Raw genomic sequence first — 44,589 nt, 5'->3', positions numbered from 1 at the left:
GGTGGTGATGGATTTCGGATGGACAGGGACATTAACGGCGCCCGTGGGATTTTCCTACGGGCTTTGGGAGATATCCCCTCTCTAAGAGCTTGTCTTTTAGAGTGCATTGTTAGCATAAGTTAGCAAAATTATATCGGACATGGTAGACAGCGCTCACCAGATGGCACGGCTGATCTTGCAAACCAATCAAACTTTACTTGAACAAATCGCCGAAATTCTCTTACACCGGGAAATCCTCGAAGGTGCAGAACTCCAAGAGCAACTCAACAGCGCGATCGCTCCCGCGCCACTGCAAGATTGGTTGCAAACGGGTAAACTGCCACAGGAGTTGCCCCAGTTACAACCCGCCGCTTAGAACACCCGTTCAGAAATCAAATCATTGACTGAATGTCCTCAAAAATGGGAACCATTCGATACTAAATCCTCCCTTTTTTACTGAGCAAAGCATCTCTCCCGATTCTTTGCTTTGCTCAAAATGATACATTTTACTATGTCCGATATAGCAGCTACTTTTGTAGGGGAGGATATTTTTTACTGTTGCCTATTCCCTGTTCCCTAATCTCAACCGTTAACTTTAATGAAAGTCCACCTACTTATAAAATACCTTGAATAACAACGCCTAAAAGTATTGTCTTTGGTTATTTTATCCCTCAACGCTATGATTTTTATCTCCGATGACGACTCTTCCTAACTCAAAAGTGCTTTTACCGCCCCAGCCGAAATTTACATCCCTCTCAGATCGCTTAACAACGCTGCTCAACCGCTTACAACCGTCACCTGAAGCCCTAGTTTTAATTTCGGCAACCTTAATTAGTGGTGGATCGGGCTTAGCGATGGTGTCCTTTCACTATTTAATCGATCTGTGCCAAATCCTAGCCTTCGGAAAATTATTTGGACTTCTCTCGGTTTGGGGAACGTGGACATTAGTTTGTATTCCCACTTTAGGTGGCTTAGTAGTTGGGGTAATGCGTTGGCATTATCCCCCTCCCCCCAGCCATGCAACCTGTTCTCGGAGGAGCCTGTGTCGGTTTGATGGCTTTACCATTGCCGCAAATTCTCGGTGTCGGCTATGGAACGCTGGAAGATCTTCTCAAGGGAGAACAATTTTCACTCGGTTTTTTAGGGTTATTATTAGGTGTAAAAATAATGATTACCGCTATTAGTTTAAGTAGCGGCTTAGTCGGAGGTATTTTTGCTCCATCCCTGTTTATCGGAGCCTGTTTGGGAGCCATTTATGGCAATAGTTTAATGACTATTTTACCCCCTAGCTTATCAGAAATTGCCCCACCCCCGGCTTATGCCATGGTGGGAATGGCAGCCGTCCGAAACGTTAGAAGTTCAGCCAAAAGTTAGGGATATTTGTACGCAGGACGTTCTCTATGCTTATCCCGATGAATCGGTGAGAGATGCTTTAAAGCGAATGGGAGCAAGGGGGCTTTTTCTCTTGCCTGTGGTGGCGAGAAATAATCCGCGAAACGTTTTGGGTGTTATTGAACGAAGTCAGATTGGTTTGGTTGGCGATTTGGTGACAACGAAAGAAGTCCTTTTGGATTACTTCAAGCTTGGTGCTTGAGGAGACTTGAATACATTCCTTTTGAGTCTAGTTATACATCTAGTTCATCGAGCTGTCGCTGTAGTTTTTGCAAAAATTCAGATGATGAAGTTGGTAGTATTTGTATAATCGCCTGACGAACTCCTTGCACTGAATCCCTCTCAACTAAACAGCGTAAGTCCCGCTGTTGCCAATATCCAGTTTCATCAAACACATTATCTAAAATTCCTAGATCTTGAGTCTGATCTAACATTTCAATAACTAGAGTATGAGCCAGAACAAAATTAGCGATACCCCCATATTCGGGTTGAGATGCAAATTGTGTTTTGCAATGTCCTGTTGCCATCCAGTTTTCATTATGAGAATACTGTCCTAGAAAAATAACTAAACCTTCGCATCCAGGTCTAGGAAGCGCCTCAAATCCAATTAAATGAGTAGGATATAGAGATTTGCCTGTGGCAAAGTTATGTTGAATGCCTTGGAGAGTAAGGAGCAACGATGTTCCGTTTTCAGGGCTGAAAATACAGTCTTTTCCTTGCAGTTCAGTAACATTAGCATCTACCCAAGTAAAGGGAAGTGCTTGTGCATGGTGATGTAATGAATGCAAAACAGAACGAATTTCGTCGCTAGGGCGATTACCAGCCTTAAATTGGTAGTGAATACTATACCCCATAACTTCAATCCCACCAAAATACAGCAATAGGGGGTGTATCGTGATACAGTCCTAACAAGGTTTGAGCTTTTTCTCCATCAATAACCTGCACTGTATCGCAGTTCCACTGTTCACCAAGCGCTTGAAGTGGAGTAATGCACATTTGGTTTTGAGCTAATACATAAAGTGTATCAGTATGCCAAAATTCTTGAAGATCTCTCAGCATAATCAGTGACAGGGGAAGCGGCGGATGGGAATTAAGCGGTAGCATCGCTCCCATCCAAAAACTTTGCCATAACTGAGGATATCTATATAAATCCGCTAATACCTGCTCTGGGTTAAAGGCATCGCATTTTGCCTGAAGCATCAAAGCCGCTACCAATTCCTGAGGGGTGCAGTCTTTAATCAGCTTTTGGCGAAGACTATTACTGAACCTCATTTCATTATTGGACATTGTGAGACCTTTGGAGTAACTGTCAAAGCAAAATAGTAAGCAGGAATAACACATTTACCCGACAGCCTGTCAAGTAGGGGCGTAAGCTATCGTTCAACACTTCTGAGTTTAGGGTAATCCCAATTTTTTGTTGGGTAGTAAACCGAACTTAGCTTGACTACAAGTTATTGTACTTTAGATTATCGAAAGAGGTGTACAAACCAACCTCTCAAACCTCTTTACAGTCATCTCTAAAACTTGACAGAACAAGGAGGTAACGATTATGGCTTTAGTTCGTTGGCAACCGTTCCCAGAACTTGATACTCTACAACAACAGATGAACCGCCTATTTGATGAACTCACGGCGACAACGGATGGCGGTGGAGACAGGGCGGGGATTTCCTTTGTCCCTCCTGTCGAAATGGAAGAAACGGATGATTCTATCCACCTGCGGCTAGAGATTCCCGGAATGGAAGCGAAAGACTTAGACGTGCGAGTCACGGCAGAATCCGTGGCAATTAGCGGTGAACGTCGCACCGAATCTCAGAGTGAAAATGGAGGCTGGAGTCGCACAGAGTTCCGCTATGGCAAATTTGAACGGGTCATTCCCCTACCTGCGCGAGTGGAGAACACCCAAGCTCAAGCCGAATACCAGGAGGGTATATTGAATCTGACGCTGCCGAAAGTGGAAGACGAGAAGGAAAAGCCGATTAAGGTCAATATTGGCTAATCCTCGATACTGCTTCGGTGGCAATGAGGTGGAAACCAACGCCACCGAAGTAGTGATTAGCCGCCAATCAACTGGATGGGTACGCTGCCAAAGTAATGATATATCTTCCCGTCACCCTACCCCTACCTATCCTTCACTTCCCTTGTCACTCCTTCAGCTAATACTAATCAACACATTAAGGAGGTTGGATATGCTCAATGTCGTGCGTCGTAGCCAGATGGTAAATTTAATGGCAATTGATCGGACTACCGCGACCCGCTTCAATACGGTTGAGGAAGTCTGGGTTGATGATACGGGACGAGTGGCTTACTTAGCCGGAACTCAAGGATATACACCGTTAGAGCAGGTGGAAGTCATTGGTCCCGATGCTGTTTTAACCCATAGTCGTGTGGTGACTGAGCCGCCTGAAAATCTTCGTCGCTTGTACCGCTTGGCGGTGCGCTCTCCCAACACAGATTCCTCCGGTTGGGTAGAGGATTTTCTCTTTGATTGGGAAACTAGAGAAATTGCCGCCTATATCTTGGCAGGCGATATGGCGACTCCCTTTGGAGAACGGGCGGTATTGTTTCCGGAAGACGTAGCAGCAATCGACGCTGAAGTCATTATCTTGCAAGACGGGGCGTCCGAGCGACTCAAGAGTGAATCAGAGGGACTCAAGGGATTTTTGAGCGAGAAGTCGCAGCAGGTTAAGACTTTGGTGAATGCGATGAATTCGCGGTTGCGCTCTTTAATTTCTCCTGGGGATAAACCGGACGTCGTCCGCGTCAAAATTAAACAGGTCTGTGACGAATTGGAAGCTTCGGGTCAGCACGACAAAAATGCTCTGGCTGAGGCAAGAGAGTTCTTGCAAGACAAATGGGAAAGCTTACAGCATAGCGCCAGCCGTACTACTGCACGGGTGAAATCAGCTCTAGATTCTGCTTGGAAACAAATCGCTCGTAAAAAGTAAGTAGGGTCTAGGGAGTTAAAGCCTCTCCCTAAATTATTTCTCAATTCTGACGGGCATTAGTCACTCTCACATCGGGTTTCTGATGCAAGCGATCCCCAAAAGCCATGAGAAACCCGATCGCTTTTTCACCCCATGTACTGTCAAGCGGTTTGGTTTTAATGCTTTAGTAGAATCTTTATGAGTGTGAATTAGAAACTCTCTGTCGGGCGATCGCTCTTTCACCAGGTAAAAACTGAGGAGGCGAAACAACTGTGACTCATCCAACGGATGCGATCGAGGAATTTGAAGCGACTAGCCCAGAAATGCGCTTTGAGTTGGTCGATGGACAGTTCGTCGTCGGTGGTAGCGTTGCGGGTAGTCGGTGGTTACTGCGAGAAATCATTCAGGGCTGGGGCAAAGAAAGCGCCCTAGCGTTTGCGCCTGTGAAGCTGTGGTACGAAGCGCTGCGGGTTGCCTTTGATACCCCATCGGGGTCGAATTTATCAGAATGGGCAAGGAATTACTCCGATCAAGCCCCATCCATTCCTCCGTTAGGGTCACGGCATCTTGGCAAACATTGGCACGTCCGCACGCTGCTAACCCAAGATTTGTTCACGGCTGTCGGTATTGCCAGTCTGGGCAAATGCATCGGTGGCGACTTTGTGATGCGCCTGGGAGAAGACGCTTTTACCCCAGACCTGATGTTTATGCAAGTCAGCCGTTTGCAAGGCTATCACCACTGGTTTTTTGAAGGTCCTGCGGACTTAGTTATTGAGGTACTCCTGCCAGAACACATTGAACTCGACAAACAAGAGCGATTTCGTCGCTACGAAGCAGGTGGCGTTAGCCACTATTGGACTATCGACCCAGTGCAGCAGCAGGTTGAGTTGTTTCGTCTGACTAACGGGGGTTATCACCCGCAGAAATTAGACCCAGATGGCTGTTATCGGGGGATTGAAGGGTTGACCTTTACGCCGCATCATTTGTGGCTGCCTTATGACCAAAAGTTGCCCATTTTTCAAGCGCCGTATCAAAAAAGTGACTGGGTGATACGTGAGGTGGAAGGCGAAGAGTTAGTTTGGGGAACGTTGCCTTTTGTCCCTCAAGTTGAACTAGAACCCGTCTCTATCCAATTTGAACAATTTGTTTCTTGGTGTCCGGAAGCTAAATTGGAGGGTTACGGGGGACGCTATCCCCTCGTCGGCGGGACAATGGGAACTCGAAATGCCCTGGGGATGCTGTTGATGAGTCTAGGTTTAGTCGAAACCGTGAAGCTGTTTCCGCCCCAAGACTGGATAACTGCACTCGTTGAACTGGAGCAACGTTACTCAACCGATCAGGAACGACGACAAAAAGCGCGATCGGTGGCTCTAGAGGCAGCTCGTAAATTACATCAGGACTATCAAGTAGGAGGAGTGGGAGTTATTGGCGATTTAGTTCACCCAGAGTCGCCGTGGAATTTCTGGAGTGAAATCTCTCTAGTCGTCTGGGATGTTCCTAAGAACGTCAACCTTTGGGCGTTAGAGCTAGACTTGGGTGGGGAGTTTGAAATTGACTGGGTACAGCCACGTTGGTGTACCCCTGCTCAGTGGCAACAGATTACCACCGAAATGGACGTTCTTGCTGGAGACTGGGTGGAATCCTGTCACACTCCTGTTCGCAAGCGATACAAGCTGTTTGAAGTCTCCAATTAATTTAAGAATTTAATCGTTATTTCTACAACAGTCGCGACACACTTAAAGGAGGAACCTATGAAACTATACAAACAAATCCTACAGCAAGTCTTAGAAATTGCGGCGGAGAAAGGAGAAACAGGCTTTGAAGAGAAAGACATTGCTCATTTGTTCAATAACGACGAGTACGACCTTGTCTTTCACCTCGACTATCTAAAAGAAAAAGGTTTCATTGAGGGGGAATTTACTCCCGGAGCCTATGCTGCCTTTGCCATTTTGCCTCAACCTATTCATTTTGTTCGAGGCAAAATTACAACTAAAGGACAAGAGTATCTAGCGGGGTTAAATAAAAATGAATCAGAGTGGGAATAACTATCCCGTGAACAGTAAGTATTTTCCCTTCACAACAGGCATAGTCTAGTGCAAGAAGGCAGAAATAACGAAACAGTAAACATCTCCCCCGCTCCTCTGCTCCCCCGCTCCTCCGCTTGGACAAAGCTGCTCAAGTATTTCCGCAGTGCTGAACTAGAGCCTCGGCTTAAGCGTTTTGTTTGGGATAGAGAAACTCGTCACCCGTTAAGTTAGAACCTTTGAATTGATTGCAAAACTGTGGCTATGAGAAGTGAATCTTTCCTGAAGATGCTACGGAAGTCTTGGTTCACCCGAAATACCATCGTTCGCAATTTGGAGGTTTTCCAGAACTTCATTATCATTTCCCTCTGTGTTGGCTTATTTTGTGTGATGTTAATTCGATTAGGAGAGATGTATGTCTCCCTCCTCAAGCCTCTAAATTTTCAGGTCATCACATCTGATATCTTATTCATTCTGATACTGGTCGAGCTATTCCGGCTCTTAATTATCTATCTGCAAGAGCAGCGAATATCGGTAGGAGCCGCCGTGGAAGTTTCTCTGGTTTCTGCACTGCGCGAAGTCATCTTAAAGGGAGTACTCGATGTTCCAATTGACCGCCTTCTAGGAGTTTGTGTGTTTTTGACTGTTCTGGCTGGATTGTTGTTGGTTCGGGTTTGGATGTTCCGATATTTAAGTCGTGGGAATTTGGCTAATTTTGCCCCAGCTAATGACAAGACTGAATCAACTGAACATCGAGACTTTCCAGGGGAACATTACTCGTTTTAAAACCCAGACTCTGCACTTCACGTTCACGTTGAAGTCCAAAAAACTAAGTAGTCGGACTTTCATTAAAGTTAACGGTTGAGATTAGGCAACAGGCAACAGGCAACAGGCAACAGTAAGGGTTTGAGGCATGAAAATTATTGACATTAAGGTTTAAATGCCGAACAGCTTAGACTAATCAGAGCCGATCATCCCTGGGCGATCGCACTCAGGTGTGATCACAACGATTCACGACATACCACTTGGCTGTTTCTTTCTCCTTCGCTACTGACATATCCTTCCCTCGACTCAATGTCATTTCGGCTCAACTTGTCAAGCTTTAATAATTTAAACTATTCTTTCCCCCAGAACAGTTTGAATTTTCCAATCAGGTACAGGTCTCAACAAAACGTCATAATTGCTCGTTTTTTACCCCTTGTCCGAAATAATCTACGAAATTTCAAGGGTTACGGCGATTGTGAGCAACTTGTGCGGTTTTCAGGTATACTATCTATGGTGGGTGTTTTATGGGTTTTAATCATCCCGACACAGCTAAACTCCTTGAATATTCGTAAAACTTTGTATAATTTCCGGTTTTCGTCTCATTGCCAATGTCCCCTTCGACGCATGTATTTTTTTAAAGTTTCGATAAAAATCATAACTAAGTATTGACAAAAACACAGATCACACAGATGAGGAGGGCGCAGACAGAACCCTGAATCGTGGGGGACACAGATTGACACAGAGAACGAAATAATCGCCTCACAATCAGTGATAGATTTGGGTTCATTCTGATTGTCTCTCCATTTAGTTAGTGGCGAAATCTACCCCAAATTACTCCCCAGCAGTCCTGGCGATCGCAGGCTCTTAAAAAAAAGAGTAAGCGGTATAACCCGTTTGGATTCCTAGTCGTCCGTGTAAGTAGTCGGACAAAAGAAAACGGTACTGTATTAAGTGCAAGTAAATCGCCCTCAAACCCTTACTGTTCCCTGTTCCCCGTTCCCTGTTCCCTAATCTCAACCGTTAACTTTACTTGTGTCCACCCACTTATGAGAATGATCATCAAAATTAAACAGGGAAAGTGAGCCTATATCGGGTTTCGTTTGGATTGAGTCTAAACTCCAGATTAAACCAAGATCGGCTTTCCCTACTCTGAAGCGGGGAAATGCTAATTGTTTTTTAGAGAAATCCTGGTCATAATCCATTGATTGAACGGGTAAGTTATTGTTTATTCTCCCGTTACTCAGCCCTCAAACTCATCCTCAGATGTGAGAGGTGATCCCATGCAAACGGTAAAATGGTGGCAAAATTCTGTAATTTATCATATAGTTCCTCGTAGTTTCCTCGATACGAGTGGTGATGGTGAAGGGGATCTTAATGGCATTATCGCCAAGTTAGATTACATCGCCGCCCTAGGCGTAGATGCCATTTGGTTGTGTCCGATTTATGAATCGCCACGGGAAGATTTGGGATATGATCCCACGGATTTGCGCTCTATCGATCCCATGTATGGCAGCTTGGAGGATTTCCAGCGATTACTTGCCCTTGCCCATGCACGGGGATTGAAAGTGATTGTTGATCAAATTTGGAGTCACACGTCAGATCGGCATCCCTGGTTTCAAGAAAGCCGCAGCAGTCGAGATAATCCTAAAGCGGACTGGTATGTTTGGGCTGATCCGAAACCAGATGGTTCGCCACCCAATAATTGGCGATCCGCTTTTCTGGGTGACAGTGGTTGGACGTGGAGTCCCGAACGCGGACAATACTATTTCCATAACTTTCTCAAGAGTCAGCCGGATCTCAACTGGCATAATCCCGCTGTGATTGAAGCAATTTTGGCAGAGGCGAGGTTTTGGCTGGATTTAGGGGTTGATGGGTTCCGCTTGGATGCGGTTAACTTTTACTTCCACGATCAAGAATTACGAGACAATCCCGTGCGCCCTGCTGATGCGTCCTTACCAGATGGCATATCTCCCAAAAACCCCTTTGCCCATCAACTGTTTAAGTACAACTTCTGTCGCCCGGAAACAATAGAAGTCCTCAAACACATCCGCGAGTTCGTTCAGACATATCCAGGTGTGATTACTCTAGGTGAAGTTACCCTGGCTGAGGATTCAATTGCCCTATCGAGTGAGTATGTTGGTGATCAGCGCTTGCATTTAGCCTACAATAGCGCCCTCTTATTTGACGAACCCATCAGCGCTACCCGCCTGTACCAAACGTTGGAGAAGGTTTTAACTCACTTCCCCGATGGCGGGAATTGTTGGTGTGTCGGGAATCATGATTATGGTCGTCTGCGATCGTGCTGGACGGGTAAAGATGCTGCTGGTAAACCTTACCCAGAGGAATTCTATCAGATGATAGTTGGGCTGCTATTATCCTTGCCTGGAGCATTTTGTCTCTACCAAGGAGACGAATTAGGGTTGCCTGTCGCCAGAATACCCGAAGATATTCCCGTAGAAGAAATCAAAGACCCCTTTGGCAAAGCCCTTTATCCGATTCTTCCTGGACGAGATGGCTCGCGCACACCGATACCCTGGATGGCTGATGCCCTGCATGGGGGCTTTACGACGGCTTCTAAGCCTTGGTTACCTGTTCCCCAATCTCATCGAGAACGAGCAGTTAATCTCCAAGACAATGAACCCAATTCTTTGCTCAATACCTGGCGTCGTTTTCTGCATTGGCGCAAACAGCAACCGGCGCTGATGAGAGGGGATTGTCAGATGCTCAAAACAGAGGAACCGATTTTCGGTTTGATTCGAGAAACGGAGGAGCAGCGGTTAATTTGTTTGTTCAATTTGAGTGAGATGCCAACGGAGTACGATTTATCATCGTATGCTGAGTGTCAGACAATTCGGGGTCTAGATATGACTGCACAGCGACAGGGCAATACGTTGAAAATTCCCGCCTACGGCGCCTTTTTCGGTAATCTGCCTCCGGCGAAAGAAAATTATCCGCCTTTCAGTCCACCTTTAGTTCAGGGTAGAAGAGGCGAGGGCGAATCTGATCGCGTGATGGCGTTGTCTTAGTTCGGCTCACATTTAACGAATGATTGGGGTTTGGGGGAGCTGACAGGCGTAGGTTTTTTACTTTAGGGTGGGGACAAGACAAGGAGGAAAAAACGTACAGCATTTTGTTCGGTCAAGCTAACTTCTAAAAGCCGAAACGCCCTATTTTTCGTTAAAACTCTTCCTTGTCTACTGGTCTACTTGTCTTCCTTGTCTTAGCTGAACCCCAATCTTAAAAAACCTACTCTTGTGAGGTTTGGGGGAGGGGGCTTCCATACAAAGGGAGGCTAAACCATCAGTGAAATTCATAGTGATTAAGCAAGAATTTCCTGAATCATCTGTCGGGCATACCCTACGCCTAGAGGATTAGTATTCAAATAATAGGGGATGAAGATGACCGCTTGGGATAGAGCTTGACCGCGACCTCTTGCCCAAGTGTGATCATCAACATTTAACGTCTCGTAAGTTATGTTCTGCTGCAATGAGTCCGCCAGTTGTATCAATTTGTTGCAGAGCCGTTATAAATTGTGCTAATTCAGTTGCCGTTTGGCATGGGTCTACAAGCTGGTAAATTGAGGCATTTTTACCGTTAAGCCATCTATAGACAGACCAACGATAGGGATATTTTTCATCAGGTTTGCCCTGAGCAAGTGGTAAAGGGATGGCAAGGGGCAGATGGGGGGCAAGGCGGGGCATCCACTCGTGTTCTTTATCAACCTGAGCTTCCGCCCAATCAATTCGAGGAAGTCTTACTGACATATCATGACCTAATCGAAATATGGCGTTATCTGTTCCAGCAGAGGGAATAGGTTTAATCGGTAGATTAGCCCACTGAGGAAACTGTGAAGTAAGTAGGCGGCGCACGAGAGATACGTCGGTACTTACCTCGTTAGCGTGCATTTTTTTAGTGGACATGAATGAGCCCCGACACCCGCCCGGAGTTCAAACTCCGGGCTAAAAGCTCAAGTCCACTAAAGTGGACTAAAACTTTTAATCCGAATGGTACTAACTTAAAACTGATAGATAGTGCCTAGCCTAGGGTATAGCAAGAGTTCCGGCGATTCCAAAAGGCTTAAGTCAGTGCCATTAGACTTAGGTATCCTGCTTGTGACGTTTAAGGGTTGCCGTACTAACCCCTGCTAAAGCCAGTAAACCTAGAACGGTAGCGGGTTCGGGAACGGCAGTAGATTCTGAAACAGTCACAGTTCCAATTGTTGCAGTAGGATTTCCTACGGAGACTGACTCAACGCCATCCATAAACGAAATAACTAGTAAAGCCTGCAAATCTAGAAGTTCATTGCCAGAACCGGAAATAAAGGAGCCTTGGTCGAGATTGTCTGGATCAACGAAATCCATTCCTATGGGCTGATTGAGAGTATCATTCACGTAGAAACTCGGTGAAAAATCTGTTGTGGCGCCCTCCTCGTCAGAAGCAATGGAAAATGCGGATACGGCATCATTTCCACTCCAGTTCCATTCCCAAGCCTTCAACTCATCAGCCGACACAATACCATCAGCCGCATCGCCTTCATCGGCGAAGATAGTACCCGAAATGGAGCCGCCGCCATCCTCTTCCCACCAGCCAGTATATTCAATATCCCAGCTAAAGAGTGCAGCATGAGCAGGTGCAGCAAGTGCAGCCCAACCTAACGCCACTGTTGCCACAAGAGCTAAGCGTTTCATAAAATCACCTAATTGTAAATACAGTTGAACAACGTCTGTCTGCGATCGCCCCAAGCCAAGCCGAAGTTGACAAAACCCCCAACCTTACACCAACTTAGGACAAATGGCACTGACTTTAGAGTTTGTAGTAAGTGCTTTAGCACTTCTGGCACTAAAGTGCCTACTACGAACCCAGCTTAAGTCAGTGGCATTCAACTTAGGACGAATGGCACGCTCCAGCCATTAGGGGGAGCGCCACAACCCTTTACCGTAGGGTGGACACTGCTCACCAGAATACGAGGAGCGTGCCAACTTAGGAACCAACGATACCGCCATCTTTGCGAGTAATCACAACCGTTGCATCACGGGGGATTTTGCCGCTACCTTGGGATGCCGGGAAGTTGGTCAAATCTGGATTCCCATCACCCGGATGCTGAAGGTTGGCAAATAGCGTCCGGCGATCGGGGGTTCTGGTCAAACCCGTTACTTCGCACTCCGTTACCCCAGTGAAGAGGCGACAAATCTCACCCGTGTTTGTGTCAGCAACCAGCAGTTGGTCATTCGGTCTCACGCCATTGATTTCAGGCTGAGTACCATCAGTCTCAATAAACAGCCTGCCATCGGGATCAGACCAAAGACCATCCGGACTACCAAAGGCGCTTTTCTCGGTATCGTGGGTATCGACAGCGAGAACAAAGATGTCCCAGGTGAACGTGGTGCCGACGTGGTTGTCGCTGTCTCGCCACTTGATGATGTGACCAAAGGGATTAGGTGCCAGGGGGTTAGCAGCATCAGGAACTTGACGGCGGGTATTATTCGTGAGGTTGCAATAGATATCACCATTGGCAGCAGCAGCAATCCACTCCGGACGATCCATCGGCGTGGCACCTAGGGTGTCAGCAGCGAGACGGGCAAAGGTTAACACCTCAGCTTGGTCGGCAAACTGAGCCGCCAGAGCTGGATTCTTAATCGTGAGTTCCAGCCACTCACCCGTGCCGTCATCATTAAACTTGGCGACATAGAGCGTCCCTCGGTCTAAGGGGCTGATACGCCGTGCCCGCATTGATCGCCAGTTGCTTTCTGAAACAAACTTATAGATATAGTCAAAGCGTTCGTCATCGCCCATGTATACCACAGCACGACCGCCTCGTCCGACGACCAGCTCGGCATTTTCGTGCTTAAACCGACCCAATGCCGTCCGTTTTACGGGCGTCTGAGAACCGTCCATGGGATCAATCTCGACCACCCAGCCAAAGCGATGCTCTTCGTGGTTGTAACTGGAGTTTGAGAGGTCAAAGCGCGGGTCAAAGTTGTGCCAGCCATAGCCAAACCCTCTGGTAAGGAAGCCATAACGCTCTTGTGCTTCCGTGGGTGTCCAGCTACCTGTAGCGCCGAAGTAACCGTTGAAGTTCTCCTCACAAGTCAGGTAAGTCCCCCAGGGAGTGTGACCATTGGCGCAGTTGTTCACTGTACCTTTTGGAGAATTGCCTGCTGGTGTTTGCAACAGTGGATGATTGGCAACGGGTCCACTAAACGTTACAGGTGTATTGACATGGATGCGGCGAGCATTCGGGCTGCCAACCCGTTGCCACTTGCCATCGATCTTTTGAATCTCAACGACGGATACGCCGTGAGCATGTTGAGAGAGGCGCACATCTTCCAGACTCTCCGGTGTCCGCTTGCCAAGGACATGTGGATTAGTACCAAACTCGTGGTTAATCGCCAACATGCCCCGGTCATTACTATCTCCAATCGGGAACAGCCACATACCATCGTGACCAATTCCAACTTGTTGGGCTTGCTCGGCAGCCGTCGGGCGGGTAGTCGGGTCACCATTATATTCTGGACTACCGGGCTGAATCGAGGTTCCCCAGGGAATCAGCACGTCATACTGGTAATCCTCTGAAACGGTGGGTACGGGTCCTGTACCGTTAACAGCAGAAACAGGTGTAAAGTTGATCAAACGGCTACCTGGAGCTTTGGCGATCGCATGACCAACTCCTTGAGTTGCAGGGGTTCTAGACCCTTGAGTCATCGCCGCCGCCGCACCTCGATCTAACCAGCGATCGCCAGCCAGCGCTGCTAAGAAGCCAGTGGCTGACAGCGCTGCACTACGAGCGAGTACGTTTCGCCGAGACATTCTGGCTTGGAGTATGTCCTGAAACGGACGATTGCCTGACGTATTGCTGCTTCTGTTGTCGTGAATCAATTGCCCTCTCCTATTAATATTGACGCTGTTGTCGGTAATTGTGTGAACTGAAAACTGCTCTAGGCTCGAACTCAGCCACGTCAAGTCAGCCCAGTTTCAAACCGGAAGGGTTTCCCTGGCAAGACGCTACATTTCTCAATCGGGAAACGTTAAGATGTTCTGGTGTCAGTGAACGGTCACATCACTAATTCAATTCATCTAAATAGTCCTGTGCCTCTGCCCCAGTCAGACGACCTTCATCTAAGGCTTGATCGATTTGTGAACTCGGGCGTTGAGTCCCGATCGTCGCCCTGACTGGAGTTTTTGCCACGGTTTCTGTCGGCTGCCCTTGATGATGCTGGAGTAGCATGTATGAGGCATGATAGTGCTTAGTCCAGACACTCACGCGGGGAGTTTCTTGCCACTGAGTACGAGACACAGTAGTCGTGAGAATGGGAACAATTTCGCCGTTGCGATCGCCGACAACCACAACCTGAATGTCTGCAAGATCAGGGTTTTGACTAAATTGACGACGAATTTCGTCGCTGGCAATCGTCTCTGCCCGCTCGAAAAAGTCTCCATACTCAACTTGACCATATACAGACATATCAACAACGATGCTTTCCGCCTCTGCCTGTACGGGTCGATAACTATCACCAACAAAGCAAAAGAACGCCGCCGCCACCCCGATCAAAAAATAGCGAGTCAAACCTTTGTCCATCCACTCTGTCAAAGCGACTCTTACCACTTCGGGTTGCCATGATTGTCTGAATGAGTTGATGTACATAATTACAAAGACGTTGCACCTAGGTCTTGACGGCGAATCTGAATCAGTCATTTGAAGGCTGAACAGCTTGCTTTGGCGTTAAAAGGAGTTGACTCCGTTTGATGCAAATGTATCCCTAGCGGAATAAGCAAATGCACTTATCGCTCAAACTGGCATCTCACGATTTCAGATGACTATTCTCTAGATATAAATATTATCCGTACTGATTTAAAACCAGGTAATCTCATTGTTAAGAATTCGTCCCAGACGTTTACATCGGGAGCATGTTACCTTTGTAGGCTGGGTTCTTGGAACGTAGGCGGAGCATTCTTTTTGAGTAACCCAACCCAGGGAGAGCCTGTTGGGTTTCGCTATCGTCCAACCCAACCTACTTTGCTGTAGTGGTGCTGATATTTTCCCCACATCTCACACCCGACCTGCACTACACACAGTTTCAGTTTAGTGTAATAATACAAATGATTGATTTGTATTGGTTTTATTGCCGATTCATTAGGATTCGCAATTTTTTCGTGACTTTGTTGCCCTGAGTCAGCAATTTGCGATTTCTTGAAACTCGATCGCACAGGAAAGATAAATGTGATGAAACTTAGTCAAGTTCTTGCTCAACGATTTTCCCTCATCGTTACTCCGGTAGTAACAAGCTGTTGTGTGACTACGACACCAACGTTAGCTGCAACTCTAGCTACATCTGAAGCCTGGGTCAATTTGGATAACTTCAGTCACGCTCCTGTAGATATTTTTACTCTAACTGATACCCAAACTCTGGCAATTGCCAGGAATAGTCAGGCAGTAGCTAATGCTAATGCTGATGCAAATTTTGTCACTGATCCCTTAGGTACAATGACCAAAGCGAACAACAATTCATTGAGTACAGCCCAGGGTGAAGGTAATAGCTACTTTGCACTAGCCGAAAGTAATGCTGCTGTCATTGGCTACAATTTCATGCTCGAAGAAGATGAAACATTTTTCTTCGATTTTAATGCATTTTTAGGACTAAAAAGTTCAATAGACGATCCAGAATTTGAACGGTCAAATGCAAAAGCTGAAATAGCGTTGAACCTTTACGACACTACAGATGCAGATAATTGGCAACTTTTAGATTTCCTGATTATCGCTGGACAGTTAACCACTGCAGGGAATGGGGATTTTCTTAGTGATGACAAGAGTACTGGCTTAACTTATTTCCCCAGACATACTACGTTTGAGACAGCCTTTACCGGAAACCAAGAAATGGCTGAAGCCTCCGTTAAAGGAGAGTTATCTCGGACATTCAACAGCTTAACTTACCTGACTTTAGTAGAAGCTAAAACCAATCGGGTAATGGTTAAAACAGTATCTGAATCATCCACGTTATTAGCTTTACTAGTTTTCTGCCTGATCGGAGTTGGATGGGGAATCAAAAACAAACTTTCTTAATATTTGCCAGAGCGATCATTCTCGCGCTATCCCACCCACATTCTCAATAAAATTGGGTTTATATCAAGAAAGCTTTGTGGTAATTTGTTAAGCATCGTGGCAGCGCTTGAATTTGAAAGCCTTGTTAAACAAGGTTTTCAGGATTGTTAGAAAAGATGCGTATAGGGGAGAGAGGCGACTCTCAAACCTTACCCGCTCAATGAAAACTAGATGCAGAGGAACTTGCTGAAGAACTACTGCTATAACTATTTCCAGAATCAATTTTAACGGTGACGTCGTGATTAATTTTTATCTCGCCATCCCCGGCTGCACTAGTCATGCTCTGAGCGATCGCCGTTCTTTTACCGTCCGATGAGGTTATCTTTTGTCTAATAATTCTCCAGTCGATCACCATTCAGATTCTCCCTATCAGATAAAAGGAACTCATTAAACCATTTGACTATGAAGTCTATAGGTTAACTCCCTCGCTAACCACTCCTGAAACATTTTATCCAGAATTTCTTGACATCTCTGTGGCGTTAATTTAGCCGGGATAAACTCTTCAACCTGAAAAATCGAGTAACCTTGGTCGATCTGGATGGGACCGATCACCTTTCCGGCTGGAGTCCCAAAAACCAGTGCGGCTATATCCGGCTTTAAGTTCCAACGGTAAAGCTTACCTTCATATCCACATTGATGTCTACGCCTCTCATCAATGTCATAGATGTGAGCGGCTTGATAGAAGCTGATTTCCTGTTCTTCAATTTCATAGACGAGTTCTTCTGCCAACTTCTCATCCGCTAAAATAATTTGATAAAGCAATACCTGGTCAAATTCCAGGCGATTTTGGCTAAAAAACGTTTCTACCTCCTGAGAAAACAGACAATCCGCTAATTTCTTCGCCAATAGCCGATCGCGAATTCCAGCTTCCCAGTCATCTGGTGTTATCTTCTGATCAGCGAGCCAAGCTACGGCGTCTGAAGCCTTTTGCAAGTGCTTAGCTTGCCGATAGCGATCTGCCTCTGCTTGGATTTCTTCTGCTGCAATTGTTACTCCCTTTTCTTCAGCGGTTTGATTGATAATACTTTGATATAATATGTTCTGATAAACTTCCTTTAATTGTATATTTTTCTTTAAGAAATTAAGAATTTCATCGAGTTCAACAGATGCACTTGGACGATTATTCATGTTTAGCCACAATTCTCGGTAGGAGAAGGTCAACAATTATTTTCCAGTAAGCTATTGATTGGAAAAGTTGCCAATCAATAGCCTACAGTGTTAATGTCAATGTCCCATCGCTTTAGAAAGCATTGGCATTGGTAAATACGGATACCAAAGTGAAACCATCTGAAATAGCACCAGCTCCTCCCCCTGCTGCGGCTGTGGAGTATTCTGTTCCGATGGCAACCGAATAACCGCTTCTGTCAAAGGAATAGTTGACAAAATAATCGGCGTTGTAGTCAGTTGCAGCGCTAGCAGCATAGCTACTATAAGAGGAAGAACCTCTTAAAAAGGTACTTAAACCTCCTTGGACTTGTTCTTGACGATGATCAGAACATTGACTCTCACAGAAATTTAGATCGACAATTCTTAGTTGACTCATACATCTCTCCTTTTCAAGAAACCGCTGAGAGCTTTTTAACATTTAATTTACATTTATATATGTTTTAAGCTTCAGCGATTTCTCTAGTTAACTACTTCCTTGCAAAATGGCTCAAGCTAAAACCCTGTAGAGTCCGAGCTAGAACGAGACGAAGAAGATGATGAAAAGCTGCCAAAGAAAGAGCGTCCAGCAAAGGTCGAAGTAGACGTGAAGGTGTCGGTAGCGGAGAAGAACTGACCGAAGGCTGATGCCGAAGCAAAAGCATCCGATTCACTAAAGGCATCTCCACCTTCAATCTTGTTGGCTTCACCAACAAATTCCAAGTGTTCTAAATCCGAAATAATCATGAGATGGAACTCCTTAAGTATCTAAGTGATGGTATTTTTACAACCAGCTTTCTGTCTTTTTTTTGGTTGTGAATTTAATAGTAATGTTAATCCCTGGTGAGCGGCTGCCATTTTGGCAGAGTTGTGTAAAGTTTTATGAAGTTTTATCGAGGTAGCTCAGACTGAGACTGATAGCCAGTTACGGCGTATCAGGCAAAGGAAGAGAAGGCACACAGAGAAAGTAACAGTACTATGGACGAAGGCAACTCCCGAGGATAAGGAGTTGCCTTCAAGAATTAGACAGGTATTGCTTTGACTGGAATGCTAATGATTCAGTTCAAGCTCAGAAAACCTTGGATTTTAGACCGAACCCATTCCATCTGGAGTGAATTGGATAGTAATCCTGGGTTTGCCCCGCTACCTCGTATCTGCGCTTGTTTTTCGCTGACATCCTCTAGATAAGGCAGATCACTAATCTGGCTCAAGGATTTTCCTGAGTATTTACTATTTAACTTGATTCCAGAAGACTGGCGATTTGGGTGACTTGCATGGGTTGCATCGTTCTCCTCTTGAGAAGCTTGCTCGTTTTCTTTGACCAATCGGCGGTAAGTCCGGTATGGCAGGTAATGTACAGGATTGTAACCCGCATAACGAAGAAGCAAATAACAAGCCCAAGAATACTTACCATCAAGGATTGCATCGATGATAGGGTTAAGTTGATCGGGTTCAATCGCTTTGTTACCACTGGTCTTGGAAGAATAAATTGGCTGTGCCATGATGCTTACTATCAGAGTATCTTTTGAGTACAAAGGCAGGTCTCATTCAGTGAAGCTCTATAAGTTAATGCCATCTTCTTGCAACTGCCGGATCGGGTCGAGCAAGATGTCTGCAATGCGGCGGTGACGGACAATAATTTCAGCCGTACCCGTCTGACCCGCTTTCAACCGGATAGTTTCACCGTTAGCGCTGACCGAGGAGCGATCAAGGGTCACTTCGATTTTATAAACTTCCCCAAGTTGCTCATCTGGCTTGGTATCTGGGGAGATAAAAGTAACTTTGCCCCCGATCACCCCATAATCTTGATAGGGATAAGCATCGAATTTGATTTTCACGGGCATTCCTGTCTTAATCCCACCGGCTTCTTGGTTAGGTAAGCTGGCTGAAAGTACTAGGGGCATCCCTTGGGGAGCAATTTCAGCAATGGTTTGTCCCGATTGGACGACTTCACCAGCATTGGAGACGTGAAGGGATAAGACAACTCCCTCGACGGGAGTCGTGAGGGAGAGTTGTTTTAACTGGGTTTTAGCTTTATTGAGCAGATTGGTTGTCTGATCAATTTTGGCTTGTAGCTGGGTTTTTTGAACCTCAAGTTCCTTAATTTTGTGCTCAACGGTTAGCAGCGCTGTATTCTTTTCGGCTTGCTTCTGGGTTAATTCCGCTTGGAGTTGCTCAGCTTGGGCTAAAGCTTGCTGTTGCTCGGCTTGGAGTCGCTGAGATTCAGCTAAGGTTTGCTGGAGTTCACCTTCGGTTTGGGTAATCGTGCGCTGGCGATCGCGCAAAGCTTGCTCCCGTTGAAACACCACTTCAGCCGCGATCGCACCATCTTCCAGCAAGGGTTCTAACCGTTGGAGTCTAATTTTTTGGGCAGTGGCATCATCCTCCAATTCACTCAGTAGCTGTTGTTGGTTGGCTGCATTCACCTGGTTCTGAGCGATCATTACCTCCTGAGCCTTTGCTTGCGCCTTGGCTTGAGTGATCGCGGCTTCTTGAGCCTTTATTTGAGCTTGGGCAATCGCGGCACGAGTTTGCGTTTCCAGATGAGTTTTTTCAATCAGGGCTTGGATTTGACTCAATTCCGTTTGGTAGGATGCTTGCTCTTGTTCCAGGCGCTTAACTTCAGCCAGAGCAATTTGGTGATCCAGTTCCACTAATACCTGATCGGTTTTAACTATCTCACCTTCTTCAATGTGAATTGCCTCAATTTTCCCCGCAGCAACCGGATGAATTTTATAGACATCGCCTTTAGGGACTAACTGCCCTCTGGCGTAACCGACTTGATCTATTTTTCCGAATGTTGCCCAAGCTACAAACGCCAAGGAAAACATTACTCCACCTAATATCAGGTAACGGGGAAGTGCAGAGGGGGGCTGATCCAGCACAGCCTGTAAGGATGTAGACCAATGATCCTGATGGGCAGAAGCTGTCGGTGAGGTTCCTGAGTCAGAGGTATCTGGGCTATGAGCCGGGGTCTGGGATTTGGCATCTCTTTCCTGGATAGCTACACCCCCCCAGATCCAGGCTGATTCAGTTCCACTGAGATTCTGAATGTCATTGCTGTTTGAGTCAAAAACCGGATCGGGGACAGGGGCAAACGGCTTAGAAAAGCCCAATGAGCGAATTGGTATGATATCTTTCTTCATTGTCAACCACCCTTATAGAGTCTCAGAGCTTTTGATTGAGATGTTTCATTAGTCCCAGCCATAAAGGTATAACTTTCTAGCTTTGAACTACTGATCCTTTCTCTGTTTTCAACGTGCCTTTTTACGCAAACAGTCGTTTTTGTAATAAAAATATACAAACTTCATTTTCCTCTTGCCATTTCACCCAAAACAAAGTAAAATGAAAGACTGTGCATTTAGTTTTAATTAACTTTCCTCTAGCATTTCCCACTTGATCAATTTTGCCAAACGTCGCCCACGCGCCAACTAAGACGTGATGCTTATTCGGCAAAAAAATTGATTGAACGGTTCGATCTAGGCTGCTCCTCTAGAAAAGAGTTGGCTTTACTCAAGTTGCCTAGTCCGAACTGGGAAACACTGGCATTCTGTCACTTTTTATACTAGGTGACTATGAAGTCGAAATGAATTCACCTTTAGGGGGATATATTTTTTGGTCATTTGTCATGTGTTAGGGAACAGGGAACAGGGAATAGGCAATGGGCAATGGGCAATGGGCAATGGGCAATAGGTAAGGTAGAGTTTTGAGTTAACCTCCCCCATCTCCCCCAGCTTCCAGACGTTCCAGCCGAACGTCTCTACAAAAGGTATCCACCCACTTACAAATCAAGCTGCTGCTGCGCTAGGTGATAATAAAGTCCTCCTTGGTCGATCAGTTGGTCGTGATTCCCCTGTTCAACCAAAATGCCTTTATCTAAGACCAATATGCAGTCAGCATGGCGTACTGTAGATAGACGGTGAGCAATAATTAACGTGGTGCGATCGCGACTAATCCGAGTCAAATTTTGCTGGAAACGCCGTTCCGAATCCGTATCCAGAGAACTGGTAGCTTCATCTAGCACCAGAATCCTCGGATCACCCAACAGCGCCCGGGCGATCGCAATCCGTTGGCGTTGTCCTCCAGACAGACTCGCCCCCCGTTCTCCCACTTGGGTATGGTATCCCAAGGGCATATCTTCAATAAAGGCGTGGGCTTCGGCGAGTTTCGCCACCTCCACCACTTGATCTAACGTCACATCCTCGGCATAAAGGGTGATGTTTTCCATAATCGTTCCCGAAAACAAGAAACACTCTTGGGGAACCACCCCTAACTGCGCCCGTAACGACTGGGGCGAAGCATGGCGTAAATCATGCCCATCCAACCAAATTCGCCCACTGGTGGGATGATAAAGTCCTTGTAGGAGATTGACTAGCGTCGTCTTTCCCGAACCACTGCGACCCACAAGCGCCACAGTTTGCCCCGATTCCACCTGCAAGGAAATATTCTGTAGGGTATTACGTTCTTGCTGGTCGGAATAACGAAATGTCACATTATCAAACTTAATATCTCCCTGTAGTCGGGGAAGCACTAATAAGGGATGCTGGGGGCTTTCTTCCGGTTCTGCCTCAAAAACATCATTCAGGCGTTCCACGGATACGGTGACTTCTTGTAACTCATCCCACAGTCCGACTAATGCCAAAACTGGACTGATCACATTGCCAATCAGCATATTAAATGCCACAAACTGACCAATGGTGAGTTGGTCTTGGATCACCAAGGTAGCACCATACCAGAGTAATGCCGTATTCCCCAAGGTTTGGAATAAACCCCCGGTTGACTGCAACCCATTCGCCAGTTTCTGACCGCGAAATCGGGCATTCAGCATCCTAGTCAGGCGATCTTCCCAGCGCCAGCGTAACTCTCGTTCAGCGGCGTTGGCTTTGACAGTCGCCACACCGTTCATCATTTCCACCAGTGACGAATTTTGTCCGGCGTCTTCCTTAAAGATTTCGCGCGACACCCGGCGCAGGAAGGGACTGGCGAATAGGGTTAATAGGGCAATGGGCGGAATAATTGCTAGGACGACTAAAGTTAATTTCCAGTTGTAATACGCCATCAACCCGATATAAACCACCGCCATCAGCGCATCTAACCAAGCGGTAATCGCTTTGCGGGTGAGGAAACGCTGCAACTTCTGGTTTTCCTGCACACGGGTGATAATATCCCCGACATGGCGGGATTCAAAGAAGGAGAGGGGTAAGGTTAGGGTATGGCTAATAAAGCCACCAATCAGGGTTAGATCAATACGATTGCCAAAATAATCTAAGAGATACTGTCGGGTGGCTCGAATACCGATACGCCAAATGCCAAATAAAAGTAAACCAACGGCGAAGACATGCAGCGTGATAAAGCTTTTGTGGATGACCACCCGGTCGAGAATAATTTGGGTAAATAGGGGTGTAATTAGTCCAAAAAGCTGGATTAATAGAGAGGCTAAGATAATTTGCCCAATCAGCATCCGGTAGGGAGACAGGGCGCTGATAAATTTACCGAAGGAGATTTTTTGACTTTCTACCTCTTTGAGGCGTTCCGTTGGTTCGATGAGTAACGCATAACCCGTCCAACCCTCAATAAACGCTTGGCGAGAGAGTTTGCGCTTCCCCACCGCCGGATCAGCCACCAACATGCGATCGCCTTTACACCAGTAAACGACAACATAGTGATTTCCGCCCCAGTGGGCAATCCAAGGCTGTTTGATTTCCGCTAAACGACTCAAAGACGCCCGTACCGGTCGGGCTTGAAATCCCAGATTATCAGCAGCTTTGGCTAAGGCGGATAGAGATGCACCCGTCCGCCCGACACCCGCCAGATTCCGCAGGGAGGTGAGGCTAAATCGCTTCCCCCAATAGCGTCCCACCATCGCCAGACAAGCCGCCCCGCAATCGGAACTACTCTGCTGTTGAACAAAGGGATATCCTCGCCAAAATGCCCGCCGTATCCGGCGTTTGGGTTTGGGAAAGGTGATGGATTGGGATTCGGATTGGTCTTGGGGTGCAGCTTCAGGGGATTTAGTCGGGGTAACCTTGCGGGTTTTCTGGACGGGTAATACCGCCTTTTTCTTCGCGGCGGATGGGATATGTCCGTTTTCAGATTTTTCTCCATCCTCGGTGTCTGGAGAGAGGATAGGCGCGATAGATTGAGCGGTTTGCCAATGATCGGTACTGAGTCGATAGACCGATAAATCCGTCTGGGCTATCCAATCCTCTGGGATGGTTTGGGGATATCCCCAACTGTCGCCAATATCGGGGGGTGAACTGTCATCCCCTTGACTAGCAATGTCACCGTGACGCAACCAGAACCGACCTGCGTCGGGTGGGGTGGATTGGATGAGGGGTTCTCCGGCCCGAATCTGTTCGGTATCTAAATAAGGAAGGAGTTGCTGCAGATCCTGGCTGGGAATGTCTGCTAACTCGGTATTGGTTTTGAGAAACAGGAGGCGTTGGCGGTAACTAATGGTTGAGGTGAGGTGGTCTTGTAGCTCAGGAAGCCGCTCAAACCATTGATTGAGTTGGGTTACAGGCATCCGCGCCACGAGACCGGAACTAACCGCCCGGACTTGGTAGGGTAAAGTGCGATCGCCAACTAGAGTATCCGCGCCAAAACTCTCACCGGATTCGAGTACCCCCGCCGATACATGACGTTTTTGGCTGGGATTGTAACCCAGTAGCCGCACCCGACCTTGACAAACGAAGTAAAGGTCATTAGGGTTCAGTTCAGATTGATCCGAATTCGGGGATTGGCTAGAGGCGCGATCGCGAAACAAGTCATCACCGAGTTCAAATTCATACCATTCTAAACCTTGACAAAACTCCGATACTAAATCGGCATCAACATCCCATTGGTTCAGGAACGAGTGGATCACAGCCAAGTTCTGAGTCTCAGTTGGTGATGAGTGATCGTGCAATTGCCCCTGATTTTTGAGTTTCTGATTCATTCCTCACTCCTCAGCCTGGGCATATTCAAAAGCATAAGCAGCTACTCTAGCAAATTAGGTAATACTTTTTGAGTACCTTTAGGTCGTTGACAAAAACCAGGTTATATTTTATACAGACAAACTATCCCTTCGGGTGTGGGGTGTGGGGTGTCGGGTGTCGGGTGTGGTTTGTATAGCAGTACTCAGGCAGGTAGTGACCTTCGTTCCTGTTCCCTGTTCCCCTTCCTAACCCAAATGTCCAGCCTTAGACCGATAACCTCGAAGATGATGATTTTGAGTTTACGCGCCGTGATATTCTAAGACTTTGCCACCTGATCCCCAGGATCTGGCAAGTGTTTGATCTTCCATGAGCCTTGACAAAAACGGCATGTTCTCATCTAACTTTCCCCAAGAAAATGGACAATCTGGTCACAGTAGTAGTAATGTAACGCTCACTGATGAAGCGGGGCGATCGCTAAATTGTTCAATCGAGCATTCTCTGAATGTGGAAGGAATCGACTATTTACTCCTCCTCCCTCTTGATTCACCCGTCGAAATTGTCGCCTGGGATGAGGATGATCAAGCCGACGATCTCGCGGATGCTACCCTCGTAGAAGACGAGACAGAAATCGATGAAATCTTCTCCGATGCCCAAGCGGTTCTCGCTGAACAAAATCTCATCCTGAAACGCACCGCGTTTACGCTAACCGTCGCGGGTGAACTTCCGCCAGCGGATCAGGAGGAAATTCTCAGCATTGAACTTGCCGAAGAAGAGGTGGAACTCGAACCCGAACAATTGCAATTGTTGGCGAATTTTTACCATGAAGAACAAGAGTACGGAATTTACACACCCCTTGATCCGCTGCTCTTTTTCGCCAAACGCAACCCTAATGGTCAATTAGAACTCTTATCGCCCGAAGAATTCCAAAAAGTCCAACCGCTACTAGAAGAGTTATTATTTGAAGACTTAGATTGATGGAATGAGGAATTTATTGTTCCCCATTCCCCATTCCCCATTCCCCATTCCCTGTTCCCCATTCCCTGTTCCCTGTTCCCTGACAAATGACAAATAAAACAGTTCAACAATTCTCTAAATGGTCTTATTATCTTGCCTTACTCCCGGTAACCATGGTAATCGGTTTATGGCAGGGATGGGCATGGTGGAGTTGGGTACAGTCTCCCCCTGTCGATCAATCCGTAGACGCATCAACTAATACCCTACAAATTCAGATTCCCACCGGAACAGCCGCCCAGCAAATCGGTTTTGATTTAGAAGCAGCGGGTTTAATTCGTTCAGCCAATGCGTGGAGACTCTGGGGTTATTGGTTAAAACTGCAAGATCCCGACGGTGGATTTAAAGCTGGAACCTATAAACTATCCCCCAGTCAACCCTTACCCGAAGTTGCCCAAAAAATTTGGACGGGTGAAGTGATGCAACTCTCATTCACGATTCCCGAAGGATGGTCCCTCCAGCAGATGGCAACCTATTTTGAATCCCTGGGATATTTTAAAGCACAAGACTTTCTGGCGGCGGCGAGTCAGATTCCAGAGGAACAGTTTCCCTGGTTACCCAGTAACTTACCGCACCTAGAGGGCTACTTATATCCTGACACCTATCAACTGCCAAGCGATCGCGTCACGCCCCAACAAATTATTAACCAAATGCTCAAACAATTTGAGCAGGTGGCTTTACCTGTGTATCAACAGGGACAACAGCAGACTCAACTCAGTTTACATGAGTGGGTCACGTTAGCCAGTATCGTGGAAAAAGAAGCCGTCGTTGCCGATGAACGCCCCCTGATTGCCGGGGTATTTACCGCCCGTCTTCGCCGAGGGATGAAACTAGAATCTGATCCGACTGTTGAATATGGATTAGGCTTTCGTCAAACTGCCGATCAACCCCTAACTTACGCCCAAGTGGGAACACCCTCTCCTTACAATACCTATCTCAATCAAGGATTACCGCCTACCCCGATTGGTAGTCCCCGATTAGACAGTTTAAAAGCCACACTTAATCCCGAACAAACAGACTATCTGTTTTTTGTCGCCCGCTATGATGGCACTCATTTATTTAGTAAAACATTAGAAGCCCATGAAGCAGCAAGAGACGCCATTCGTAAACAACGGGAAGCGCAGCAAATTCAACAACCTTAAGAATGGAGCTTATTGGGTAAATTTTTGAACCCGTTTTAACGGGTTTGAGCTTTAAGCCAGAACTTTAGTTCTAGGCTGCGATCGCGAAGACTGCTAGGCTAGATGAAGCAGGAACACTGCGACAACCATTCGGTGGGAATAAAGTTATTGGCTGAGGACAAATCACGGCTTATGTCTTGGGTATCAAACTTAGAAAAGATGGCGTGGGTATCAAACTTAGAACCGGACTTAGTTCTGGACGGTCCGATCTTGAGTTTGACTCGAGATATCCTGCAACACTATACGCTTAAAGGATTAGTGCTGGATGTGGATGAAACCTTGGTTCCCCTGAAAGCCTCCCAAGCCTCAGAAGAACTCAGGACGTGGGTTGAAGACATTAGACCCATCGCCTCCCTGTGGCTGGTGAGTAATAATCTGAGTGAGACGCGCATTGGTGGGATTGCTAACTCCCTGAATCTGCCTTATCTCCACGGTGCGGGTAAACCATCCCGACGCAAATTAAAACAAGCCGCCGCCGCGATGAATTTGCCCGTAGAACAAGTAGCCATGGTAGGCGATCGCTTGTTTACGGATGTCTTAGCCGGAAACCGACTCGGTATGTTTACCATTCTCGTCGAACCCATGATGGACCCGACTCAGACTGCCTATTCTTCTCCCATTCGCGATTTTGAAGTCTGGATCACTCAAATTCTTGGCGTATCACTGCCCAGTAAGCAACATAAGTTTACAAAAAATGATAAATAAAAACAAACTGAAATATAAAGAAAAGATTATGAAAAAGCAGTTTACCAAAAAATCATGAGATTCTGATAATAGTTCAAATGGGGTCAGCCATTATAAAGACCCTAACCATAATAAAAACACCTGTTATAATTCCATAGCGAGCGCTATATCCCTGAGTTGAGGACGTAGCGCTCTATTGTGTTGAGAGGGGAAGATGGGGAAGCAATGTAGAGACGTAGCATGCTACGTCTGGGAGCAGGGGAAGATGAGGGAGATGAGGAAGATGGGGAAGATGGGGAAGATGGGAGACAAAATTTCTATTGCCTATTGCCTATTCCCTGTTCCCTGTTCCCTGTTCCCTAACAAATGACAAATGACCGAAACAATTGTTGTCAAAGTGGGTACATCCAGCCTGACTCATCCCGAAACGGGTCAATTAGCGCTGTCAACGATTGCGATGCTAGTGGAAACGCTGACAAGGTTGCGTTCCTCTGGGTATGGTGTAGTCTTAGTCACCTCTGGCGCCGTGGGAGTTGGGTGTGGACGATTGGGATTAAAGACTCGCCCTCAAACTCTCGCCCTCAAGCAAGCTGTGGCGGCTGTAGGTCAGGGACGGTTAATGCGAGTCTATGATGATTTATTTTCCAGTCTAAGCCAAGCGATCGCGCAAATTCTGTTAAGCCGCCAAGACTTGGTACAGCGCAGTTGCTATGTTAATGCTTACGCGACATTTCGAGAACTGTTGCAGCTTGGCGTCATTCCCGTAGTGAATGAAAATGATACCGTCGCTGTCGAGGAACTCAAATTTGGCGATAACGATACCCTTTCTGCAATGGTGGCGAGTTTAATCGAAGCCGATTGGTTATTCTTATTAACCGATGTTGATCGACTCTATTCGGCTGATCCGCGTCAAGTCCCCGATGCTGAACCGATTACCCTGGTGAACAGCATGGAAGAGTTAGCCGAACTTCAGGTACAAACTGGGAAAGCGGGTTCTCAGTGGGGAACCGGGGGAATGGTAACCAAAATTACCGCCGCTAGAATTGCCACGAGTGCGGGAGTGAGAACCGTGATTACTCAAGGACGACACCCCGAAGCGATCGAAAAAATCTTACAGGGAGAACCATTAGGAACGCAATTTGCCCCCCAACCGCGAACCGAAAACGCCCGTAAGCGTTGGATTGCTAATAGTTTAGTTCCGGCGGGTAAGCTGTATTTAGATCAGGGTGCAGTCAGGGCAATTTGTCAAGGGGGTAAGTCTCTATTAGCCGCTGGAATTACCGCAATTGAGGGTAATTTTCACGCCTCGGATGCGGTACAACTCTGTGATAGTCATGGCGTAGAAATGGCGAGAGGATTGGTCAACTACAGCAGTCTAGAATTACAGAAAATTCGGGGACATAAATCAACCGACATTCCCGAAATTTTGGGCTACGGTGGGGCAGAAACAGTCGTGCATCGAGATAACCTAGTTTTGAGTAATGTCTGACCTCATCAAGATAGGGAAGATGGCGTTGTAGGGGTTTGGTCTCCAAACCCCATTTCTTATGTAGGGGGAGATAGGGGAGATAGGGGAGATAGGGGAGTTGTAGGGGCGGGTTTGACAGCTAACGGGAAGGTTTTCACCCTGATATCCCTAAACCCGCCCCGACTAAATGACCAATGACCCTCTCCTGCTAATTGGCATCTTTAAATTGGGCGGCTTAAAATAGAGTCATCAATTGACCTCAGTACCATTTAAAACCATTATGTCTGGCTCTTATGATGCCTTCATTTCTTATGGACGAGCCGATAGTAAAGCATTTGCCAATCGGCTACAACAACGACTGTTTGCAGAAGGGTTAAAGGTCTGGTTTGACCAAAATGATATTCCCTTGGGGGTTGATTTTCAAAACCAAATTGATGAAGGGATCGAAACATCCCATAACTTTCTATTCATTATTGCGCCTCATTCAATTAATTCGCCCTATTGTCGCAAAGAAATTGAGCTAGCTATTAAGCTGAATAAACGCATTATCCCCCTGTTGCATGTTGAACAAATTAGCCAGGAAACCTGGAAGCAGCGGAATCCGAATGGCACAGAGGCGGAGTGGGAAACCTACAAAACCAAAGGCTTGCATTCCAGTTTTCCGAACATGCACCCAGCTATTGGTAAGATTAACTGGGTGTATTTTCGCGAAGGAATCGACGATTTTGATACTGCTTTTGCAGGTTTGATAGAATTATTGCAGCGTCATCAGAATTATGTTGAGCAACATACGCAGTTTTTAGTCAAAGCTTTAGCATGGGAAAGAAACCAAAAACAGACGAAGTATTTATTAATTGGTGAAGAACGACAACAAGCTGAAGCATGGCTGAAAATTCGCTTCAACGATGAGCAACCCCCCTGTGTCCCCACGGATCTTCATTGTGAGTTTATTACCGAGAGTATTAAAAATGCCAATAATTTGATGACTCAGGTATTCCTCTCCTACAGTGAGGAAGATAAATGGGTCATGCAGCAGATTTGTAATCGTTTGCGGCGAGAAAGTTTTACCGTTTGGACAAATAAGACCGATATTCAAACCGGAGAAGCCTTTCAGGAGGCAATTAATCGAGGAATTGAAGAAGCTGATAATCTAGTTTATTTACTGTCACCGGATTCGGTTACATCGGAGTATTGCCAGCAAGAGTTAGATTATGCTTTATCCCTAAATAAGCGAATTATCCCGATTAGAGTGCGAGATGTAGCTAAGGAAAAGACCCCCCAGGTTTTGCGGGATTTGCAGTACATTGATCTGACCGATAATGTGCAGGACGAAGATTATCAGATCGATGAAAACCAACTGCTAAGAATTCTGTATCAGGATGCTTCCTATTACCATGAACATAAACTTTTACTCACCAAAGCCTTAAAGTGGGAACGACAGCATCGAAATCCAAGTATTTTATTGCGGGGATATAATTTACGCCAAGGGGAAGCTTGGTTGAAGGTTGCCCAGCAGAGAAGCCAGCATCCGCCTATACCATTAATTGAAGAATTTATCAGCGAAAGTCTGCGCCAACCTCCCGGACTATCTCTAGATGTATTTATTTCCTATTCTCGCAGGGATTCTGATTTTGCCCGGAAGTTAAATGATTCCTTACAAATTCAGGGAAAAACCACCTGGTTTGATCAAGAAAGCATTGCCTCTGGTGCAGATTTCCAGCAGGAGATTTATCGCGGTATTGAAAATTCCGATAATTTCCTATTTATTCTCTCCCCTCGCGCCGTCAATTCTCCCTACTGTGCTGATGAAGTAGAATATGCGGCAAAGTTGAATAAACGCTTTGTCACGGTATTGCATATTCCGGTTAATCCGGCAGAGTTGCATCCTGAATTAGCCAAAGTACAGTGGATTGATTTCAATCAAAACCAGCGAGAGTTTAATGCCAATTTTAACCAATTGGTGAGAACCTTAGAGACGGATCGAGACCATGTTCATAATCATACTAAATGGTCGCAACGGGCGCTGGAATGGGAAAAAAAAGACAAGAGTGAGGATTTACTGCTGCGGGGCAATGAATTTGCGATCGCCGAAACCTGGTTAATTGAAGCCGAGGAACAGAAGAAACAGCCAAAACCAACGGCGTTGCAAACGCAATATATTCAAGCCAGTCACGCCGCCATTCAAGCCGGAGTTGCTAAAGAAAAACGGCGGGTGATGATTTTGAGGTCTTTATTGGGATTAGTGACGGCGGCGTTTGTGATGTCTCTGGGGGCGGGTGTTGTGGCATTCAGTCAGTATCGTAAGGCTGAATCCCTCCGCCGTATAGCGGAAACAGAAAAGTTAATTGCCCTGAGTAATGCGTCTGAAGCCTTGTTTATTTCTGATCAAAAACTTCCGGCGCTACTCGCCGCTTTAAAAGCCGGAATAACATTTAAATTTGCCCAGGATAAAGTAGGTAAAGCCCAGATTAAAGCAGATATTATTACCGCCCTCCAACAAGCGATTTACTGGGTGAGAGAACGAAATCAATTTGAAGGACATACCGAACAACTATGGTATGTTACAGTTAGTCCGGATGGCAAAATAATCGCGACAGCTTCCCAAGATGGTACAGTCAAACTCTGGAATCCAGACGGTGCAGAACTGCAAACGCTAAACGGGCATAAGGGTACAGTATTTGCGGTTAGTTTTAGTCCAGACGGTCAAACGCTGGCGACGGCAGGTGGGGATAAAACAGTTAAATTATGGACGGTTGAAGGGCAATTAAAACAAACGTTAATCGGTCACAGTGCTGCGGTACGGGATGTGAAGTTTACGCCAGATGGACAACAGATTATTTCTGGGAGTGAAGACCAAACCGTCAAACTCTGGACAACCGATGGGCAATTGAGGCAAACTTTTGCAGGTCATCGCGATCGCATTAATCGGATTGCGGTTAGTCCTGATGGTCAGCACTTTGCTACAGCAAGTGAAGACCAAACCGTCAACCTGTGGACAATTGAGGGGCAATTTCGCCAAAGGTTTACGGGTCATAATGCGGCGGTTTGGGGTGTGAGTTTTAGTCCGGATGGGAAAACCATTGCCACGGCAAGTAATGACAAAACCGTCAAACTCTGGAATCAAGATGGTACTCTATTGAAAACACTCACCGGACATACCGATGGGGTGTTGGCGGTGAGTTTTAGCCCAGATGGAGAAAAAGTTGCCTCCGGGGGGTATGACCAAACAGTGAAACTGTGGAATCGCGATGGTAACTTAGTTGATACTTTGAGTGGACATACCAACTTGATTTCCAGTCTAAGTTTCAGCCCTGATAGCAAAACACTTGCCAGTGCCAGTTTTGATCACAGTGCTAAACTCTGGCAAATTGCTGGGGTTGGGTTGCATACCTTGTCAGAACATGATAATTGGATATTCAGTCTAGCTTTTAGTCCCGATGGGGAACAGTTAGCCACGGCGAGTCGAGACAGTACCGTTAAACTCTGGACTCGTACTGGACAATTAATCACGACGCTAAAACAGCATCAAGAAGCTGTGTGGAGTGTGAATTTTAGTCCCGATGGGCAAACTATCGCCACAGCTAGTAACGATCGCACCGCCAAACTTTGGGATCGTCAGGGGAATCTGCTAACCACCTTGATGGGACATCAGCGCGGTGTCTTGGGTGTGAGTTTTAGTCCCGATGGACAGACGATTGCTACAGCCAGTGATGATCAGACGGCGAAACTGTGGACGATTGACGGAACTTTGCAACAAACTCTGAGGGGACACCAAGGAACTGTGCATCAAGTCCACTTCAGTCCAGACGGGCAAACCATCGCCACAGCCAGTAGTGACCAAACCGTGAAACTTTGGGATCGTCAGGGAACATTATTGAACACCTTAACCGGACATATTGGTTTTGTTCTCGATGTGAATTTCAGCCCGGATGGGCAAACTATCGCCACAGCGAGTCATGACCACACCGCTAAACTCTGGGATCGCCAGGGAAACCTGTTAACCACTTTAACCGGACATAGTGATGAAGTACAAGCGATCGCCTTTAGTCCAGATGGACAGATGATCGCCACAGCCAGTAACGACCAAACCGTGAAACTGTGGACGATAGACGGTACATTAGTGCAAACATTAACCGGAATTGGCGGTGGAGTTAGGGATGTGCAGTTTAGCCCGGATGGTCAAACCTTAGCCTCTGGGAGTACCAATCACCAGGCAATTCTCTGGGATTTGGACTATGTGGGTGATTTAGATAAGTTGTTGGTTCGCGGTTGTGATTTTGTCCGAGGTTATCTGCAACATAACCCCAACGTCAAACCGAGCGATCGCAATCTCTGTGACAAAATTTGAACAGATAAATGTGTTATGAATACTTGTGGGTGTAAAATCAATAAAGTTCGTTTTTACACCACTGCCCTCAAAACCCTGAGATGGCTTGCCGACCTAATCGCCAAATTTTACATTAACAGAGGGTTGAAACCATTGCCCATTGCCTATTCCCTATTCCCTCTCCCCACCACAAAACTTATTCAGCAGCCCCTAACTATTTGCGATCGCTGATCTACAAAATGAGTTCGATGCTCACTCCACCAATTACCCTTGATCTTAAGACCGTTCATCTCACCGATGAGCAATTTTATCAGCTTTGTATTACCAATCCAGACTTGAGAATAGAACGCAATTCTGAAGGAGGTTTAATCCTCATGCCACCCGTCGGCGGTAATAGTGGAAACCGAGAACTTGAACTAGGGGGGGAGCTGTATTTATGGAACCGTGAAACCCAACTGGGCAAAGTATTTAGTTCCTCAACCATCTTCAAGCTACCCGGAGGAGGCGATCGCTCTCCCGATGCCGCTTGGGTGGAACTGTCTCGCTGGCAGGCACTTACCCCTGAACAACGGCAAAAATTTCCTCCCATTGCCCCAGATTTTGTCTTGGAAGTGCGTTCCCCAAGTGATTCTCTAGAAATGCTTCAGACAAAGATGCAGGAATATCTTGATAGTGGGGTGCGTTTGGGTTGGTTGTTTAATCCTCAAGATCAGCAGGTAGAGATTTATCGAGTGGGTGAGGCAAAAGAAATCCGATCATTGCCTACAGAATTGTCTGGAGAAGCTGTGCTGCCAGGGTTTATCTTACGAGTTGCCAGATTCGAGGATTGATAAGTTTTTGACCATACCTATCAACATGAAGCATACAGTTCTTAAAAACAAGATTTATGGATGATCTCAAAGTATACATGTTAACGATTACTGGTTTGGCTCTTATTATTCTAATAGTTGGAGTTTTCTCTAGTGGTTTTGGTTGGATTTGGTTCTTTATTAAGTACTGTATCTTTATATTTAGCATCCATTTGATCACGTCTTTACCTGTAGCAGTACTTTGCCACCTAATCGTTTATCTCATGTTCAAAGGACAAGAAGGACGAGGAAACGAACACCTAAAAATCAACGTCCTTAAATTGCTTCTGATTATTATTTTAACTGCTAGTTTAGTTTTAATCAATTCAGTTTTATCGCAAGCTATTCGATTATCGCTGGAAGATCCACAACGTTCTGATTTATTAGGGTACGCATTCGGTTTTTTATTATCTGGCAGCCCTTACATTCTCTTTTTTAAATATATGAGTATGATGCGGTTCAATATCTGGCTACTGAAGATCTTCTTTAGTTCGATGTATATTGCTTTTTGCTTTTTCTTTGGTTGGATGCCCAGTTTTATAAACAGGTTATCTGAAATCATTGCGGTTTGAGTCATGAACAGTGGTATAGCGGTTCTCAAGTGCTACAAGTAAAAGGTGATCAGTCTTCGCCGACTTCTCAATAACAATAACAGACAATAACTGACATTCATTGAGTCTGAAGCGATCGCAGATAGCATCTCAGCCAGTTTCTGGGTATGATGATCAACAATATCATCGAGCCAACCGCACAGCGGAACAGGCGAAACCCCTCAGTTTTGGGCAGGATCAGGTTCAAGTGACAATAGATAATTAAGGGTGGATCTATGGAAAACGAGACCTTTGAACAATGGTGCGATCGCGTTATGGCTGAATTTGTCAGTCGAGGTCAGCTATTGGAATGGAACACAATCTCTCAATTGGATGAAGGTCGATGGCTTTTAGCCAATTTTGAGCTTGGTTCCACTCCACAGTACGTCGCTGACATGGTACAGCTAGCCAAGACAATCAAGCGCAGAAAACCACCAGAAGCACCATAATGTAAAAGGGTAGTGGCGTGGCACACCCTTTGCAAGATGAATTAGAATTACATCCATAAATTGTAGGGGCGCAAAGCTTTGCGCCCATAAAATCAGCAAATCTAATCCATCATTTTTGCTGTGTCAATCCAGTAGCAGGGGAATAGTTAAATGGCTGAAACAACCACCTATCAGTAATAAACTTTCTGCCCTCTGTCCTGGAGTCTTTTTCTATACAATTACCGGATTTTTCTGATTCTCTGTAGGGGCTTTCAACTGCTCCTCCCGTGCTAAAAACTCCGCCAATTGTCCCTCAATCTGATCCCTAACAATCTGACGATATTCCATAAAATGCTCATTGTGAGCGCAAACAATTAAATAATGCTCCCAAACTGCCGGATTCCGCCGCATCATACTAAACAAATGATGCCAAAACGTCCAGCGTGTCTTCCGTTTCACTCCCTGTCGCCAACAGACAATTGCCACTGCCTTTAAATCCACCCAACTCGGTAATTTAAACGGGGGTTTACACTTCGGTTCTCCCAGTTTCAGGAAATACCGATACACCCGATCTAAATATTGCTGCGGCTCATATAATTGACCAAACGCCTCGACATATTCCCTGGCAATTTCTTCTAAAGGTCGCGTGGGGATAAAATTCATTAACGTTGTCTGATTAATATTGCCATCTTTGCCTCGGAGTCGTCCCTCCTTATCCAACCGATGCCACAAGGCTGTATTCGGTAACGCTTGTAACATGGCAAAGGTTGTCGTGGGAATTCCTGTCTGTTCAGCAAACCGGACAATCCGCGAACCTGCACCCGATTTCTCCCCATCAAAGCCGACAATAAAGCCAGCAATTACCCGTAATCCTGCCTCAGTAATAATATCCACGGATTCAGCCAGTGAACTGCGGGTATTTTGGAATTTTTTGGTCAACTGTAAACTATCCTCATCCGGTGTTTCAATGCCCAGAAAAACGGCATCAAAATAGCACTCAACCATTAATTGCATCAGTTCCGGGTCTTGCGCCAAGTCCACAGAGGCTTCAGTATTAAATCGGAAAGGATACTGATGTTCAGCTTGCCAAACCTTTAACTCTTTGAGCAATAACTTCACATTCCGCTTATTGCCAATGAAGTTATCATCGACCATAAACACACCCCGCCGCCAGCCTAACTGATAGAGATACTCTAATTCTGCCAACAACTGGGCGGGAGTTTTCGTCCGAGGTTTGCGTCCATAAAGGACAATAATATCGCAAAATTCACATTGGAATGGACACCCCCGCGAGAATTGCACCGACATTGAATCATAAGCATCCAATTCCAATAAATCAAACCGAGGAATTGGCGTAGTTGTCACATCCGGTTTTTCCCCATTGGAACGGAATATGCCTGTCTCCTCTCCCCGTTGAATCGCCTCGACAAACAGGGGTAATGTAATTTCGCCTTCGTCTAAGATCAGGTAATCAGCCCCCGCTTCCTGCACCCCATCGGGAACAGAGGTGGGGAAAGGACCCCCACAAGCCACCCGTTTCCCTCGCCGTTTGGCTTCCCGGATTTGTGCCAGTAAATCCCCTTTTTGGACAATCATCGCTGAAAGAATCACAATATCCGCCCATTCCCATTCCGCTTCGGTGACGGCTCGGATATTGCGATCCACCAATTTAAACTCCCACGTCTGTGGTAAAATAGCCGCAACAGTGACCAACCCTAACGGAGGAAGCAAAACCTTGCGATCAACTAATTCCAAAATTTTTTCATAAGACCAGAACGTCTTGGGAAAGAGGGGATAGACGAGCAATGCTTTCATATTAGAACTAAATCACCTAAAGTTTGGCATCGGATAATAGTACAGGTTTTAGCACAAAAATCCGGTTAAAGTAACAAATTCAACCTCATGAATTTCGAGTGAGTGCTTTTCCCCCCTAAAGCAAACTTGTCAGGTGATAACTTATCGTTTCTCAAATTCTACAAAATTTTCACTCACATCCTCTCAAATCCTCTGCGCCCCTCTGCGTACCCCTCTGCGTTCCTCTGCGTTGAAAAAATAAAATCTTCACTCCATCATGCCAACATCCGACCTAAAAATAGTCTCCCTACTCCCCAGCGCCACCGAAATAGTCGCCGCATTAGGCTTAACCGAAGCCATAGTCGGGCGATCGCACGAATGCGACTATCCTCCCGAAATCCAAAACCGCCCCGTTTGTACCGAAGCGCGACTGAACGCCGAAAAACCCAGCGCCCAAATTGACCGGGATGTACGTCGCTTAGTCAAGGACGCCCTGAGCATCTACCAAATTAAAACCGATATCCTGGAACAATTACAACCCACCCATATTGTTACTCAAGATCAATGTGATATTTGTGCAGTCAATTTTCCAGAAGTCGAGAAAGCGGTTGCTGAACTCACCCAGAGTCAGCCAAACGTGATTTCCTTACAACCGACTCAACTGAACCAAGTGTGGGCAGATATTGAACGAGTAGCGGCTACATTAGGCGTAGACTCACAACCCTTGCTGAACCAACTCCAATCTCGTGTCAACACCATTCAGCAAAAGACACAAAACCTCTCCCTCGCCAATCAACCCACAGTCGCCGCGATCGAATGGACTGATCCGTTAATGGCGAGTGGGAATTGGATTCCCGAATTAGTCGATATGGCTGGAGGTCATCACTTATTTGCCGCTTTGGGGAAGCATTCACCGTACTTAGAATGGGATGCACTACTGAAAACTGACCCCCAGGTGATGATTATTATGCCTTGTGGTTTTGATTTAGAGCGCACCCGTGAGGAAACCCAGCAGTTAAAACAGCGTCCCGAATGGTCAGAGTTACAGGCGGTACGGAATCAGAAAGTGTATATTACCGACGGCAATGCCTATTTTAATCGTCCCGGACCCCGATTAGTGGATTCGTTAGAAATTTTGGCAGAAATTCTGCATCCGGAATTATTTAATTTTGGGTATCGCGGAAAGGCTTGGGACGTTGTAGAGACGTAGCAGGCTACGTCTTGAAGCTTGTGTAGGGGCGGGTTTTACTACTAACATGTCTTACCTCATCACAGATGTAACTAAACCCGCCCCGACTACTGGCGTGACGCAGCTAATATTGGGGAATAGATTTTACGGTTAAATCGGGCGCACCTCGATAAATTGGGCGCACGCCATGCGCCCCTACGGTACATCTGCCCTTGGAACCATCTGCCTTCAAGACATGATATCACCAGGCTGTCCCCGGATACCCCCATCACTGCACCTGCGTTCCTACCAGCAACAAGCGGTAACCAACTGGTTTGGCAATCAGGGACGCGGTACGCTGAAGATGGCAACAGGGAGTGGCAAAACCATTACCGCCCTCGCGATCGCAACCCAACTGTATCACCAAATCGGTTTACAAGTCTTACTGGTTGTTTGTCCCTATCGTCATCTGGTTACCCAATGGGCGCGAGAATGTCAGACTTTTAATTTAGAACCGATTCTGGCGTTTGAAAATGTACGCCATTGGCAAAATCAACTCTCTACTGCCCTTTATAACCTACAATCGGGCAATCAATTCTTTCTAACCATTATCACCACCAACGCCACATTAATCACACAGGGGTTACAATCCCAACTCAAATACTTGCCCCCGAAAACCTTAATTGTCGGTGATGAAGCCCATAACTTGGGGTCTCGACGCTTAGAAGAAAGTTTACCCCGCAATATTGGCTTACGTCTTGCCCTATCCGCAACACCCGAACGCTATTTTGATGACGAAGGCACCCAAGGGTTATTAGGTTATTTTGGCTCAGTTTTGCAACCTGAACTAACTCTAGCCGATGCAATTCACCAAGGGGCGTTAGTTCACTATCTCTATTATCCGATATTAGTGGAATTAACTGAAACAGAATCCATCGCTTATGCTAAGTTTACTAAACGCATTGGCTGGGCGCTAATGAATAATGAAGATATCGATATCCAGAACAATGATACGGTAACCGCCTTATTAATGCAACGCGCCCGTTTAATTGGGTCAGCCGCAAATAAGTTAACGGCATTGCGAGAGTTAATGGCAGAACGGTTAGAAACCTATCATACCTTATTTTATTGTGGAGATGGTACGGTTGAAGGCAGCGTGAGTCAGGAAACCACTCGTCAATTAGCCGCCGTGACTCGGTTATTGGGAAGTGAACTGGGATATCGAATTAACACCTATACCGCAGATACACCGTTAGCGGAACGAGAAGAACTGCGTCGTCAATTTGAAACCGGGGAATTACAAGGATTAGTGGCAATTCGTTGTCTTGATGAAGGGGTAGATATTCCAGCGATTCAAACCGCTGTTATTCTTGCCAGTAGTGGGAATCCCCGCCAGTTTATTCAACGACGGGGGCGGATTTTGCGTCCGCATCCTGATAAGGAACGGGCTACTTTATTTGATATGATTGTTCTTCCTCCCGATTTAGGACGAGAAACCTTCGAGGTAGAACGGAATTTGCTTAAAAAAGAGTTGAAACGGTTTTTAGAGTTTGCTGATTTAGCCGATAATGCGGGAGAAGCGCGACTGAAATTGCTACAACTTCAGAAACGGTATGGATTGCTAGATATGTAATTTTTATTACCCTAATTAGGGAAAACACCCAATTCCCATGATTATGTCCCACTCAAGTGATGGATTTGATTAGGTTTGTCGTAATGGCTTTAGCCTGAAAATTGCTTAATGAATTAGGATTTCTTCAATTGAACACCATACCAATTGAGAACGGCTAACCATACCATTGATAGCAATCCCGCCAGACTCAAGGTTAATCCACTATAGGGTACAAGTAATCCTAAAATCGGTAACACCATACCCGCGATCGTACATACTACCGCCGCTAGTGACGTTTGGCGATCGCGTCCTAATCCCCAAACCAATACCAACACCACTAACGAAATTCCTGTCCACGCTAACCTTGCATCAATAACCCGGCTAAAATAAGTCAAGGCTAGCAAACTCGCAAAGAATACACCCCCGGCGATCGCAACATTCCGTATACTCAAGGGTAGGGAGAGATAGAGTAACAATAACCACCACAAAAATAATCCTGGCGCTAATAACAACAGACGCGGAATTACCCCTGTATTGGTAATCGGATTGGTTGCGGTAAACACACCGAACGGATTGCGAACCGACACATTATCCTCAAACAGCCAAGTAAACACCGTCCCCTCTCCCTGATCCTGCATTTGGGTGGGTATAATTCCACTGGCAAAATCCGCTTGGGGAAAATTAGCATCAATGGTGAGGCGAAAATTAGACAGTAACTGTCCTCCTGCATTGTAAACCCAGCGCGGCGCTCCTTGGGCTTGGTACGTTACCTGAAATTCCGTCTCTTCCCCCGGTTCTAAACGCAACGGAAAACTATAGTTATTCGGATTGGTCGGTTCGAGTCGCCTCCCCTGCTGTTCGACTCGGAAATTTTGTAATAACGAATAACCGTAGGGTGGCGAAATCTCAAAAAATAGTTCTTGCGTTTCTGCCAGAGTATTAGTAACCTGATACGTAGCCGTAAAGTCAATCTGGTAATGATTCGTCTGATCCTGCCAATTGCGGATTTGATTAATTGTCACCTGAATTTCAGAACCTGCCAAGGCTAACAAGCGACTGACTTCTTGTGTATCCTCCACCTGAACAATTCTGCCATTAATTTGTCGATTGTAGGTAAACGGTTCCTCTACCATATAGCGAACTTGCGGCGCAGATTGTTCCAACCGTTCCCCCGCCACAGTCGCTGCAATTTCCGCCACTTGTGCTTGTTCCCAATGGTGGTAACGATTTCCCAAGGTGGAACAGAGAAAAAATCCTGCCACTAACAGAACAAGGACGACTATTCCATGCAGCAATACTCGTAAAAGTTGAGAATAGCGGACAAGCCATTCGCCAATAAAAATAGCTTGTTCCGGTTGAGTGCGGCGCAATGCAGCACCAATCATGGCAATGACAATTCCTAACGCCCCAACGAGTAAGGCTAAGGTTAGGAATGAACTGAGTAGCTGTTCTCCAAACTGAATTAACTCTTGAGGATGAGTGAGATCAGGTAAACCGGGAATACCTTGGGCAGTTTGATTCATTATACAATTCCCACTGTGAGTCGTCATTGGCATCTGGTGCGAAGACGACTGATCCTCCTTTAGAGTTTCTACAATAGGAGAATTCATCGTAGGAATATGGCGGCGGGGAGGGGTACGTGTCCATTGGTGTCAACTTAAGGAAAACACCGTAGGGACAAAGAGACGTAACCAATTAACATCACCCAATTCTTAATTTTATCAAGTCACACCCCTGTAGGGGCGACCCGCCGGATTTAATTAACACCACCCAACACTTAATTATGTCGGGTCGCCCTGTTTCGGGTATCACTGATTATGAAATACCGGGTAAAATTCGGTTATTTTTGATTAATATAAAACACTGTATGGGCAAAGAGACGTAACCAATTAATACCACCCAATTCTTAATTTTATCGGTTTTTCCCCCTGTAGGGGCGACCCGCCGAATTTAATTAACACTACCCAGCCTTTAATTATATCGGGTCGCCCTCCGTCGGTTATCATCTGAAACCGCACACATTTAGACGGGGGCGAGTCGAGATAGGTTAATTCTCGCACCGAACATTTGTGCAGCGACTCGCCCCTACACCCTACACCCTACACCCTACAGGTTGTTATGTTTTTATAGCATTGCAGTTAGAATTCAACAATTCCTTATCGAAGATGACAATCTTGACAATCCTCCTCTGCCCAATCCTTACTACCCCCTGGTGCTACAGTAACTGTATAACCTGTACCGCTCAAATCCTCAAGTCGTTTTGTCCCCGCTAAATCAATACTTTGATACCGGACTCCGAAATTATCGATATCAATCGCTTGAGTCGCGGAATTTAAAGTCAGCGTTGTCGAAAAACTGCCTACATTTAATGATAAACGTGAACCCCACCCTTACACAAAACTTTACAATGACGGGATCAGACAACCCCCGCGATTTATCCGCCGGATGAAACATTCCTGGCAGAACAGCGTATCGTTAAAGAGCAGGGTAGAATGAAACGATTATGGCATCTGTACCCAATCCCTCCCTTGATGCAGGTTTAGCAGCTCTCAAACAGGGCAATTACGATGTGGCGATCGCACATCTTGAAGGTGTCTGCGAATTTGAGTTAGACGAAGCCATTATTTCTCGCGCCAGTGTCGCCCTAGTCAAGGCTTATCGCCGCAGCGGTGATCCGCAAAAAGCGATCGCGCTTTGCCAAAGCCTCAGCCAAGATCTCAATCCCAAGGTGCAACAATGGGCGACGAATACCTTACCGGAACTGATGGCGGAATCCCCCCCTCCAGCCAATCAGACGGGGTTTACGCCAGCAGAAGATACTTCAGCGAATCCTACCGGATTTGTTCCCCTCAACTCGCCCTCCTCCCCAACCAAACCGGGAACGATTAAACAACGGTTAACCGATTCAGCTAAACGCCTATTTACAGGAGGTAAATCGCAACAACAGTCTCCGGGAAACCAACAATCTCCTCAACCCTCATCCCAACTCCCGGTTGCTTTTACACCCCCTTCCGCGCCCTCTGTCTTTTCCCCCAGCCCTCGGTTTCGCAACTTAGGGCGTGCAGAAAACTGGCGTCCGTTCAAACGCCCGAAATTAAGGCGATTGGGGTTAATTGGGATTGCAAGTGCGATCGCGTTTGCTTGGGTGCTGGGTTTCTGGTTAGAGTTCTTAATGGCAACCACCAACACGATTTTGGTGCAATTGCCGCTATTCTCACCGATTCAATGGTTCTACCGTGATCCCACTCAGCTTTTAGCTGTCTTGGCGATTGTGGTGCTAATCGTCTCTCCCTGGTTAATGGATTGGCTATTAAGACAGGTGTATGGATTAGAACCCCTCTCCGTCAGCCAACTCTCGGCGCGATCCTCGGAATCGGCTAAAGTGATTCAACGGTTTTGTCGTCAACGCCGTTTACCGTTACCGACGCTGGGTATTTTACCTACAGAAGCGCCGTTAGCGATAACTTATGGGAATTTACCGCGCACCGCCCGAATTGTCGTCAGTGAAGGACTTTTATCACAACTAGCGGAAGATGAAGTCGCCACGATTTATGCGGCTCAGTTAGGGCATATTGTAAACAGGGACTTTATCCTAAGTTCTCTGGGAACCTTAATTCTCCAGTTTCCCTATCTTCTCTATTTATATGTTGCTCAAGGGGGAGAACAGTTAGCGGAGTGGATTCGGCGCAAATACCCCGCCACCCAACGAGTGTTACCGCCTCTGTGTTTAGGAATTGCCAGTATTATTTCCAGCTTAGGTTACGCTACTTACTGGCTACTGCGCCTCCCCCTGCTGTGGTTTTCCCGGATTAGAATTTACTATAGCGATCGCGTGGCGATAGAAACCACTGGAAATCCCAATGGCTTAACCCGGGCGCTATTGAAAATTGGCTTAGGGATGAGTCATGCAATCCATCAAGCCGAACAAACCCGCCCCTTGTGGGATAGTTTTGATTTAGTCTTACCCGTAGGATACCGCCAAGGATTACTCTTAAGCAGTTGTTCGCCCCATGTCCCCTTTGAACGGGTTTTAGAGTGGGAATGTACCAACCCTTACCGCCACTGGTTAATTATTACAGCCGCGCATCCACTATTAGGCGATCGCTTGCATTTGTGCGCCCGTTATGCGCTTCATTGGAAACTAGGTACAGAATTAGATTTACCCATACCACCACCGCCAATACGGGATAATAAAACACGCTTATCTAAACTCATCGCCAGTTATGAAGCCTTTCCCTTATTCCAAAGTGTTCTATTAACCGGATTCGTTGTCGGTGTTGCGTTGCGAGTGGGGTTCTGGTTACTCGGTATTCTCAGTGACTGGCTATCTCGCTGGTGGATAACTGGATTCTGGCGGCTAATCTGGTTACACAACGCCGGGTCATTTCTGGATGCTTGTATCCTAATTGCCTTTAGCCTGAGTATTATTCTCTGGATTAATCGCTACTTTCCCGATATCAAACCTGCGGCGATTCGTCACCAACCCAGCTTGGAACAAATGCTAGCTGATCCGAATGCGTTCCCCTCTACCCATCAACCTGTGGAATTTACAGGTAAACTTTTAGGGCGACAAGGATTGCAGAATTGGTTAGGGGTGGATTTAGTTATTGAAACGGATAGCGGGTTAGTGAAACTGCATTACTTTTCCATTTTAGGTCCTCTGGGTAACTTACTCCCTCTGGGAACTCGCCCCAGTGATTTAGTCGGTGAATCGGTAACAGTAATGGGTTGGTTTCGGCGGGGGGTGACGCCTTGGATTGATGTGGAAACATTAAGTACATCAGATGGGAAAGTCAGTCGCGCCCATTATCCGTTATGGTTAGTGATTCTGGCTGTAGTGGCGGCGATATGGGCATCCTATTTAATTTGGACGTTACCCGCATAGATGTTTTGCAACTTTTACCACGGCGATTAAAATTGGAAGCCTTTGTAACCCCCGTTTCCCACGGCGATTAAAATCGCTGCTACACAAACAAAGTCCGCCTACGCGGACTGGGTTATAACAGGGGTGGCTAACCCTGATTTGGGATAACATCTTTTGTCACCTTAATGTCACTAAATCCACCCTTTTGTAGGGGCGGGTTTTACTACTAACGTTTGTTGTCACCCTGATGTAACTAAACCCGCCCTTTTGGTAGGGTGAGTAACCCCCTTTTACCACGGCGATTAAAATCGCTGCTACACAAACAAAGTCCGCCTACGCGGACTGGGTTATAACAGGGGTGGCTAACTCGGAT

The 44,589-nt window shown here is 46.3% G+C and carries 36 protein-coding genes; 22 read left to right on the top strand and 14 right to left on the bottom strand.

All coding sequences use genetic code 11. The features are described from left to right. Positions 1-139: 139 nt before the first annotated feature. The 3 genes from RIE73_RS29235 (at position 140) to RIE73_RS29225 (ending at position 1,573) form a co-directional block, all read left to right on the top strand. Positions 140-355, top strand: a complete 216-nt coding sequence (locus RIE73_RS29235) for a hypothetical protein (RefSeq protein ID WP_446404507.1) — start codon at positions 140-142, stop codon at positions 353-355. 641 nt (positions 356-996) lie between these two features. After that, complete coding sequence (locus tag RIE73_RS29230) at positions 997-1,353, top strand: chloride channel protein (RefSeq protein WP_446404506.1); 357 nt, start codon at positions 997-999, stop codon at positions 1,351-1,353. Then, positions 1,298-1,573, top strand: coding sequence for a CBS domain-containing protein (locus RIE73_RS29225; protein ID WP_446404505.1), 276 nt, complete (start codon positions 1,298-1,300; stop codon positions 1,571-1,573). Before RIE73_RS29230 ends, RIE73_RS29225 begins: the two co-directional genes overlap by 56 nt. Before the next feature lie 31 nt (positions 1,574-1,604). On the opposite strand, the gene RIE73_RS29220 is transcribed toward RIE73_RS29225, so the two are convergent. Next, on the bottom strand, positions 1,605-2,225 hold the full coding sequence (locus RIE73_RS29220; RefSeq protein WP_446404504.1) for a hypothetical protein: 621 nt from the start codon (positions 2,223-2,225) through the stop codon (positions 1,605-1,607). A gap of 4 nt (positions 2,226-2,229) precedes the next feature. Next, the gene (locus tag RIE73_RS29215) at positions 2,230-2,658 is read right to left on the bottom strand and encodes a hypothetical protein (protein WP_446404503.1); all 429 of its coding nucleotides are present in this window, start codon (positions 2,656-2,658) and stop codon (positions 2,230-2,232) included. A 262-nt stretch (positions 2,659-2,920) separates the two neighbouring features. Between RIE73_RS29215 and RIE73_RS29210 the strand changes: the two genes are divergently transcribed. From RIE73_RS29210 to RIE73_RS29185, 6 genes are all read left to right on the top strand, one after another. Then, a complete protein-coding gene (locus RIE73_RS29210) occupies positions 2,921-3,367 on the top strand; it encodes an Hsp20/alpha crystallin family protein (protein WP_446404502.1) in 447 nt (148 codons plus the stop codon). A gap of 190 nt (positions 3,368-3,557) precedes the next feature. Further along, positions 3,558-4,316 carry a photosystem reaction center subunit H gene (locus RIE73_RS29205; RefSeq protein WP_446404510.1) on the top strand — a complete coding sequence of 253 codons (759 nt, stop codon included), beginning with the start codon at positions 3,558-3,560 and terminating at the stop codon, positions 4,314-4,316. A 251-nt stretch (positions 4,317-4,567) separates the two neighbouring features. Next, positions 4,568-5,989, top strand: a complete 1,422-nt coding sequence (locus RIE73_RS29200; RefSeq protein ID WP_446404501.1) for a Uma2 family endonuclease — start codon at positions 4,568-4,570, stop codon at positions 5,987-5,989. A gap of 57 nt (positions 5,990-6,046) precedes the next feature. Further along, positions 6,047-6,340: a hypothetical protein gene (locus tag RIE73_RS29195; RefSeq protein WP_446404500.1), complete on the top strand. Its 294-nt coding sequence runs from the start codon at positions 6,047-6,049 to the stop codon at positions 6,338-6,340. A gap of 243 nt (positions 6,341-6,583) precedes the next feature. Beyond that, complete coding sequence (locus RIE73_RS29190) at positions 6,584-7,105, top strand: phosphate-starvation-inducible PsiE family protein (protein ID WP_446404499.1); 522 nt, start codon at positions 6,584-6,586, stop codon at positions 7,103-7,105. Positions 7,106-8,364: 1,259 nt separating this feature from the next. Then, positions 8,365-10,110, top strand: a complete 1,746-nt coding sequence (locus RIE73_RS29185) for an alpha-glucosidase (RefSeq protein WP_446404498.1) — start codon at positions 8,365-8,367, stop codon at positions 10,108-10,110. A 423-nt stretch (positions 10,111-10,533) separates the two neighbouring features. Here the strand turns inward: RIE73_RS29185 and RIE73_RS29180 are convergent, their stop codons facing one another. From RIE73_RS29180 to RIE73_RS29165, 4 genes are all read right to left on the bottom strand, one after another. Then, entirely contained in the window at positions 10,534-11,004 is a 471-nt protein-coding gene (locus RIE73_RS29180) for a phosphotransferase (protein ID WP_446404497.1), read from the bottom strand. Between the two features lie 177 nt (positions 11,005-11,181). Beyond that, entirely contained in the window at positions 11,182-11,772 is a 591-nt protein-coding gene (locus RIE73_RS29175; protein WP_446404496.1) for a PEP-CTERM sorting domain-containing protein, read from the bottom strand. Positions 11,773-12,064: 292 nt separating this feature from the next. After that, a complete protein-coding gene (locus RIE73_RS29170; RefSeq protein WP_446404495.1) occupies positions 12,065-13,960 on the bottom strand; it encodes a PhoX family protein in 1,896 nt (631 codons plus the stop codon). Positions 13,961-14,144: 184 nt separating this feature from the next. Then, positions 14,145-14,726, bottom strand: coding sequence for a hypothetical protein (locus RIE73_RS29165; RefSeq protein WP_446404494.1), 582 nt, complete (start codon positions 14,724-14,726; stop codon positions 14,145-14,147). Between the two features lie 579 nt (positions 14,727-15,305). On the opposite strand from RIE73_RS29165, the gene RIE73_RS29160 reads away from it, so the two are divergent. Continuing rightward, entirely contained in the window at positions 15,306-16,142 is an 837-nt protein-coding gene (locus RIE73_RS29160) for a hypothetical protein (RefSeq protein ID WP_446404493.1), read from the top strand. A 426-nt stretch (positions 16,143-16,568) separates the two neighbouring features. On the opposite strand, the gene RIE73_RS29155 is transcribed toward RIE73_RS29160, so the two are convergent. The 6 genes from RIE73_RS29155 to RIE73_RS29130 form a co-directional block, all read right to left on the bottom strand. Then, entirely contained in the window at positions 16,569-17,309 is a 741-nt protein-coding gene (locus RIE73_RS29155; protein ID WP_446404492.1) for a peptidylprolyl isomerase, read from the bottom strand. A 112-nt stretch (positions 17,310-17,421) separates the two neighbouring features. Further along, entirely contained in the window at positions 17,422-17,724 is a 303-nt protein-coding gene (locus RIE73_RS29150) for a hypothetical protein (RefSeq protein ID WP_446390866.1), read from the bottom strand. 116 nt (positions 17,725-17,840) lie between these two features. Continuing rightward, positions 17,841-18,071, bottom strand: coding sequence for a hypothetical protein (locus RIE73_RS29145; protein ID WP_446404491.1), 231 nt, complete (start codon positions 18,069-18,071; stop codon positions 17,841-17,843). 311 nt (positions 18,072-18,382) lie between these two features. Next, a complete protein-coding gene (locus tag RIE73_RS29140) occupies positions 18,383-18,826 on the bottom strand; it encodes a HetP family heterocyst commitment protein (protein ID WP_446391285.1) in 444 nt (147 codons plus the stop codon). A 57-nt stretch (positions 18,827-18,883) separates the two neighbouring features. After that, positions 18,884-20,470 (bottom strand): HlyD family efflux transporter periplasmic adaptor subunit, encoded by a 1,587-nt coding sequence (locus tag RIE73_RS29135; protein ID WP_446404490.1) that lies wholly within the window; start codon positions 20,468-20,470, stop codon positions 18,884-18,886. A gap of 635 nt (positions 20,471-21,105) precedes the next feature. Continuing rightward, entirely contained in the window at positions 21,106-24,261 is a 3,156-nt protein-coding gene (locus RIE73_RS29130) for a peptide cleavage/export ABC transporter (RefSeq protein ID WP_446404489.1), read from the bottom strand. 367 nt (positions 24,262-24,628) lie between these two features. On the opposite strand from RIE73_RS29130, the gene RIE73_RS29125 reads away from it, so the two are divergent. From RIE73_RS29125 to RIE73_RS29085, 9 genes are all read left to right on the top strand, one after another. After that, a complete protein-coding gene (locus RIE73_RS29125) occupies positions 24,629-25,216 on the top strand; it encodes a DUF3727 domain-containing protein (RefSeq protein WP_446404488.1) in 588 nt (195 codons plus the stop codon). 86 nt (positions 25,217-25,302) lie between these two features. Further along, positions 25,303-26,394: an endolytic transglycosylase MltG gene (gene mltG, locus RIE73_RS29120; protein WP_446404487.1), complete on the top strand. Its 1,092-nt coding sequence runs from the start codon at positions 25,303-25,305 to the stop codon at positions 26,392-26,394. Positions 26,395-26,592: 198 nt separating this feature from the next. Next, positions 26,593-27,138 (top strand): YqeG family HAD IIIA-type phosphatase, encoded by a 546-nt coding sequence (locus RIE73_RS29115; protein ID WP_446404509.1) that lies wholly within the window; start codon positions 26,593-26,595, stop codon positions 27,136-27,138. A 219-nt stretch (positions 27,139-27,357) separates the two neighbouring features. Beyond that, on the top strand, positions 27,358-27,480 hold the full coding sequence (locus RIE73_RS29110; protein WP_446404486.1) for a hypothetical protein: 123 nt from the start codon (positions 27,358-27,360) through the stop codon (positions 27,478-27,480). 10 nt (positions 27,481-27,490) lie between these two features. Continuing rightward, complete coding sequence (proB, locus tag RIE73_RS29105) at positions 27,491-28,606, top strand: glutamate 5-kinase (protein WP_446404485.1); 1,116 nt, start codon at positions 27,491-27,493, stop codon at positions 28,604-28,606. Positions 28,607-28,865: 259 nt separating this feature from the next. Further along, a complete protein-coding gene (locus RIE73_RS29100) occupies positions 28,866-32,933 on the top strand; it encodes a TIR domain-containing protein (RefSeq protein WP_446404484.1) in 4,068 nt (1,355 codons plus the stop codon). A gap of 227 nt (positions 32,934-33,160) precedes the next feature. Next, positions 33,161-33,742, top strand: coding sequence for a Uma2 family endonuclease (locus tag RIE73_RS29095; RefSeq protein ID WP_446404508.1), 582 nt, complete (start codon positions 33,161-33,163; stop codon positions 33,740-33,742). A 56-nt stretch (positions 33,743-33,798) separates the two neighbouring features. After that, complete coding sequence (locus RIE73_RS29090; protein WP_446404483.1) at positions 33,799-34,332, top strand: hypothetical protein; 534 nt, start codon at positions 33,799-33,801, stop codon at positions 34,330-34,332. Positions 34,333-34,586: 254 nt separating this feature from the next. Next, complete coding sequence (locus RIE73_RS29085; protein ID WP_446404482.1) at positions 34,587-34,799, top strand: hypothetical protein; 213 nt, start codon at positions 34,587-34,589, stop codon at positions 34,797-34,799. Positions 34,800-35,009: 210 nt separating this feature from the next. Here RIE73_RS29085 and RIE73_RS29080 read toward each other — a convergent pair whose 3' ends face one another. Next, the gene (locus RIE73_RS29080; RefSeq protein WP_446404481.1) at positions 35,010-36,593 is read right to left on the bottom strand and encodes a B12-binding domain-containing radical SAM protein; all 1,584 of its coding nucleotides are present in this window, start codon (positions 36,591-36,593) and stop codon (positions 35,010-35,012) included. A gap of 256 nt (positions 36,594-36,849) precedes the next feature. Here RIE73_RS29080 and RIE73_RS29075 point away from each other — a divergent pair, with 256 nt between their 5' ends. Both RIE73_RS29075 and RIE73_RS29070 read left to right on the top strand, forming a co-directional pair. After that, positions 36,850-37,782: a cobalamin-binding protein gene (locus RIE73_RS29075; RefSeq protein WP_446404480.1), complete on the top strand. Its 933-nt coding sequence runs from the start codon at positions 36,850-36,852 to the stop codon at positions 37,780-37,782. A gap of 214 nt (positions 37,783-37,996) precedes the next feature. Beyond that, the gene (locus RIE73_RS29070) at positions 37,997-39,373 is read left to right on the top strand and encodes a DNA phosphorothioation system restriction enzyme (protein ID WP_446404479.1); all 1,377 of its coding nucleotides are present in this window, start codon (positions 37,997-37,999) and stop codon (positions 39,371-39,373) included. A gap of 113 nt (positions 39,374-39,486) precedes the next feature. Here the strand turns inward: RIE73_RS29070 and RIE73_RS29065 are convergent, their stop codons facing one another. Beyond that, a complete protein-coding gene (locus tag RIE73_RS29065) occupies positions 39,487-40,875 on the bottom strand; it encodes a hypothetical protein (protein ID WP_446404478.1) in 1,389 nt (462 codons plus the stop codon). A gap of 980 nt (positions 40,876-41,855) precedes the next feature. On the opposite strand from RIE73_RS29065, the gene RIE73_RS29060 reads away from it, so the two are divergent. Then, a complete protein-coding gene (locus RIE73_RS29060) occupies positions 41,856-44,237 on the top strand; it encodes a M48 family metalloprotease (RefSeq protein ID WP_446404477.1) in 2,382 nt (793 codons plus the stop codon). Positions 44,238-44,589 lie beyond the last annotated feature (352 nt).

The sequence above is a fragment of the Coleofasciculus sp. C1-SOL-03 genome (genome assembly GCF_040220555.1).
Classification (GTDB): domain Bacteria; phylum Cyanobacteriota; class Cyanobacteriia; order Cyanobacteriales; family Coleofasciculaceae; genus Coleofasciculus.
Note: the sequence above shows the minus strand (reverse complement) of the source record. Positions and strands in the feature narration are given on the sequence as shown.

Excerpts from the sequence above, each read along its gene's own strand:
- RIE73_RS29075 (WP_446404480.1), top strand. The coding sequence starts at position 36,850 with ATGCCAACATCCGACCTAAAAATAGTCTCCCTACTCCCCAGCGCCACC.
- RIE73_RS29180 (WP_446404497.1), bottom strand. The coding sequence starts at position 11,004 with ATGTCCACTAAAAAAATGCACGCTAACGAGGTAAGTACCGACGTATCT.
- mltG (WP_446404487.1), top strand. The coding sequence starts at position 25,303 with ATGACAAATAAAACAGTTCAACAATTCTCTAAATGGTCTTATTATCTT.
- RIE73_RS29140 (WP_446391285.1), bottom strand. The coding sequence starts at position 18,826 with ATGGCACAGCCAATTTATTCTTCCAAGACCAGTGGTAACAAAGCGATT.
- RIE73_RS29220 (WP_446404504.1), bottom strand. The coding sequence starts at position 2,225 with ATGGGGTATAGTATTCACTACCAATTTAAGGCTGGTAATCGCCCTAGC.
- RIE73_RS29095 (WP_446404508.1), top strand. The coding sequence starts at position 33,161 with ATGCTCACTCCACCAATTACCCTTGATCTTAAGACCGTTCATCTCACC.
- RIE73_RS29110 (WP_446404486.1), top strand. The coding sequence starts at position 27,358 with ATGCTACGTCTGGGAGCAGGGGAAGATGAGGGAGATGAGGAAGATGGG.
- RIE73_RS29155 (WP_446404492.1), bottom strand. The coding sequence starts at position 17,309 with ATGAATAATCGTCCAAGTGCATCTGTTGAACTCGATGAAATTCTTAAT.
- RIE73_RS29080 (WP_446404481.1), bottom strand. The coding sequence starts at position 36,593 with ATGAAAGCATTGCTCGTCTATCCCCTCTTTCCCAAGACGTTCTGGTCT.
- RIE73_RS29150 (WP_446390866.1), bottom strand. The coding sequence starts at position 17,724 with ATGAGTCAACTAAGAATTGTCGATCTAAATTTCTGTGAGAGTCAATGT.
- RIE73_RS29190 (WP_446404499.1), top strand. The coding sequence starts at position 6,584 with ATGAGAAGTGAATCTTTCCTGAAGATGCTACGGAAGTCTTGGTTCACC.
- RIE73_RS29160 (WP_446404493.1), top strand. The coding sequence starts at position 15,306 with ATGAAACTTAGTCAAGTTCTTGCTCAACGATTTTCCCTCATCGTTACT.
- RIE73_RS29230 (WP_446404506.1), top strand. The coding sequence starts at position 997 with ATGCAACCTGTTCTCGGAGGAGCCTGTGTCGGTTTGATGGCTTTACCA.
- RIE73_RS29060 (WP_446404477.1), top strand. The coding sequence starts at position 41,856 with ATGGCATCTGTACCCAATCCCTCCCTTGATGCAGGTTTAGCAGCTCTC.
- RIE73_RS29165 (WP_446404494.1), bottom strand. The coding sequence starts at position 14,726 with ATGTACATCAACTCATTCAGACAATCATGGCAACCCGAAGTGGTAAGA.
- RIE73_RS29065 (WP_446404478.1), bottom strand. The coding sequence starts at position 40,875 with ATGAATCAAACTGCCCAAGGTATTCCCGGTTTACCTGATCTCACTCAT.
- proB (WP_446404485.1), top strand. The coding sequence starts at position 27,491 with ATGACCGAAACAATTGTTGTCAAAGTGGGTACATCCAGCCTGACTCAT.
- RIE73_RS29115 (WP_446404509.1), top strand. The coding sequence starts at position 26,593 with ATGGCGTGGGTATCAAACTTAGAACCGGACTTAGTTCTGGACGGTCCG.
- RIE73_RS29210 (WP_446404502.1), top strand. The coding sequence starts at position 2,921 with ATGGCTTTAGTTCGTTGGCAACCGTTCCCAGAACTTGATACTCTACAA.
- RIE73_RS29145 (WP_446404491.1), bottom strand. The coding sequence starts at position 18,071 with ATGATTATTTCGGATTTAGAACACTTGGAATTTGTTGGTGAAGCCAAC.
- RIE73_RS29185 (WP_446404498.1), top strand. The coding sequence starts at position 8,365 with ATGCAAACGGTAAAATGGTGGCAAAATTCTGTAATTTATCATATAGTT.
- RIE73_RS29175 (WP_446404496.1), bottom strand. The coding sequence starts at position 11,772 with ATGAAACGCTTAGCTCTTGTGGCAACAGTGGCGTTAGGTTGGGCTGCA.
- RIE73_RS29135 (WP_446404490.1), bottom strand. The coding sequence starts at position 20,470 with ATGAAGAAAGATATCATACCAATTCGCTCATTGGGCTTTTCTAAGCCG.
- RIE73_RS29225 (WP_446404505.1), top strand. The coding sequence starts at position 1,298 with ATGCCATGGTGGGAATGGCAGCCGTCCGAAACGTTAGAAGTTCAGCCA.
- RIE73_RS29205 (WP_446404510.1), top strand. The coding sequence starts at position 3,558 with ATGCTCAATGTCGTGCGTCGTAGCCAGATGGTAAATTTAATGGCAATT.
- RIE73_RS29090 (WP_446404483.1), top strand. The coding sequence starts at position 33,799 with ATGGATGATCTCAAAGTATACATGTTAACGATTACTGGTTTGGCTCTT.
- RIE73_RS29085 (WP_446404482.1), top strand. The coding sequence starts at position 34,587 with ATGGAAAACGAGACCTTTGAACAATGGTGCGATCGCGTTATGGCTGAA.
- RIE73_RS29235 (WP_446404507.1), top strand. The coding sequence starts at position 140 with ATGGTAGACAGCGCTCACCAGATGGCACGGCTGATCTTGCAAACCAAT.
- RIE73_RS29130 (WP_446404489.1), bottom strand. The coding sequence starts at position 24,261 with ATGAATCAGAAACTCAAAAATCAGGGGCAATTGCACGATCACTCATCA.
- RIE73_RS29195 (WP_446404500.1), top strand. The coding sequence starts at position 6,047 with ATGAAACTATACAAACAAATCCTACAGCAAGTCTTAGAAATTGCGGCG.
- RIE73_RS29070 (WP_446404479.1), top strand. The coding sequence starts at position 37,997 with ATGATATCACCAGGCTGTCCCCGGATACCCCCATCACTGCACCTGCGT.
- RIE73_RS29100 (WP_446404484.1), top strand. The coding sequence starts at position 28,866 with ATGTCTGGCTCTTATGATGCCTTCATTTCTTATGGACGAGCCGATAGT.
- RIE73_RS29215 (WP_446404503.1), bottom strand. The coding sequence starts at position 2,658 with ATGTCCAATAATGAAATGAGGTTCAGTAATAGTCTTCGCCAAAAGCTG.
- RIE73_RS29125 (WP_446404488.1), top strand. The coding sequence starts at position 24,629 with ATGTTCTCATCTAACTTTCCCCAAGAAAATGGACAATCTGGTCACAGT.